The organism is Alphaproteobacteria bacterium, assembly GCA_025210155.1.
Taxonomy (GTDB): domain Bacteria; phylum Pseudomonadota; class Alphaproteobacteria; order Rs-D84; family CASDRH01; genus JAOASE01.
This window is the reverse complement of sequence record JAOASE010000012.1, coordinates 1-57,671: the sequence shown is the minus strand read 5'-3', so window position 1 is coordinate 57,671 and position 57,671 is coordinate 1. Positions and strand designations below refer to the sequence as shown.

At 31.0% G+C, this 57,671-nt stretch carries 53 protein-coding genes, 2 tRNA genes and 2 rRNA genes (1 of these 57 running past the window's edge); 12 read left to right on the top strand and 45 right to left on the bottom strand.

The genetic code is table 11. The annotated features are described in order from the left end of the window. From N4A44_05085 to N4A44_05025, 13 genes are all read right to left on the bottom strand, one after another. Positions 1 to 685, bottom strand: the 5' portion of a protein-coding gene (locus N4A44_05085) for a SufD family Fe-S cluster assembly protein (GenBank protein MCT4553013.1). Its footprint begins 254 nt before the window's first position; 685 of the gene's 939 nt are visible here — the first part of the coding sequence; the start codon lies at positions 683 to 685; its stop codon lies off the left edge, out of view. After that, a complete protein-coding gene (sufC, locus tag N4A44_05080) occupies positions 685 to 1,422 on the bottom strand; it encodes a Fe-S cluster assembly ATPase SufC (protein MCT4553012.1) in 738 nt (245 codons plus the stop codon). The genes N4A44_05085 and sufC overlap by 1 nt, the downstream gene beginning before the upstream one ends. A 271-nt stretch (positions 1,423 to 1,693) precedes the next feature. Continuing rightward, a complete protein-coding gene (sufB, locus tag N4A44_05075; GenBank protein ID MCT4553011.1) occupies positions 1,694 to 3,154 on the bottom strand; it encodes a Fe-S cluster assembly protein SufB in 1,461 nt (486 codons plus the stop codon). Positions 3,155 to 3,255: 101 nt separating this feature from the next. Continuing rightward, positions 3,256 to 4,554, bottom strand: a complete 1,299-nt coding sequence (locus N4A44_05070) for a hypothetical protein (GenBank protein MCT4553010.1) — start codon at positions 4,552 to 4,554, stop codon at positions 3,256 to 3,258. Between the two features lie 248 nt (positions 4,555 to 4,802). Beyond that, positions 4,803 to 8,978 carry a DNA-directed RNA polymerase subunit beta' gene (gene rpoC / locus N4A44_05065; protein ID MCT4553009.1) on the bottom strand — a complete coding sequence of 1,392 codons (4,176 nt, stop codon included), beginning with the start codon at positions 8,976 to 8,978 and terminating at the stop codon, positions 4,803 to 4,805. Positions 8,979 to 9,121: 143 nt separating this feature from the next. Continuing rightward, the gene (rpoB, locus tag N4A44_05060) at positions 9,122 to 13,273 is read right to left on the bottom strand and encodes a DNA-directed RNA polymerase subunit beta (GenBank protein ID MCT4553008.1); all 4,152 of its coding nucleotides are present in this window, start codon (positions 13,271 to 13,273) and stop codon (positions 9,122 to 9,124) included. 255 nt (positions 13,274 to 13,528) lie between these two features. Continuing rightward, on the bottom strand, positions 13,529 to 13,897 hold the full coding sequence (gene rplL / locus N4A44_05055) for a 50S ribosomal protein L7/L12 (protein ID MCT4553007.1): 369 nt from the start codon (positions 13,895 to 13,897) through the stop codon (positions 13,529 to 13,531). 131 nt (positions 13,898 to 14,028) lie between these two features. Next, positions 14,029 to 14,547 carry a 50S ribosomal protein L10 gene (gene rplJ, locus N4A44_05050; protein MCT4553006.1) on the bottom strand — a complete coding sequence of 173 codons (519 nt, stop codon included), beginning with the start codon at positions 14,545 to 14,547 and terminating at the stop codon, positions 14,029 to 14,031. A 264-nt stretch (positions 14,548 to 14,811) separates the two neighbouring features. Further along, positions 14,812 to 15,504 (bottom strand): 50S ribosomal protein L1, encoded by a 693-nt coding sequence (gene rplA / locus N4A44_05045; protein ID MCT4553005.1) that lies wholly within the window; start codon positions 15,502 to 15,504, stop codon positions 14,812 to 14,814. Positions 15,505 to 15,507: 3 nt separating this feature from the next. Continuing rightward, the gene (rplK, locus tag N4A44_05040) at positions 15,508 to 15,942 is read right to left on the bottom strand and encodes a 50S ribosomal protein L11 (protein MCT4553004.1); all 435 of its coding nucleotides are present in this window, start codon (positions 15,940 to 15,942) and stop codon (positions 15,508 to 15,510) included. 128 nt (positions 15,943 to 16,070) lie between these two features. Next, positions 16,071 to 16,682: a transcription termination/antitermination protein NusG gene (gene nusG, locus N4A44_05035; GenBank protein MCT4553003.1), complete on the bottom strand. Its 612-nt coding sequence runs from the start codon at positions 16,680 to 16,682 to the stop codon at positions 16,071 to 16,073. Positions 16,683 to 16,699: 17 nt separating this feature from the next. Continuing rightward, positions 16,700 to 16,876: a preprotein translocase subunit SecE gene (secE, locus tag N4A44_05030; GenBank protein MCT4553002.1), complete on the bottom strand. Its 177-nt coding sequence runs from the start codon at positions 16,874 to 16,876 to the stop codon at positions 16,700 to 16,702. Between the two features lie 26 nt (positions 16,877 to 16,902). Continuing rightward, positions 16,903 to 16,978: transfer RNA gene (locus tag N4A44_05025), tRNA-Trp, on the bottom strand. Between the two features lie 359 nt (positions 16,979 to 17,337). Here N4A44_05025 and N4A44_05020 point away from each other — a divergent pair. Continuing rightward, positions 17,338 to 17,724 carry a hypothetical protein gene (locus N4A44_05020; GenBank protein ID MCT4553001.1) on the top strand — a complete coding sequence of 129 codons (387 nt, stop codon included), beginning with the start codon at positions 17,338 to 17,340 and terminating at the stop codon, positions 17,722 to 17,724. 64 nt (positions 17,725 to 17,788) lie between these two features. On the opposite strand, the gene N4A44_05015 is transcribed toward N4A44_05020, so the two are convergent. Then, the gene (locus N4A44_05015) at positions 17,789 to 19,582 is read right to left on the bottom strand and encodes an ABC transporter ATP-binding protein/permease (GenBank protein ID MCT4553000.1); all 1,794 of its coding nucleotides are present in this window, start codon (positions 19,580 to 19,582) and stop codon (positions 17,789 to 17,791) included. A gap of 174 nt (positions 19,583 to 19,756) precedes the next feature. Continuing rightward, entirely contained in the window at positions 19,757 to 20,071 is a 315-nt protein-coding gene (locus N4A44_05010; protein MCT4552999.1) for a hypothetical protein, read from the bottom strand. A 257-nt stretch (positions 20,072 to 20,328) separates the two neighbouring features. On the opposite strand from N4A44_05010, the gene N4A44_05005 reads away from it, so the two are divergent. Next, positions 20,329 to 20,781: a division/cell wall cluster transcriptional repressor MraZ gene (locus tag N4A44_05005; GenBank protein ID MCT4552998.1), complete on the top strand. Its 453-nt coding sequence runs from the start codon at positions 20,329 to 20,331 to the stop codon at positions 20,779 to 20,781. Between the two features lie 25 nt (positions 20,782 to 20,806). On the opposite strand, the gene N4A44_05000 is transcribed toward N4A44_05005, so the two are convergent. Together N4A44_05000 and N4A44_04995 are read right to left on the bottom strand one after the other, a co-directional pair. Next, entirely contained in the window at positions 20,807 to 21,616 is an 810-nt protein-coding gene (locus N4A44_05000; protein MCT4552997.1) for a TatD family hydrolase, read from the bottom strand. Then, positions 21,603 to 22,616 carry an AAA family ATPase gene (locus N4A44_04995; GenBank protein ID MCT4552996.1) on the bottom strand — a complete coding sequence of 338 codons (1,014 nt, stop codon included), beginning with the start codon at positions 22,614 to 22,616 and terminating at the stop codon, positions 21,603 to 21,605. The genes N4A44_05000 and N4A44_04995 overlap by 14 nt, the downstream gene beginning before the upstream one ends. 276 nt (positions 22,617 to 22,892) lie before the next feature. On the opposite strand from N4A44_04995, the gene N4A44_04990 reads away from it, so the two are divergent. The 4 genes from N4A44_04990 to N4A44_04975 all read left to right on the top strand — a co-directional run bounded on the left by N4A44_04990 (position 22,893) and on the right by N4A44_04975 (position 26,264). Continuing rightward, positions 22,893 to 23,423 (top strand): nucleoside-diphosphate kinase, encoded by a 531-nt coding sequence (locus tag N4A44_04990; protein MCT4552995.1) that lies wholly within the window; start codon positions 22,893 to 22,895, stop codon positions 23,421 to 23,423. 125 nt (positions 23,424 to 23,548) lie between these two features. Then, complete coding sequence (gene tolB / locus N4A44_04985) at positions 23,549 to 24,865, top strand: Tol-Pal system beta propeller repeat protein TolB (protein MCT4552994.1); 1,317 nt, start codon at positions 23,549 to 23,551, stop codon at positions 24,863 to 24,865. 25 nt (positions 24,866 to 24,890) lie between these two features. Further along, positions 24,891 to 25,451, top strand: coding sequence for a nucleotide exchange factor GrpE (locus N4A44_04980; GenBank protein ID MCT4552993.1), 561 nt, complete (start codon positions 24,891 to 24,893; stop codon positions 25,449 to 25,451). A 15-nt stretch (positions 25,452 to 25,466) separates the two neighbouring features. After that, positions 25,467 to 26,264: a hypothetical protein gene (locus tag N4A44_04975; GenBank protein ID MCT4552992.1), complete on the top strand. Its 798-nt coding sequence runs from the start codon at positions 25,467 to 25,469 to the stop codon at positions 26,262 to 26,264. Between the two features lie 23 nt (positions 26,265 to 26,287). On the opposite strand, the gene N4A44_04970 is transcribed toward N4A44_04975, so the two are convergent. The 5 genes from N4A44_04970 to rpmJ form a co-directional block, all read right to left on the bottom strand. Then, a complete protein-coding gene (locus N4A44_04970) occupies positions 26,288 to 28,723 on the bottom strand; it encodes an AsmA family protein (protein ID MCT4552991.1) in 2,436 nt (811 codons plus the stop codon). A gap of 17 nt (positions 28,724 to 28,740) precedes the next feature. Beyond that, complete coding sequence (locus N4A44_04965; GenBank protein ID MCT4552990.1) at positions 28,741 to 29,709, bottom strand: RluA family pseudouridine synthase; 969 nt, start codon at positions 29,707 to 29,709, stop codon at positions 28,741 to 28,743. Beyond that, the gene (locus tag N4A44_04960; GenBank protein MCT4552989.1) at positions 29,702 to 31,528 is read right to left on the bottom strand and encodes an Rne/Rng family ribonuclease; all 1,827 of its coding nucleotides are present in this window, start codon (positions 31,526 to 31,528) and stop codon (positions 29,702 to 29,704) included. Before N4A44_04960 ends, N4A44_04965 begins: the two co-directional genes overlap by 8 nt. Next, positions 31,425 to 31,796 carry a hypothetical protein gene (locus tag N4A44_04955; GenBank protein MCT4552988.1) on the bottom strand — a complete coding sequence of 124 codons (372 nt, stop codon included), beginning with the start codon at positions 31,794 to 31,796 and terminating at the stop codon, positions 31,425 to 31,427. Before N4A44_04955 ends, N4A44_04960 begins: the two co-directional genes overlap by 104 nt. A 215-nt stretch (positions 31,797 to 32,011) precedes the next feature. Next, complete coding sequence (rpmJ, locus tag N4A44_04950) at positions 32,012 to 32,137, bottom strand: 50S ribosomal protein L36 (protein MCT4552987.1); 126 nt, start codon at positions 32,135 to 32,137, stop codon at positions 32,012 to 32,014. A gap of 186 nt (positions 32,138 to 32,323) precedes the next feature. Here rpmJ and N4A44_04945 point away from each other — a divergent pair, with 186 nt between their 5' ends. Beyond that, a complete protein-coding gene (locus N4A44_04945; protein MCT4552986.1) occupies positions 32,324 to 33,304 on the top strand; it encodes a helix-turn-helix transcriptional regulator in 981 nt (326 codons plus the stop codon). A 66-nt stretch (positions 33,305 to 33,370) separates the two neighbouring features. Here N4A44_04945 and N4A44_04940 read toward each other — a convergent pair whose 3' ends face one another. Further along, positions 33,371 to 34,345, bottom strand: a complete 975-nt coding sequence (locus N4A44_04940) for an FAD-dependent oxidoreductase (protein MCT4552985.1) — start codon at positions 34,343 to 34,345, stop codon at positions 33,371 to 33,373. A gap of 171 nt (positions 34,346 to 34,516) precedes the next feature. Between N4A44_04940 and N4A44_04935 the strand changes: the two genes are divergently transcribed. Next, positions 34,517 to 35,719 (top strand): iron-containing alcohol dehydrogenase, encoded by a 1,203-nt coding sequence (locus N4A44_04935; GenBank protein MCT4552984.1) that lies wholly within the window; start codon positions 34,517 to 34,519, stop codon positions 35,717 to 35,719. 207 nt (positions 35,720 to 35,926) lie between these two features. Here the strand turns inward: N4A44_04935 and lon are convergent, their stop codons facing one another. From lon to rph, 8 genes are all read right to left on the bottom strand, one after another. Next, positions 35,927 to 38,341 carry an endopeptidase La gene (gene lon / locus N4A44_04930; GenBank protein MCT4552983.1) on the bottom strand — a complete coding sequence of 805 codons (2,415 nt, stop codon included), beginning with the start codon at positions 38,339 to 38,341 and terminating at the stop codon, positions 35,927 to 35,929. A 77-nt stretch (positions 38,342 to 38,418) separates the two neighbouring features. Further along, on the bottom strand, positions 38,419 to 40,068 hold the full coding sequence (locus N4A44_04925) for an LTA synthase family protein (protein MCT4552982.1): 1,650 nt from the start codon (positions 40,066 to 40,068) through the stop codon (positions 38,419 to 38,421). A gap of 19 nt (positions 40,069 to 40,087) precedes the next feature. Beyond that, positions 40,088 to 40,173, bottom strand: a tRNA-Tyr gene (locus N4A44_04920). Positions 40,174 to 40,228: 55 nt separating this feature from the next. Further along, positions 40,229 to 41,140 carry a tRNA (adenosine(37)-N6)-dimethylallyltransferase MiaA gene (gene miaA, locus N4A44_04915; GenBank protein ID MCT4552981.1) on the bottom strand — a complete coding sequence of 304 codons (912 nt, stop codon included), beginning with the start codon at positions 41,138 to 41,140 and terminating at the stop codon, positions 40,229 to 40,231. Continuing rightward, positions 41,130 to 41,741, bottom strand: coding sequence for an L-threonylcarbamoyladenylate synthase (locus N4A44_04910; protein ID MCT4552980.1), 612 nt, complete (start codon positions 41,739 to 41,741; stop codon positions 41,130 to 41,132). Before N4A44_04910 ends, miaA begins: the two co-directional genes overlap by 11 nt. Before the next feature lie 5 nt (positions 41,742 to 41,746). After that, entirely contained in the window at positions 41,747 to 43,018 is a 1,272-nt protein-coding gene (locus N4A44_04905; protein MCT4552979.1) for a PQQ-binding-like beta-propeller repeat protein, read from the bottom strand. A 14-nt stretch (positions 43,019 to 43,032) separates the two neighbouring features. Beyond that, positions 43,033 to 43,761 (bottom strand): hypothetical protein, encoded by a 729-nt coding sequence (locus N4A44_04900; GenBank protein ID MCT4552978.1) that lies wholly within the window; start codon positions 43,759 to 43,761, stop codon positions 43,033 to 43,035. Positions 43,762 to 43,791: 30 nt separating this feature from the next. After that, on the bottom strand, positions 43,792 to 44,508 hold the full coding sequence (gene rph / locus N4A44_04895; protein MCT4552977.1) for a ribonuclease PH: 717 nt from the start codon (positions 44,506 to 44,508) through the stop codon (positions 43,792 to 43,794). An 89-nt stretch (positions 44,509 to 44,597) separates the two neighbouring features. Between rph and N4A44_04890 the strand changes: the two genes are divergently transcribed. Both N4A44_04890 and N4A44_04885 read left to right on the top strand, forming a co-directional pair. Beyond that, a complete protein-coding gene (locus tag N4A44_04890; GenBank protein MCT4552976.1) occupies positions 44,598 to 44,873 on the top strand; it encodes a hypothetical protein in 276 nt (91 codons plus the stop codon). Further along, entirely contained in the window at positions 44,873 to 45,226 is a 354-nt protein-coding gene (locus N4A44_04885; protein ID MCT4552975.1) for a cell division protein ZapA, read from the top strand. Before N4A44_04890 ends, N4A44_04885 begins: the two co-directional genes overlap by 1 nt. Before the next feature lie 165 nt (positions 45,227 to 45,391). Here N4A44_04885 and N4A44_04880 read toward each other — a convergent pair whose 3' ends face one another. Then, positions 45,392 to 45,838, bottom strand: a complete 447-nt coding sequence (locus tag N4A44_04880; GenBank protein MCT4552974.1) for a helix-turn-helix domain-containing protein — start codon at positions 45,836 to 45,838, stop codon at positions 45,392 to 45,394. A gap of 88 nt (positions 45,839 to 45,926) precedes the next feature. Here N4A44_04880 and N4A44_04875 point away from each other — a divergent pair, with 88 nt between their 5' ends. Next, positions 45,927 to 46,286 carry an HIT domain-containing protein gene (locus tag N4A44_04875; protein ID MCT4552973.1) on the top strand — a complete coding sequence of 120 codons (360 nt, stop codon included), beginning with the start codon at positions 45,927 to 45,929 and terminating at the stop codon, positions 46,284 to 46,286. 262 nt (positions 46,287 to 46,548) lie between these two features. Here the strand turns inward: N4A44_04875 and trmB are convergent, their stop codons facing one another. The 11 genes from trmB to N4A44_04820 all read right to left on the bottom strand — a co-directional run bounded on the left by trmB (position 46,549) and on the right by N4A44_04820 (position 55,607). Continuing rightward, positions 46,549 to 47,235 (bottom strand): tRNA (guanosine(46)-N7)-methyltransferase TrmB, encoded by a 687-nt coding sequence (gene trmB / locus N4A44_04870; GenBank protein ID MCT4552972.1) that lies wholly within the window; start codon positions 47,233 to 47,235, stop codon positions 46,549 to 46,551. A gap of 67 nt (positions 47,236 to 47,302) precedes the next feature. After that, entirely contained in the window at positions 47,303 to 48,955 is a 1,653-nt protein-coding gene (locus N4A44_04865) for a S41 family peptidase (protein ID MCT4552971.1), read from the bottom strand. 24 nt (positions 48,956 to 48,979) lie between these two features. Further along, the gene (gene secF, locus N4A44_04860) at positions 48,980 to 49,894 is read right to left on the bottom strand and encodes a protein translocase subunit SecF (protein MCT4552970.1); all 915 of its coding nucleotides are present in this window, start codon (positions 49,892 to 49,894) and stop codon (positions 48,980 to 48,982) included. 174 nt (positions 49,895 to 50,068) lie between these two features. After that, complete coding sequence (gene secD / locus N4A44_04855) at positions 50,069 to 51,649, bottom strand: protein translocase subunit SecD (protein MCT4552969.1); 1,581 nt, start codon at positions 51,647 to 51,649, stop codon at positions 50,069 to 50,071. A 19-nt stretch (positions 51,650 to 51,668) separates the two neighbouring features. After that, positions 51,669 to 52,034, bottom strand: a complete 366-nt coding sequence (locus N4A44_04850) for a hypothetical protein (GenBank protein MCT4552968.1) — start codon at positions 52,032 to 52,034, stop codon at positions 51,669 to 51,671. A gap of 15 nt (positions 52,035 to 52,049) precedes the next feature. Beyond that, on the bottom strand, positions 52,050 to 53,525 hold the full coding sequence (locus N4A44_04845; protein MCT4552967.1) for a nitronate monooxygenase: 1,476 nt from the start codon (positions 53,523 to 53,525) through the stop codon (positions 52,050 to 52,052). A gap of 143 nt (positions 53,526 to 53,668) precedes the next feature. After that, a complete protein-coding gene (locus N4A44_04840; GenBank protein MCT4552966.1) occupies positions 53,669 to 53,863 on the bottom strand; it encodes a hypothetical protein in 195 nt (64 codons plus the stop codon). Between the two features lie 18 nt (positions 53,864 to 53,881). Further along, positions 53,882 to 54,304 (bottom strand): prepilin-type N-terminal cleavage/methylation domain-containing protein, encoded by a 423-nt coding sequence (locus N4A44_04835; GenBank protein ID MCT4552965.1) that lies wholly within the window; start codon positions 54,302 to 54,304, stop codon positions 53,882 to 53,884. A gap of 62 nt (positions 54,305 to 54,366) precedes the next feature. Beyond that, positions 54,367 to 54,864, bottom strand: coding sequence for an SsrA-binding protein SmpB (smpB, locus tag N4A44_04830; GenBank protein ID MCT4552964.1), 498 nt, complete (start codon positions 54,862 to 54,864; stop codon positions 54,367 to 54,369). 72 nt (positions 54,865 to 54,936) lie between these two features. Further along, on the bottom strand, positions 54,937 to 55,158 hold the full coding sequence (locus N4A44_04825) for a hypothetical protein (GenBank protein ID MCT4552963.1): 222 nt from the start codon (positions 55,156 to 55,158) through the stop codon (positions 54,937 to 54,939). A 23-nt stretch (positions 55,159 to 55,181) separates the two neighbouring features. Next, positions 55,182 to 55,607, bottom strand: coding sequence for a hypothetical protein (locus tag N4A44_04820; protein ID MCT4552962.1), 426 nt, complete (start codon positions 55,605 to 55,607; stop codon positions 55,182 to 55,184). 133 nt (positions 55,608 to 55,740) lie between these two features. Between N4A44_04820 and N4A44_04815 the strand changes: the two genes are divergently transcribed. Beyond that, the gene (locus N4A44_04815; GenBank protein MCT4552961.1) at positions 55,741 to 56,316 is read left to right on the top strand and encodes a dihydrofolate reductase; all 576 of its coding nucleotides are present in this window, start codon (positions 55,741 to 55,743) and stop codon (positions 56,314 to 56,316) included. Between the two features lie 108 nt (positions 56,317 to 56,424). Here N4A44_04815 and rrf read toward each other — a convergent pair. Further along, positions 56,425 to 56,540 (bottom strand): 5S ribosomal RNA (gene rrf, locus N4A44_04810). Between the two features lie 155 nt (positions 56,541 to 56,695). Then, positions 56,696 to 57,671, bottom strand: a 23S ribosomal RNA gene (locus N4A44_04805); the annotation flags it as partial.

Here is a 57,671-nt window from a genome sequence, read left to right as displayed (position 1 = left end):
GGTATTGGTTAATATCCAATCCTTTAAGATCTTTTCCCGCTGAGGAAGACATATCACAAAAAACCTGAGATTCATCTTCAACAACACCCTTTAATAAAATATCAGAAAATGTATTACTTGCTAAATGATTAATTTTAGCAAAAATACCTGTTTCAGATTTATCAATAGCACTATAAAATCCCTTTAAAATAAAATCTGAATTTTCTCCAACTATATTAACTGAAAAAGAACATTTAAAATTACCTTCGTTTTTTAAAAATGCATCTGTTTTATAATGAGCATTCTCTTGTATATTAACATCAACAATTCTTTCTAAAGTAGCCTCACTTTCTAAATTAAAATAATGAGAATGATATAACTCTGCCCCATTAGAAATATTTAAAGCAACCTTTGATTTAATTGTAGACTTTCCTAGAGAAATATAAGTTGTTATCAACTTAACTTTTATATTAGAAAATATATTTAACATAAAAATAGAATAATCATCCTTTTCTTCATCAGAAACCACGATAAAATGAATAGGTTTTCCGGAATAATTTTTTTCATCTATATTTAATATTCCATTAAAGCCCATTGTTGATAATCTATCCTGAACAACACCGTTATAAACCACAACAGTCTCTGCCTCAAAATTCAAAAGAGGCAATCCTTTTATTTCATCTAATGAGAAATTTGTATTAAACATTATTCAAAACCCTTTTCTAAAGTTTCTTCCGCTAATTCTTTTCCACCAGAAGCTACAATTTTACCATCTTTCATAATAGAAACCCTATCAACATCAAGAATTCTTAAAAGCTTTTCATAGTGAGAAACAACAACAAACGCAGTTCCAAATCTTTCTTTCATATATTTTATACAAGAAGCAATAAGCTCAACAGCATTAACATCCACACCAGAATCTGGCTCATCTAAAAATGCAATTTTTGGTTCCAAAAGAATCATTTGCAACATTTCTAATTTTTTCTTTTCTCCACCAGAAAATCCAACATTAATATCTTTCTTTAACCATTCATCATCAATCCCAACTACTTCCATAGCCTCTCTCAATTGTCTAAAGAATTGAGGTGCTGATAAAGGCTTTTCACCCCTACCTCTTTTAACAGAATTAATAGAGTGTTTTAAAAAGTTAGAAACTGTTAAACCAGGGATTCCAACAGGACTTTGAAAAGACAAAAACATTCCTTTAAATATTTTTTCTTCTATATCCAATTCTAAAACATCTTGCCCATCTAAAAATGCGCCCCCCTCAGAAACTTCATAATTTTCTGATCCAAATAAAGACATAAGAAAAGAACTTTTTCCAGAACCATTTTTTCCTAATAAAAAGTTTATGCTAGATTTTTCCACTTGAAAATCTATACCTTTAACAATTTCTTCATCATTTTCTTTTATAATAACTTTTAAGTCTTTAACTTCAAACATTTCATTTCCTTTTTATTTTTCAACTCAAAATATTTTTCTAAAATTTCCATTTTTTTTAAATTAAACAAGTATTTTAGTTCAAACATCTCTTAAAATTTAAATCTTGAAGATTTGATTATTTTAATTTATTTTCCAAAACTAATTAAACAAGTATTTTTGTTCGAGTGGAAGCGAAGATGTTTTTCAGATTTGGTATCGTGTATAAATAATACTCGATCGCCAAAGATTAAAAATATTTCTCGCAATCAATCGTGCAAAAGACGATGTTTAATTATCCTTGTCCTTCTATCTTTATATTTATAAGCGCTTTCGCTTCCATAGCAAATTCATCAGGTAATTTTTTCACAATATCTCCAACAAATCCATTAACAACCATACTAACTGCCAACTCTTCAGATAACCCTCTATTTCTTAAGAAGAGTAATTGATCTTCATTTATCCTAGAAGTAGAAGCCTCATGTTCAATAACAGCTTTAGAATTTCTATCTTCAATAACAGGAAAAGTATGCGAACTAGCTTTATCACCTACAACCAAACTATCACAAGCAGTAAAATTCCTTGCTCCTTCAGCATTTCTAGAAACCTTAACTAAGCCTCTATAAGTATTTTCAGAATCTTCCAAAGCAATACCTTTAGAAATAATAGTAGATTTTGTATTTTTTCCAATATGAATCATCTTAGTACCAGTATCAGCCATCTGCTTATTATTAGTCAAAGCAACCGAATAAAATTCACCTATAGAATTATCACCTCTCAAAATACAAGATGGATATTTCCAAGTCTTACTAGCACCGACTTCTAACTGTGTCCAAGACACCTTAGCATTCTCATTAACAATCGCTCTCTTAGTAACAAAGTTTAAAATTCCACCCTTACCATCTTTATCACCAGAATACCAATTCTGAACAGTAGAATATTTAACTACAGAATCTTTTAATGCAACTACCTCAACAACACCACCATGCAATGACTCAGTATCATGTTGTGGAGCCGAACAACCTTCTAAATAAGATACTTCCGCCCCCTCATCCGCAACAATCAAAGTTCTCTCAAATTGGCCTGCCTCTTTAGCATTCATTCTAAAATATGAACCTAGTTCTATAGGACACTTAACTCCCTTAGGAACATAAACAAAAGTACCATCTGAAAACACTGCAGAATTTAAAGCTGCATAAAAATTATCTAACTTAGGAACAACACTTCCAATATATTTTTTGACTAATGGCCAATGATTTCTAACCGCCTCTTGCATAGAACAAAAAATAACTCCATGCTCTTTTAACTTACCCTGATAAGTAGTTCCAACAGAAGTACTATCAAAAACCATATCAACGGCAACTACGCCAGCTAATTGCTCTTGCTCTTTAATAGGCAACCCTAATTTTTGATAAGTCTTTAAAATTTCCGGATCTACTTCATCCAAAGATTTAGGAGCATTTTCCTTTAATGACTTTGGAGAAATATAATAAGATAATGATTGATAATCTATAGCATCATAATCAAACGAAGCCCAATGAGGTTCCTTCATTTTCAACCATTTTTCATAAGCATCTAGACGCCATTTAAGCAATTCTTCTGGTTCACCCTTACGCTTAGAAATAAATTCTATAACTTCCTTCGACAAACCTTTAGGAGCTTCTTCATTCTCAACATCACTATAAAAACCTGCTTTATAGTTATCTGATACTTTTTTAGCTGCATCCACAGCTTTTTTATTAACTAAATTTTCCATAATAATGGAGAGTATCAAAAACAAATCTATTTATCAATAAAAATTATCATCAAACAATATTTCAAAAAAATGCTACAAATGTTTAATAGAATCGGCAATGCCTATAAAAGAATCGACTTAACAAACAACACAACACTTCTCATATATTGATATATTAAACAATCACAATTATACGAAAAACAGTAAACATAAAATAAAAATAATAAATACATTCCCAACATTATAAACAACTGCAATTTATCCATAAATTTACTAACCAAAAACATTATTATTAATACCAAGGTAATCAAAAATAATATACTTTGAAATTCTGCAATAAATAAAGATCCCTGTTCTCCAACCATATTAATACTACCAAAGAATGCTGTATATAAAAGCAAAGGCAAACCAATTGCGAAAGAAATATCAAAAATATTACTACCCAAAGCATTTGTTAATGCATCCTCATATTTACCCTTTTTAGAAGATTTAATAGACAATACCGTATCTGGAATTGAAGTCGCAGCAGCAACAAGAACTATAGCAACAACATAACTAGGAACTGCAATATAATGACCTAACATATTACATGCTTCCACAAGTATATGACAAGCAACTCCCATAATAGTCATAGATATAAAAATTAATCTTAAAGCTCTTCCCCAACTCATATTTTTATTACCAGAAATAGCTGTTTCAAAATTCAACTTAAATATTTCTAACAATCTACTCTCCTTAGAAAGAACTCCATTTTTACCAATTTTTTCATCTCTCTCTTTAAGGTGATTATCAAATATTTCATTATTATCAGTCTCAGAATCTATTTTCCAAAATTTAAGTAAGATTAAATAAAATAAATAAAGCACAACCATAGCCAGACCATGATACCAATAAAGGGCATCAGAATTGGCTAACCTTATAAAAATATAAGTAGTTAAAAGCAGAGAAAAACCATCCCTAACAACTATCTTTTTATTTATTGAAATTTTCTTCTTATGATTGAAAACAAACTTTACAGAAAAAATTATAGCCATAGGAATAACAATAGCATTAAATATACCAGATCCAGCCGTAGTAGCTATACCTCCAGCAAACCCATTAGCATCTCTCATCAAAAGTAAAAATATCAAGGTCGTAATCATCTCTGGAAATGAACCTGCTACAGCATCTAAGGTAGCACCTTTAACACCTCCAGACATTCCTAGTTTTTCACCAACATAATCAGCTCCAATCTCAAATGAATCTGAAGCTCTAGAAATAACTATACAAGAAAAAATAGAAAATAAAACAATTGATAATAAAGGAAAATTTTTTACCAAACCTAAACAATCCTTACAATAAAAAGTTGAAATAAATAAAAATGATAAAATAAGTAAAAAATTAATAAACTTATTAGTAAATAATAACACATTTTCTTTCATAATATATCCCTTCAAAACATAAAATAATGATAATAAAAATATAAACTTTGTAAAGACTAAAAAACTATTTATATATAAAATAAAAATCCCCGAAATAATCGAGGATTTTTTTTCTTATCATTAAACGAGTATTTTGTTCGATTAGAAGCGAAAATGTTTTTCAGATTTGGCATCGTGTATAAATAATACTCAATTACCAAAGATTAAAAATATTTCTCGCAATCAATCATGCAAAAACGATGTTTAATTTATTCTAAGCCAGGTAATGCCATATCTAGATTACCTTCTTGCATTTCAGCTTCTACAGAACCTTCAGATTTTTTATTTGCAAGTTCCATATCTTTCTTCTTAGCAAGTTTCTTAACTTCATTTACATAAGCACCTGTACCAGCTGGTATCAATCTACCAACAATCACATTTTCTTTAAGAGCATTTAAGTAATCCTCTTTACCTGCGATAGCTGCTTCTGTAATTACTCTAGTTGTTTCTTGGAATGAAGCCGCTGAAATGAATGAACCAGATTGACCAGCAGATTTAGTAATACCAAGTAATACATCTTTAACCTTTGCAGGTTCTCCACCAGCTGCAATAGCTTTTTCATTTTCAATAATAAGACTCTTAACGTCTACTACTTCACCTGTTAAGAATGTAGTAGCACCTGGGTTAACAACTTCTTTCTTCTTCAACATTTGTCTGATGATACATTCAATGTGTTTGTCATTGATTTCCACACCTTGCAATCTATAAACTTCTTGTACTTCTTTAACAAGATATTTAGCAAGTTCTTCAATTCCTAACACTCTTAAAATGTCATGAGGAGAAAGTTCACCATCTGTAATTTTGTCACCTTTTCTTACAAAGTCACCATCTTGTACGTTGATGTGAACACCCTTAGTAATAGAGTAATCTATTTCTTCTCCATTTTCAGCATGTAGAACAAATTTATGTTTATTTCTAACGTCATCTTTGAATTCAATTGTACCGTCTTCAGCAGCAATCACAGCCATATTTGAAGGATTTCTAGCTTCGAACAATTCAACCACTCTTGGAAGACCACCAGTGATGTCTTTTGTTTTAGAATCTTCAACTGTTGAGTAAGCTATAATATCACCAGCTTGTACTTCATCACCTGAATTAACAACGATAATTGAACCAATTGAAACAATATATTTCGCTGCATTACCAGAAGATAATTTAACGATTTCATCATTTTCATCTGTAATAACGATTTGTGGTTTAATATCAGTTCTCTTAGTATGAGATCTCCAATCCACAACGATTTTAGATGCAATACCTGTTGTTTCGTCGACACTTTCTTTAACAGAAACGTTATCTAATAAGTCAACGTGTTGGATCTTACCAGAAACTTCTGTAATAATTGGTCTAATATATGGGTTCCATTCTACTAGTTTAGTACCTTTTTCAACTTCAGAACCATCTTTAACAAAGATTTTAGAACCATAAGGGATTCTTTCTTTAGAAAGTTCTTTACCAGAAGCATCAACTAAAGCAATTTCAGATGCTCTAGACATAACGATTTCTTCGTTACTTGAATTAGTAACTGTTCTAATATCAGAAAGAACAACCTTTGCATTAAATGCTGAATCAATTGTAGATCTATCGGCACCCTTTTGAGCTGTACCACCTAAGTGGAACGTTCTCATTGTAAGCTGCGTACCAGGTTCACCAATTGATTGAGCTGCGATAACACCAACAGCTTCACCAACATTAACAATATTACCTGTTGATAAGTCTTTACCATAACATTTAGCACAAACACCATCTTTACATTCACAAGTCAAGATAGATCTAATTTTTACTGATTCAATACCACAGTCAACGATCTTCTTAATATCTTCATCATGAATTAATTCATTTTTCTTAACGATAACTTCTTCAGTTTCTGGATTTAAGATATCTTCAGCAGCAGTTCTACCTACAACTCTTTCTTCCATAGCTTCAACAACTGACGCACCATTAACGATAGCTGTAGTAACGATACCTTTTTCAGTACCACAATCTTCAGCTTTAACGATAGCATCTTGAGCAACGTCAACAAGTCTTCTAGTTAAGTAACCTGCTTCACCAGTTTTTAAGGCTGTATCGGCAAGACCTTTTCTAGATCCGTGAGTAGAGTTAAAGTATTCAGATACTGATAGACCTTCTTTAAAGTTTGACTTAATTGGTGTTTCAATAATTTCACCAGATGGTTTTGCCATCAAGCCTCTCATACCAGTTAACTGTCTAATCTGAGAAACAGAACCTCTGGCACCAGAATTAGCCATCATATAAATAGAGTTTTCAAAACCATTTGCTTCTGGTTGTGAAATTCTAGCCATAAGTTTATCTTTAACTGCTTCTGAACATTGAGTCCAAGCGTCAATAACTTTATTATATTTTTCTTGTCTAGTAATCAAACCTTCTTGATATTGAGATTCAAATTCTGAAATTTGAGCTTCTGTTTGACCAACAACATCCCATTTTTCATCTGGAATAATCAAGTCTGACTTACCAAAAGATACACCAGCCTTAGTTGAGAATTTAAAACCAATTGCCATCAATCTATCAGAGAAAAGTACTGTTTCTTTTTGACCTAATTTATGATAAGTCATGGCAACTAATTTAGAAATATCTTTTTTACCCATTTGTTTATTAACAAGATCAAAAGTAATATCCTTATGATTAGGTAAGATTTCAGACATTAACATTCTACCAACTGTAGTATCATAAACTTTAGAAGTTTCAACACCATTTTCATCTTTATGAATATATCTAGCTTTAATCTTAGTATTTAATTCAACTTTTTGCTCATTTAAAGCGATTTGAATTTCATCTATTGAAGCAAACGCCAATCCATTACCTTTAGCTTCTTCTCTTGCAGTAGTTAAGTAATAAATACCTAACACGATGTCTTGAGAAGGTGTAATAATTGGTTTACCAGAAGACGGTTGTAAGATGTTATTTGTAGACATCATCAATACTCTTGCTTCCAATTGAGCTTCTAAAGATAAAGGTACGTGAACAGCCATTTGGTCACCGTCAAAGTCGGCGTTGAAACCACCACAAACTAACGGATGAAGTTGAATTGCTTTACCTTCAATCAATTTAGGTTCAAATGCTTGGATACCTAATCTGTGAAGAGTTGGTGCTCTGTTTAGCAATACAGGGTGTTCTTTAATAACATCCTCTAAGATATCCCAAACAACAGCTTCTTCTCTTTCAACTAATTTCTTAGCTGATTTAATTGTATTAGCATAACCTAAAGATTCTAATTTAGAGAATACGAAAGGTTTGAATAATTCAAGAGCCATTTTCTTAGGTAAACCACATTGGTGAAGTTTTAATTCAGAACCAGCAACGATAACTGATCTACCAGAATAATCCACACGTTTACCTAACAAGTTTTGTCTGAAACGACCTTGTTTACCTTTTAACATATCAGATAAAGATTTATAAGCTCTTTTGTTATTAGCCATAACTGGAGTAGCTTTTCTAGAATTATCGAATAGAGAATCTACAGCTTCTTGTAACATTCTTTTTTCGTTTCTAACGATAATTTCTGGAGCTTTAAGTTCCATTAATCTTTTCAATCTGTTATTTCTATTAATAACTCTTCTATAAAGATCATTCAAATCTGATGAAGCAAATCTTCCACCATCTAATGGTACAAGAGGTCTTAATTCAGGAGGAAGAACTGGAAGAACATCCATAATCATCCACTCTGGATTAGCACCAGAATCTACGAAAGCTTCAACGATTTTTAATCTTTTAATAACTTTCTTTCTAATAGTTTCAGATTTAGTAGTTGCAAGAGTTTCTCTCAAAGCATCTCTTTCACTTTCTAAATCAATTAAGCTTAACATTTCTTTTAATGCAACCGCACCAATACCAGCTCTAAACGCTTCTTCACCATATTGTTCTTGAGCCATAATATATTCTTCTTCAGAAATCAAATCATATTGTTTCAAAGAAGTTAGACCTGGTTCAATAACGATATAAGAATCGAAATATAAAACTTTTTCTAATTTTTTAACTGGAATATCAATTAGTGTTGAAATCTTAGATGGAAGAGATTTCAAGAACCAGATATGAGCAACTGGACAAGCCAATTCAATATGACCCATTCTTTCTCTTCTAACTTTTTGCGCTGTAACTTCTACACCACATCTTTCACAGATAACACCTTTGTATTTAATTCTTTTATATTTACCACAAAGACATTCGTAATCTTTTGTAGGACCAAAAATTTTAGCACAGAATAAACCATTCTTTTCTGGCTTAAAAGTTCTATAGTTAACAGTTTCTGGTTTAGTTACTTCACCATAAGACCAAGATCTAATTTGTTCTGGAGAAGCAATAGATACTTTAATCTTGTTAAAGTTATCTGTTTTTTCCATTTGACCGAAGTATTTTTGTAATGCCATTTTTTATTACCTCTTTTATTTTTTCTTTTTATTTTCCATTAAGAAAAATATTTTTGTCCGTTTTCAGTTATTTTCTAACTAACAATAAATTTTTTCTGAGTTTGGTAATCAATATTAAATCAACTACCAAACCCATTTAAGAACTAAGCTATTTGTTTAACTTCTTCTTCATCAGCGTTATTTTCATCTTCATCTGTAGAATATTTTAATTCAACATTGATACCTAACGCTTTCAATTCATTAGTTAAAACGTTAAACGATTCTGGAGTACCTGATTCAAAGTTATGATTTCCTCTAATGATAGATTCATAAACTTTAGTTCTACCAGCAACGTCATCGGACTTAACTGTTAACATTTCTTGAAGTGTATATGCAGCACCATAAGCTTCTAGTGCCCAAACTTCCATTTCACCAAATCTTTGTCCACCGAACTGAGCTTTACCTCCAAGAGGTTGTTGAGTTACTAGTGAGTATGGACCTATAGACCTAGCGTGCATCTTTTCATCAACTAAGTGGTGAAGTTTCAACATGTAAATATATCCAACAGTAATTTGTCTATCGAACATTTCACCTGTTCTACCATCCCAAAGATTTTGTTGACCTGTTGTTGCAGCACCTGCTTTTTCTAACATACCAGAAATATCTTTATCTGTAGCACCGTCAAACACAGGAGTTGCGAAAGTAACACCTTTAGCAAGATTTTCAGACATATCTAATAATTCTTTACCAGAAAGATTATCAATTCTCTTCATATCTTCGCCTTCGTATATTTCTTTCAACTTAGACTTCAACTTAGCATCATCTTGAGATTTTTTATACTCTACTGCTAAATCACCAATTTGTTGACCTAATCCTTTAGCTGCCCAACCTAAGTGAGTTTCTAAGATTTGACCGATGTTCATACGAGAAGGTAATCCAAGTGGAGATAAGATAATATCCACAGGCTCACCATTTTCCATAAACGGCATATCTTCAACAGGAACGATTCTTGAAACAATACCTTTGTTTCCGTGTCTACCCGCAAGTTTATCACCAGGTTTTAATTTTCTTTTAATAGCAACGAATACTTTAACTGTTTTTAATACACCAGCTGCAAGAACGTTACCTTCTTGAACTTTAACTTTTTTAGCTTCAAATTCTTCTTCTAATTCTTGAACACTTATGTTGAAACCTTCATAAGCTTTATCAAAAGATTTTTGAACACTTTCTTTTTCAAAAGATAATTTTTTAAGTTCAGAAACACCTAATTTTTCAAAGATTTCTGAAGTTAATTTTTCACCTTTTTTGATTACACCAGTAATACCATCTTTAACAATAGCATTTATAATGATGTTAGAAAGTTTGTTTTTAAATCCACCGAAAAGAATTTGTTTTTCATCAGCCATATCTTTGTTGATTTTATCAATTTCAACTTGCTCAATAGCTAAAGATCTTTCGTCTTTTTCAACACCTTTTCTATTAAGAACTTGTACATCAATAACTGTACCTTCTGAACCAGAATGCATTCTTAATGAAGTATCTCTAACTTCCATAGCTTTTTCACCAAAGATAGCTCTTAAAAGTTTTTCTTCTGGAGTAATTACTGACTCACCCTTAGGAGTAACTTTACCAACTAATATGTCACCAGCTTTAACTCTAGCACCAACGTGAACAATACCAGCTTCGTCTAAATTCTTTAATGCTTCTTCACCAGTATTTGGAATATCTCTTGTGATTTCTTCGGCACCTAGCTTAGTATCTCTTGCAGAAACTTCAAATTCTTCAATGTGAACAGAAGTAAATGCATCATCTCTAACTAGTTTTTCAGAAATAATAATAGAATCCTCAAAGTTATAACCATTCCAAGTCATGAAGGCAACTTTAACGTTTCTACCTAATGCTAATTCACCAAGTTCCGTACAAGGACCATCAGCAAGAACATCACCTTTAACAACTTTATCACCACATTTAACTAATGGAGATTGGTTAATACAAGTATTTTGGTTAGATCTTTCATATTTATCTAATCTGTAAATATCAACACCTGAATTACTATCAGCATCTTCAGCAGAACATTGTACAACAATTCTTGAAGCATCTACATATTTAACAAAACCATCATTATTAGCAACAACTACCGACTTAGAATCTACAGCAACTTTTGATTCCATACCAGTACCAACTACAGGAACTTGGTTTTGAATTAGTGGAACAGCTTGTCGTTGCATGTTTGATCCCATCAACGCTCTGTTCGCGTCGTCGTTTTCTAAGAAAGGAATCAATGCAGATGTAACTGAAACAACCTGTTGAGGAGAAATATCAATATATTCTACTTCACCAGCTGGAACAGAAACATATTCTCCATTTTCTCTACAAACAACATATTCATCAGTGAATTTGCCATCTTTATCTAAATTAGAATCTGTTTGTGCAATTCTCAAACCTTTTTCTTGAATTGGAGACATATAAACAACTTCATCAGTAACTTTACTATCTACAACTTTTTTATATGGAGTTTCTAAGAAACCATATTTATTAACTTTTGCATAAGATGCCAAGTTGTTAATCAAACCAATAGATGGACCCTCTGGAGTTTCAATCGGACAAATTCTACCATAGTGAGTAGTGTGTACGTCACGAACTTCGAAACCAGCTCTATCTCTTGAAAGACCACCATTACCTAAAGCTGAAACTCTTCTTTTGTGAGAAACTTCTGACAATGGGTTATTTTGATCCATGAATTGAGACAATTGAGATGATCCCAAGAATTCTTTAATAGACGCTGACATAGGTCTAGAATTGATTAAATCTTGAGGCATCAAAGTATCTATTTGAGATACGTTAATTTTTTCTCTAACAGTTCTATCTAAAGCAACTAAACCAATTCTATATTGATTTTCCATTAACTCACCAATAGCTCTAATTCTTCTGTTAGCCAAGTTATCGATATCATCAACTGTTGATTTACCGTCTTTAATTTTCAACAATTCTTTAACAGTGTTAACGATATCATCTTTAGATAAACATCTGCTTTCTACATTATCGACATCAGCAACACCGAACTTTAAGTTCATTTTATATCTACCAACTTTTGATAAGTCATATCTATCTGAATTAAAGAAAAGATTTTCTAATAAAGCTTCTGCAGATTCTCTATTTGCTAAATCACCTGGTCTAACAACATTGTAGATTGAGAACAATGCATCTTCTTTAGTTAATGTTTTATCAACTTCCATAGTTTTTTGAATATGGTGACCTGAGTTAACATTATCAATAAATGGAATAGAAAGTTCTTTTAAACCAATTTGATTAAATCTTTCTAACATTTCTTCAGTAATTTCTTCACCAGCTCTAGCGATCAAGTCTTTATTTTCTTCATCAATAATAGTTTTCGCTAAAGACATACCAACTAGATTTTCTTCATTAATTAACATAGAATTAAATCCAGACTCAGCCATTTTCTTAGCTTTTCTAGCAGAAATCTTTTCACCAGCTGCAACTTCAATTTTGCCAGTATCAGCATTAACATAATCAAATCTTGCTTTAATAGGTCTAACGATTAATGAAGGATCAAATTCTTTAACCCAACCATCTTTAGTCTTTTTAGCTTTTTGAACACAGTAAAATCTTTCTAGAACTTTTTCATCTAGATTCATTTCGCCTTCTTCCAGTGCTTTTAATAATACTGTTGCAGGAATTTTTCTTCTTTTATCAATTCTGATATAAAGAACATCTTTGTGATCAAATTCAAAATCTAACCAAGAACCTCTGTAAGGTATGATTTTTGCAGCAAACAATACTTTACCTGACGCATGACTCTTACCAGAATCATGAGAGAAGAACACACCTGGAGCTCTTTGAACTTGAGATACAACAACTCTTTCTGTACCATTGAAAATGAAAGTAGCTTTCTCAGTCATCAAAGGAATTTCTCCCATGAATACTTCTTGCTCTTTAATGTCAGAAATTGTTCTTTCTTTAGTTTTTTCATCAACTTCCCAAACGATCATTCTAAGAGTTAATCTCATAGATGCTTCGTAAGTTAAATCTTTCTTAACACATTCTTTAATATTATATTTTGGACTTTCTAATTCATACTTAACAAACTCTAAAGTAACGTTATTAGTTTCAATTGGAAAAACTGATTTAAATACACCTTGCAAACCAATGTCTTCTCTTTCTTCAGGATTAACATCTCTTTGCAAAAAGTCTTTATAAGAGTTTAATTGTAGTTCTATCAAATTAGGTATTTCGATTGGCGACTTGATTTTACCAAAGGATTTTCTAATTCTTCTAACAGTATTTTGTTGTACCATAAGGCCTCCATTATAAACTATTTAGTTTTTATTTAAGCGACTAAATCGCGATTACTGTTGGATAAGTACCTCAATCCAAAATTTAAAAGTATAGATAGGATTTTTTCATGTGATCCACAACACAATTTTCATTCTAAATTCACCTACAAAAAGATAAATTAAAAATAAAAATTTAATAAACTTCATTTTGTGGCAAAAGTTAAAGAAGAAATTTCCCCTTTAACTCTGCCCAAAATTACATTTTAGAATCTAAACTTATTTTAGTTCTACAGTAGCACCAGCTGCTTCTAATTTAGCTTTCATTTCTTCAGCTTCTTCTTTAGCAACACCTTCTTTTAATGTTTTAGGAGCTCCGTCAACCATATCTTTAGCTTCTTTAAGACCTAAACCAGTGATACCTCTAACTTCTTTAATCACGGCGATTTTGTTACCACCAGCTGAAGCTAGAACAACTTCAAAGTCAGATTTTTCTTCAGCAGCTTCGCCACCAGCAGCAGCACCAGCAGCAGCTACAGGAGCAGCAGCAGAAACGCCCCACTCTTCTTCCATCATTTTAGAAAGCTCAGTAGCTTCCATAATAGTTAATGCAGATAATTCATCAAATAATTTTTTAATATCAGCCATTTTTGTATTCCTTTTATTTTTGACTTTTAAATTAATTACTGAGACATTTCATCTCAACAATCTTTATTATTTTTATCCATAAGGATTTATTTTTTTACGAAACCAAACAAGGTTTCAATCTTTGCTCTATATTAAGCAGCTTTTTGAGCCTGATAGTGTTCAGCAACTGTAGCAGCTGTTGAATCAGCAGGAACGTTAAGAACATATGCAAGTTTTCCAGCATTAGCTTTAACAAGACCAGCCAATTTACCTCTAAGTTCATCAATAGATAGCATAGAAGCAAGATTTTTAACACCAGCTTCATCAAGGAATTCGGCATTCATAACACCACCCTTAAGAGATAATTTATCATTACCCTTAGCGAAACCTTGAAGAACTTTTGCAGGAGCAACTATATCATCACCAAAAGCGATTAATGTAGTTCCTTCTAACAAAGGTGATACACCTTCAAAATCAGTACCTTTAAAAGCAAGACGAGCAAGTCTGTTTTTAATAACCTTAACTGAAACACCAGCTTCACGAGCTTTTGATCTCAATTCTGTCATATCTGACACAGATAAACCTCTATAATCAGCAACAACAAGAGTTTGAGCACCTTCAACGCTCTTCGCTAGACCTTCAATCCAAGGTTTTTTATCATTACGATTCATATCATCTTCCTTATTTCATTCACTCCACATACGCAGAGCAAATTCTGGTTAGTATATTAAGAGACCTCTAAGAGTTCTCCATTCATTACTTGCCCAGAAAGTCAAAGTCTAAAATGACTTTAAATTCCTCTCATCTGTATAGGCGATCTTTCGATCATTAAACTCTCTCACTTTCAGCGATTAAGAACCGACAGTCTTAGACAAGTTATTTCAGGACTGACACCACAAAAATAATGCCAGTCGAATCTTTTTTACAATTTTAAACTATTTAACTTCAGCTAAATCAATTTTTAAACCAACACCCATAGTAGTTGATAAAGATAATCCTTTAACAAACGCACCTTTAACAGATTTTGGTCTAGCTTTAGTAACAACGTCTAAAAATGCTTTTAAATTTTCCATAAGTTTTTCTTCACCAAAACTTAATTTACCAACACCTGCGTGAACGATACCAAGTTTTTCAACTCTGTATTCCACTTGACCTGCTTTAGCTTTTTTAACAGCTTCAGCAAAGTTTGGTGTAACAGTACCTAATTTAGGGTTTGGCATTAAGCCTTTAGGACCTAAAACTCTAGCAACTTGACCCATTTTAGGCATCATATCTGGAGTAGCAATAGCCACATCAAAATCAACTGTGCCTTTTTTAATTTCAGCGATTAATTCTTCCGCACCAGCTTTATCAGCACCAGCAGCTTTTGCATCAGCAACCTTATCTTCGTCACAGAATACAGCAACTTTTACAGTTTTACCTGTACCATGAGGTAAAGAAATCATACCTCTAAGGTTTTGATCAGCCTGTCTAGGATCAACATTTAATCTAAGAGCAACTTCTAGAGTTTCATCAAATTTAACAGCAGAAGCTTCTTTTAAAGTTTTAACAGCATCAGCGATAGTGTAAAGTTCTTCTTTATTAACACCTTCGTTTACTTTAACCATTCTTTTAGAAATCTTAACCATCTATTATTCCTCCACTTTGATGCCCATAGACATACATTGACCTTTAACCATGTTAACAGCAGAGTCTATTGAGTGACAGTTCATATCTTGCATTTTAGTTTCTGCAACTTCTTTAATCTTATCCATAGAAATAGAAGCAACTGGAGCTTCTTTACCAACAGCACCAGAACCTTTTTTAAGGTTACAAGCTTTTTTCAAGTAAAAACTTACTGGAGGTAGTTTTGTTTCAAAATCAAAAGATCTATCCTTATACACGTTAATCACAACTGGAATAGGTGCATTCTTTTCAATATCTTTAGTTTTATCGTTAAATGCTTTACAGAAATCCATAATGTTCACACCAGCTTGACCTAATGCAGGACCTACTGGAGGAGATGGATTAGCAGCACCCGCAGGCACTTGTAACTTCACTTGTGAAGCTAATTCTTTTTTTGCCATTTTATTACTCCTTATATTTATTATTATTGAGTTTGTGGTGTGGAAAACGGCATATTCCTACCACATTTTATGAAACTGCCTATTTTTCAAAACAGCCTCAACACGAAACCCGAAGGCTTCAAACTTTCTTAAATTTTTTCAACTTGTCTAAATTCAAGTTCAACTTCAGTTGGTCTACCAAATATAGAAACAGACACTTTCAATCTACTTCTTTCCAAGTCAACCTCTTCAACAGAACCATTGAATGAAGCAAAAGGACCATCACATACTTTAACTTGCTCACCAACTTCATAAGTAACAGTAGCTGCTACTGCTTCTTCAGGATTTTCCAATCTTCCGATTAATTCCATAGCTTCTTTTTCTGAAACTGGAATTGGTTTAGTTCTTGTACCCAAGAAACCTAAAACTCTATTAATATTTCTAACCAATGACCATGTATCATTGTTCATAACCATTTTAACTAAAACGTAACGAGGGAAGAATTTTCTTTCACTTTCAACCTTCTTACCTTTTTTAATCTCAGAAACAGTATGAGTTGGAACAAGCATATCTTCAAAACTACCCATCATACCAGCTTTTTCAGCCTTTTCTTTAATAGAAGCTACAACTGAATTTTCACATCCAGAGTGAACTTGAACAACATACCATCTTGCTGAAGAATTCTTAACAACAGGTTTAACTTCTGCTTTTTCTTCTAAAGGTTTAATAACTTCTGCATCTTTGTTTTTAATATCTGACATGATCCACCCTTATTCTATTAAAAAATTATGTTAACAAGAAAAGCTAAAAAGCTATCGACAGCCAAGAAAAACAAAGCTATTAAAATAGTAAGAATAACCACCATAATAGTAGTTTGCACAGCAACCTTTCTTTCAGGCCACGTCACTTTATTTAATTCATCTCTAACTTCTCTTGAAAATTGCTTAACTTTCATGCTTCACCTATATCTTAAAGTTAATTTGGCAGGGGCAGAAGGATTCGAACCCTCGACACTTGGTTTTGGAGACCAATGCTCTACCAACTGAGCTATACCCCTATCATAAACAGACAACTTCGATGGGCTTCAACGGTTTTTATATTAGAATACAGCCATAAACATAGCAAATAATACCCGTCGAAATTTCTATTTAAAACTAATTAGTTAACGCATATTACAACTCAAAAAGCCAAAAGTCAAGCAAAAAGAAGGACATAAAAGCAATATAAATTATCACCTTCAAAACAAATTATTTCAACCTCACAAAAAACAATTTAGAAGGCGTGAAATTAGGCAACAAAAAGTTGCAAAAAAGAGAAAAAAATCTTTTTTTTTATTGACTTAACACAAATATAGCTATAAAAAATATACTAATTAATTCGTTAAACCGGGTATCAACCCATAATTTTAGACCTAATATGAATAGTCAAATCGAAATCAGCGGCAACGAAAACGAGTCACCTGTAAAATTCTCACAAGTTTCAAATGAAGCCATAACAGAATTAATGGTAAAATTTTCAAAAAGCGAAGATAAAAAAGTCCTAGATTTTTTTATAACAGGAATAGAAGAAAACCGAATTCTATGCATTTGTGAATGTAAAACAGCAAAAGTAAAAGAACTAAAATCAATTTCCCACGAACAAAACGGAAAAGTGATAGGTAGCTCACACTGGAGAACTAAAAGAAACTTATGTCCCAAAAACTTTTTTATAAAGTTGAATGGGAAAATATTTATCGCAGAAGCCGAAGGAAAAAATTTAGAAATCAAAAGTGGCAACGAGGAAATAATACTCATTGCCTCATAAAAACATTTAAAACCATTAAAAAAGAGCCTGTGATTTAATCACAAGCTCTTTTTCTTTTTAATTACTAAGACTTCTTCTTAAATTGCGTTTCATACAACGCCTTATAAAAACCACCTTTCTTAAGCAACTTGTCATGATCTCCAGACTCAACAATCTGACCTTCATTCACAACATATATAATATCAGCATGCATAACTGTGGATAATCTATGAGCCACAACCAAAACAGTCTTACCCTCAGACATTTTTTCTATAGCATCCTGAATAGCTCTTTCCGACTTAGTATCTAATGCCGAAGTAGCCTCATCTAAGAGAAGAATCGATGCATTTCTAACCATAGCCCTAGCGATTGAAAGCCTTTGCTTCTGACCACCAGAAAGCCTACCACCAGCTTCTCCAACCTCTGAATCATATCCATCAACAAAACCGCCAATAAACTCATCTGCATTAGCACTCTTCGCAGCATCCTTAACTTTCTTCAAAGAAACCTTATCAAAATCATGATCTCCAGCACCAATAGCAATATTATTTTTAACACTATCATCAAATAAGAAATTATCCTGAGAAACAAACGCCATTTGCTTTCTAATAGAATTAATAGAATATTCTTTCAAATCAACTCCATCAAATTTAACAGCTCCATTAGTAGGGTCATATAATCTTAAAACCATACTCAAGATAGTAGATTTTCCACTACCAGAAGCACCTACAAAAGCAACCGTCTTACCTTTTGGAATAACCAAATCAACACTATTTAAAACCTGTTTTTTTCCATCATAAGAGAAATCAACTCCTTCAAAAGAAATATCACTCTTCAAACCAGCAAACTTCTTAGGTTTTTTAACTTCAACTATACGAGGTTCTTCATCCAAAACTGAATAAACTCTTTCAGCAGAAACCAATCCATTCTGCATACTAACAGAGAATTTACCAACTGCTTTTAATGGTTTATAAGCAGCAACCCAAGCTGTTAAAAACGTAACAAACTCACCTGTTGTCATATAACCTTTTGCAATACAAATACCACCTGAAACTATAATTGCAGCTGTAGCAAAACCAGATAAAGACTCCATTATAGGAGTAGCTCTACTAGAAACTCTAGCAGATTTATAAGCCAACCTATTTTGCTCATCCAAAACAGATATAACCTGCTTAGCCTGCGTCTTCTCAATACCATAAGCCTTAACAACTTTTATAGCCTGAAGAGACTCTGTTAATCTACCAAGCAACTTCTCACTTTCCTTTTTAAGAGAACCTGCAATCTTCTTAGTTCTTCCAACTATTTTCTTAATAAGCAAGAATCCTATAGGTATAAAAACAAAAGTAACCAAAGTCATTCTCCATGAATACCAAACCATAAGACCAATCATAGCAAAAGCCGTTGCAGCTTGCTTAAATACAGTTGTTATAGATGAAGTTATTATATTAATAATAGCACTACAATCACTGGTAATCCTTGTAATAAATATAGAAGAATTATTCTTATCAAAAAACGACATATCTAAATTAGATAAATGAGCCCAAACTCTTTTTCTCAAAGAATTTACGGCATCCAAAGATATCTTCGCAATTAAAAGACCTCCAAAATAATTAATAATAGACTTAAACACATAAAGAGCTGTTATTTGAAATGATATGAAATACAAAACATCCATATTACTTTTCAAAAACCCTTCGTCAAAAATATTCTTCAATAAAGATATAGCATAAGCTTCCATCAAAGAACCCGATAAAAGTATCAATGAGGCAAAAACAAAACCTTTCAAATTAGGTTTTCCATAATCTTTATAAACTCTTTTCATTAATCCGCTTTTTTCTTCAGCAGAAAGAGCTTTTCTTTTCTTTTTCTTTCCAAACATAAACATTCCTTATAATAATTTGTTCAAGGAATTATAGAATCAAACCTGAAAAAACTCAAGAAAATAAAAAAAAGCCCCAAAAAGGAGGCTCTAAATATTTCGACCATTTTTTAGAGGGGTTAAACCAGCAGTATATAAAAGTATATACATCGGGATCCCATAAATAAAAATAGATTAAACTATATTTTCTCTTCTTTGACCTTCTTCAAGAACAGCAACCATATTTTTAACAGAAGCAAATACCATTTTTTTAACTTCAGCTAAAAGTTCACTTTTTTCTTCGAATGATTTTGAGAAATCTTGATGTTTAATCTGTAAAGCTGTAAACGCGCCTTGTAGTTCTTCAATTGTTAAGCCGTCTAAAGAACCTCTTCTTCCAACAACTTCTTTTAAAGTTACTACACTCCCTTGAGCATCAACCCAAAAAACTCCACTTAAAGAGACGTCCAACAAATTTTTGATAACAGCACTTTTAGAATTATTTGACATAACACACTCCCTCTATTTTATACAAGATCCACATCAACCTTGTATAGTTCTATCTAAGAAAGATTTTAGACAAAAGTCAAGTAAAAAAATTTTTTTTATTAATCTGTATTTTAAAACACTGTAATAACTATACTTTTGGCAAAAGATAACATCATTTTGTCATTGACTGTCAAAAAATGTTATGCTAAAAATAAATTATAAAGACAAAAAACGATTCGAAAATTGTTTTAAAAGTCTTTATATAAAGGAAATGAAATATGATTTTTTTATCTACATTCATAAACAAAATAGATAAAACAGGAAGAGTATCTGTTCCTGCTACTTTTCGCTCCGCTATATCTAAAGAAAACTTCCAAGGAATCATATTATATAAGTCGTTCACAAATGACTGCATAGAAGGTTGTTCAATTTCTAGAATGGAAGATTTATCTAATGCCGTAGACAACCTAGACACATTTTCAGAAGAACAAGATGAACTATCATCATTAATATTCGCAGATTCAAGACAACTTCAATTTGACAGCGTTGGCAGAGTAGTTATTCCTGCTGACTTAGTAGAATTTGCTGGCATCAAAGGAGAAGCCTGCTTCGTTGGACGAGGAAAAACATTTCAAATATGGGATAAAGAAAAATTTGCTAAAGCTCAAAATGAGGCATTGATAAAAGCAAAAGAGAATCGCCCAACCCTAAAAAGAAGGAAAGAAGACTAAACAAAAGAGCCATTTCGGCTCTTTTTTATTTCAAAAACAAATTATTAAAGTTATTTTCAACCTGTTTGTTGAATTCTTCCTGACCAATTTCCTTCATATTAGCCACAAACTCAGCAACATACTTAACATTAAAAGGAACGTTAACCTTTCCTCTAACAGGAACAGGAGCCAAATAAGGAGCGTCAGTCTCAACCAACAACCTATCCATAGGAACTATATTTTTAAATTGATTTTGCAAATCCAAAGATTTCTTAAACGTAGTTATCCCAGAACAAGAAACATAAAATCCTAAATCCAAATACTTTTTAACATACTCCTCATCACCAGTCCAACAGTGAATCACTGCCATACCACCTTTTTCAGCAAACTTCTTTAAAATAGGATAAACATCTTCATCAGCCTCTCTAGTATGAATAATCAAAGGCTTTTTCAATCTCAAAGCCATCTCAACTTGCAAGTCAAACAACCTTTTTTGAGCCTCTTTATCAGTATCAGGAAAAGCATAATCTAAACCACACTCCCCAATAGCAACAAAACCATCGCCCAACATCTCAAAATGCTTAATCAAATTCTCTAACTGCATTTCTTCAGAATCGAAATCAATTTCAGAAGCTTCATGAGGATGAAAACCAAAACTACCAAAAACTTTACCTTTAAAACCTTCTATAAAATGTCTAATAGTTTTCCAATCATCATAAGAAGCAGAAACTGCTAACATTTTAGAAACTCCAGCCTCTAAAGCATCTTCAACAATCTGCCTATTATCTTTACCTATAGTTTCATATTTATCCTCTTCACTCTCAGTAAAAAAATGAAAATGACTATCTACAAACATCAAAAACCTCCTCAAGAGCCATAATAATAATAGACTGAGCTTCCAAGTTAACTGACTTTTCTAAAACAAAAAACTTCTCAAATCTATCTTTTAATTCAAAAACATTTTCTAATTCACAAGAAACACTCAATGTAAATTTCTTGCTTTCACCAAATCTAATAAGATCGTAGAGCAATGCAAAGTATAAATTTTTAAAAACATCAAAATCATCAGCTTTTCTAGCAACTTTACCAGCAAAAGAAATTAAAGAATCTCTTCTCCCAATAGATAACGCAGAAAAAATAGACTTCATCTCTTCTAAAATTTCAATACCACCACACTCTATAAATTCAATGGCTTTTCCAACAGATCCCTTATTAAAATAAATAGAATCTCTAATACTTTCATCATCAATCAATGGCTTTAACTGTTTAACAACATCAAAAACAATATCATCATCCAAATCAGAAAAATTCATAATTCTACAACGAGACTTAATAGTATCCATAACTGCATCAATATTATTACATACTAATAAGAACAAAGTTTTAACAGGCGGCTCTTCCAACGTTTTCAACAAAGCATTTGCCGCATTCTGATTCATTGCTTCCATTTCATCTATAATAACAACTCTCCAACCACCTTCTGAAGATGATGTTTGAAAAAATTCTACAATTTCTCTAACCTGCTCAACCTTTATAACATTAGCTCTCTTACCAGTTTTTGCATTAACTTCTCTTTCCACAAGCTTTAAATCAGTAAAACCACCAACTTCCATCTTTTCAAAAACAGGGTTACCCTCCTCCAAACTCATTGTTGAAAAATCTTTAACCCAATTATTTTGAGAAGCAAAAAGAAATCTAGCAACCCTAAAAGCAAAAGTCTCTTTACCAACACCTTTTTGACCGGATAAAATTATAGAATGAGGCATTCTCCCACTATTAAATAACTTCAAAAAAAGCTCTTCATTTTTTGAATGCCCTAATAAATTTGGATTATTTCTAGAATTAATATTTGCCATTAAAACACCTTAATAATTTTACTTATTATATATAGTAAAAAACAATCTTTCAAGATAATAAAAAAACATTTTCTCCTATGAAAAACAAATCCAAAATGATATAATATAACAAAGAAATTATCACAGGCATCGCACTTATATCTTTCAAAGATTTTGTGCGAATAGAAGTAAAAATGATTTTTAGATAAAGTATCGTGTATAAGTAATACTCGATCGCTTTAAATAAAAATTATTTATTACGATTAGCTCGTGCAAAAGATTTAGAAAGGAATCATCATGATAGAGAAAACACTAGTACTAGTAAAACCAGACGGAGTTGAAAGAAATTTAATCGGAGAAATTATCGCAACATTTGAAAGAGCTCAAATAAGAGTTGCAGACATCAAAATGGTTCAAGCGAATGAAGAACTTCTAGATAACCATTATCAATCAACACCTGAATGGATTAATGGACTTGGAGAAAAAACATTAAATTCATATAAAGAATTAGGCTTTGATATCATGTCAGATCTAGGAACAGAAAATCCTGCAGAAATTGGAAAGCAAGTGAAAAAATGGCTTGTAGATTATATGATGTCATCTAAAGTAGTTGCTATGGTTTTAGAAGGTAATAATGCCATCAAAAACGTTAGACACATTGTTGGATTCACAATCCCTTGTGACGCAGATGCTGGAAGCATTAGAGGAAGATTTTCTTCAGACAGCCCTGACCTTGCAAACAAAGAATTAAGAGCTATAAAAAACCTTGTTCACGCATCTGGAAATAAAGAAGAAGCTGAACATGAAATCAATCTTTGGTTCAATTAACAGTCGAATCATATTAATATTACAAAAAAGCCTCCTATATAAATGGAGGTTTTTCTTTGAAAAAACACTTGAAAATAATAACGGTAAATTGCATAATATTACTATCAAAAAAAGAAGGAATAAGTATGAAAAAAATATTTAGAAATATATTTCTGGCAAGTATTATAAGCATTTTACCAAGTAAAAGTTTTGCCGCACTAAAAATAGATATCACAGAAGGTAAATTTGAACCTATTCAAATAGCAATACCTGATTTAAAAGGACAAGATAAAGAACTTAAAACAATAGGTCAAAAAATAGCAAAAGTAATTTCCAATGATTTAAAGTCTTCTGGATTATTTTTACCTGTTGATAAAAAACAATTTATAAACGATGAAGACAACACAGATGACGCTCCAACTTTCAATGATTGGGATGTTATAAATGTAAAAGCTCTTATCAAAGGAAGCGTTACTGAAGATAGCGGAAATAAAATAAAAGTTAATTTTCACCTTTGGGATATAGCATCTCAACAAAGATTAGAAGGACAATCTCTAAAAACAACAAAAGATAACTGGAGAAGAATTTCTCACATAATAGCCGATTTAATTTACAAAAGAATGACTGGAGAAGAAGGTTACTTTGACACAAGAATTGTTTACATTTCAGAAACTGGATCTGCACTAAATAAAAAAAGAAGAATGGCAATCATAGATCAAGACGGTGCAAATTTAAAATACCTTACTAGCGGAAGAGTTCCTGTATTCACTCCGAACTTCTCACCTGCATCACAAGAAATAACTTATATGACTTTCTTCAACAACAAACCACAAGTTTACCTTTTCAATCTAGAAACAGGTCAACAATCTATAATTGGAAATTTCCCAGGAATGTCATTTGCACCTGTCTTCTCTCCTGACGGGAACCAATTAATTATGAGTATAGCAAGAAAAGGAAATACAGACATTTACGAAATGGATTTAATGACAAGAGAATTAGAAAGACTTACAAGAAATTCTGGAATAGATACATCTCCAAGCTTCTCCCCTGATGGAGAACAAGTGGCATTCGTTTCTGACAGAAGTGGAAGGCCTCAAATATACACAATGGATAGAGACGGATCTAATGCAAGGAGAATCAGCTTCGGAGAAGGTAGATATGGAGATCCTATGTGGTCACCAAGAGGTGATTACATCGCATTCATAAAAATATTAAGAGGTGAATTCTATTTAGGAGTTATGTATACAGATGGATCTGGAGAAAGACTTTTAACAAAAGCATTTAATTTAGAATCTCCATCTTGGTCTCCAAATGGAAGAAGGCTTATATATTACAAACAAGAATTAATCGGAAACACTGATGAAACTAGAGTTTATTCTATAGACATTACAGGTTATAACGAGAGAGAACTTTACACACCTACTGAAGCATCTGACCCATCATGGTCTCCATTACTTCAATAGAAACAAAATCTGAAAGGAAAAAAAAATGACTGATAAACATAAAGAATGTTGTCAAAATAAAAAGAACTGTGAAAACAAAGAATGTAACAAAGGAAAAAAATGTTGCAAGAATAAAGAAAATAAAGCATGTTCAAAAACAGAAGAAATTAAAACTTTAAAAGATGAACTTCTTAGATCTTACGCAGAACTAGAAAACACAAAAAAAAGAAGTTTAAACGAAATAAAATTAAGAACAGATAGTGCGAAATCATCTTTTGCAAACTCAATAATACCCGTTCTTGATAATTTAAACAGAACTATATTTTCTTTCGAAGAAGCGCATAAAAAAGAAGCTTTAAACAACGATATCAAAAATCTTATATCGGGCTTAAAGCTAGTTCAAGAAACTTTCAAATCATCTCTTTCTGAACAAGGTATTAAAGCAATAGAAAGCATAGGTAAAGCATTCGATCCAGAAAAACACTCTGCAATTCAACAATTAGAAAATACTGGTGAAAAAAGCGGAACTATAATTTCTGAAATACAAACAGGTTACACTTTAAACGGAAAAATAATAAAAGAAGCTATGGTTGTTGTAGCTAAATAAAAACGGAGAAAAACAATGATGAAATTCTTAAAAAAATATTTTATAAAATTACTTTTCATAGTTCTTTTATTACCATATCTAACAAGCTATATTTTTGTAACAAAACACCTACCAAAAATAGAAGAAATAAATCAAAAAACAATACAATATGTTGAAAAAGCTGATGATGCCTATAAAGCATATCAACTATACGAAGGTTTCGACGATGTTGTTAAAGAAAAAGAAAAACAAATAAAAAAATCTTTCGACACAACTGAAGATGAAACAAAAGATATAGTAAAAAAAGAAATTAGCAGTAAAAATGCAATATCTATTGCATCATCTCTTTTCAAAAAAGAAACTCCTAAAGAGTTTAAAAACATAGAAAAGAAAGTTAAATCAAAAGCAAAAGCTAATTTCAAATTAGACATAAACGTTAAAGATGAAATTGCAAAACAAAAATCTCATCCTATTATAACAAAAATAAAAGAAAAGTTATCAAACAATGAATTCTTAAAATATATGAAACTAGCTCTGATGATACCTGTATTTTCAGTTATCTCTGTAATATTACTTATAGCCGCTAGTATCATTAGATTTACAATGAAAAAAGCCCTTTCAGAAAAAGAATGTGCACTACTATCAAACATAAGCATTTTCTGGATGACAACTCTTTCACTATCATTAATCGGATTATTAGTATATCCATTCGCAACTAATATTGGTCTAGGCATAATAATGTTCACAAATGTATATTATATATTTAATTGCATAAAAGGAGTTACTGGATTTGGATTTAAGAAATGTCCATCTTGTAATCAAGAACTAAACTAATAAGAAAACAAAAAACCTTCAAATTAATTTTGAAGGTTTTCTTTTTTATCTGTAATATTATCTACTTCATTTTTTAAGTTTAAAGATTTATCCTCATTAACTTCCAACTTCTTTTTTATTGAAAACTTAGATTTTCTAAGTTCAGCATCTATATTCTTTTTCAAAAATTCAGCCCTATAAGAAACCTCTCCAAATCTTTTATCAGCCAACAAACTATCTTCTTCTTTAAACTTAACATCTTTATTATCATTGTTTTTACCCAACCAAGCTGTTCTACAAGGATGCTCATCTTTATTAACTTCATCCAACAAGGACCTAGTAAACACCGTTGTTAAACCAGTAGCTGCTAAGCTAGTAGCGCCTGTTACTGGAGCCAAAACAAGAGATATAAATGCCAACTCACTAGCCTCTCTAGTCAAAGAGTTTTCATCAATAACTATCTTAGGTTCAGCCAAAGATCCTTTAATAGCTATCAGATCTAAAGGAGTTACATTCAGACCTAATTTAAATCCTTCTTTTCTAACTGGTAGAATTGAAACGTCCATTTCCTCTTTCTTAAAATCTACATATCCATCAATAACCATATTAAACTTAGAACTTTCCATAGCAATACCTCTATCACTTTTAGTTTTTCCATCTTTAATATTTAAGTTGGTAGATATACAGCTAATTTTTCTTTTCTTTTTATTTCTTTTTTTCTTTTTAACAAAAACATCTTTAACAGTATCACCAACTGTCTTTATTGCATTGGTCCCTGCCTTTAATGTAGTCGTTAATAAATCAGAACTTAAAGATTCAAATCCTAAATCATCAACCTTCATTTCCTCTATAGTCCTTGCCTTTACGGAACCATTTAAATTCGCCATCAACTCCTCTAAATCAGTTCCCTTTGAATCTAAAGCAATTCTAAGCATAGATGCTCCACCTTTAGCAAAATCTTCATAACCAACTTGAGATAATATTTTTGCAACAACAACATTATCAGCATTAAGCTTTAAAGAAGATACTAAATTTTTACCATCCGAAACATCTGCTAAAACAAGCATGTCAACAAATCCATCTGCTATATTTGTTTTAAACGATTTTAATATTCCAATACCATCATTCAAAACAAAATCAAATTTAGTATTTGAAAGATTTAAATTTCGATAAGCAACAAAATATTTAAAGTCTAAATTAACATTCACATTGAAAGAATTAAAAGTATCTGCAAAAAGTGGAATATCCTTAAAGGCATTTAGCTCTTTATCTTTTTTTATAATTTCATCTAATTCCTCTGATGCATATTCTTCATATTGTAAAACCTCATCTAAATCTATGTAATCAGATTCAAGTAAAATTTTAAAATTAGGTCTCTTAGAATTAAACTCACCTTCAACACTTCCTCTTAAATTAGATTTTCCCAAATCTAATTTCATATCAGAAAACATTAAATAATTTTTAGAAAAAATAAAGTTAGATTTAGCTTTTAAAGTAGGTAAAGAAATTGCCTCTATATCAAAACTTTTTAAGTTAGAAAACAAATCTTCAGAAACGAAATCCAACCTTCCAACAATTTTAAAGTCAGAAGAAAAGTTTCCAACTTTCATTAAAGTCTTTAACTTAGCTCCATTTAAAATAACTTCTCCATCTAAGAAAATTTCTCCATCATTTATCAAATTATCAACTAATTTTTCGATCTCATTTGTATCAAAATCAATTTTAATTTTTTTCTTATTGTAATCTACAATACCTCTAAAATTACTTTGAAATTTATCATTATTTAATTTCAAAGCATCTACTTTTATATCCTTTTTATTAGCTATAATATGAAAATTTTGAATAAAAATACTATCAAAAGAAAACTTCAATCTATCAATATATCTAGATATAAAGCCTGTCGAATCGTCTTTTTCAACTTTCTCACTGTTATCTAACAATAAAGTATTATTATCAATCGTTTTAAAAGCCGAATCTTCTTCATCCACTTCTTCAGCAATATTTTTGATAACCTCTTTATTAATAATTAAAGTCCCATCAAAAACTTCTAAATTAGAAAAAGATAATTTATTAAAGAAAAGTTCCCAAAGAGAAATCTCAATCTTTATTTCTCTAGCTTTTAAAAACTCTATTTCATCTTTAAAAACAACATCATTAAAAACTAGCTTCGGATTTGGAGACATAAGATCCAATTCCAAATCACCATTAATAAGAAGTTCCACACCCAAACTTTCATTAACGTAATTTGAAATATCATCTCTATAATCAGAACTATCAATAAAAGATAAAATAAACTTAGAAGATATTAATAAAATTATTAATAATATAAATATTGTTTTAAAAGAAAGTAAAAGAAAATTAAAAATTTTATGCAACAAAGTAACATAGGTTTTAAAAGAATATATTTTCTTCTTAAACTTTTTTAATCGCTTTTTCCAAGCAACCTTATTAAAAAATTTTCTTTTATTTTTCTTCTTCATTTTTAAGCCCTCAAAATTTAAAAGCTAGTATCAAAATGCTTCATTAACTTTTTAAAGTGAGATGGAAAATCAGCTTTTAATTTTACATTCTTTCTCAAAATAGGATGGAAAAACTCAACCTTCCAAGCATGTAAAAACATATTTTCAGGAATATTGAATCTAAGTTCTTCAGAAAAATCTTTTACATTAATATCTGAATACTTTTTATCACCTAAAATAGGACATTCCAAATCTGACATATGAACTCTCAATTGATGCTTTCTTCCCGTCAAAGGATGTAATTCAACAAAAGCCAATTTACCAGCAACAACATCCTTAACTTCAAACTCAGTTAAAGATCTCTTATATTTAGGTCTATCCTCTCTTCTAATTCCAGATATATCAGATTTACTAGCTTGTTTACCAGTTTTCTCATCCTCATAAAGAAAAGATTTTATCTGACCACTTTCTTGAGGCATAGTACCACTAACACAAGCAACATAAGTCTTGTGAATAGAGCTTTCTCTAAAGAATTCTGAAAACTTCTTAGCAGCCTTTAAGTTTCTCGCAAACATAACCAAACCTGATGTTTCTTTATCAAGCCTATGTAATAATTTTAAATTCTCATCATGAGCTTTAGCTATTTCATCCAAAGCAACCTTGGCAAACTTACTCTTTTGAGATGCTAAACCTGAGGGTTTATTAACAACCAACAAACTCTCATCTTGATAAATGATAGAATCTTTAAATTCTTTCATTGTCTTTTCATCAAAAGAAATTTTATTCTCTCTTGCTTCGACAAAATCATTTAAAAACTCAGGCCCCTTAACTTCATCACCTGAAGAAAGCTCAAAGGAAGATTTAACTCTCCCTTTGTTTACTCTTATTTGACCTTTTCTAAGAAGCTTTTCTAAATTAGATTTAGTTAAACCTGGAAATTCCTTTAAGAAAAATCTATTTAACCTTGCTCCATCATACTTCTCACCAATGTTTATAATCTTAACCATTAAAAATGCCCTTCTTAGATTTTTTATTAGAAGATTTATTTCTTTTATTAATTCTAGTGCCCTTTATAGTTTCTCTATCTTGTTTAGATTTTTTATTATAATTTTTTCTAGAACCAACACTTTCTTTTTCTTTCATAAAACCATCTAAATTTTTATTTAAAGAAAATCTTTCAACTTTATACTCTCTATAATTCATAAGAGTATCATCTCCCATGATTATAATAGAAGTATTATATTTTTCTTCTAAATTAGAAATATCATATCTCTTTTGATTTAATATATACAAACCAACTTCTGAAGGAACATTAACAACCATTCTATCAGAATGTTTATCTAATAAAGCTTCTTCAATGTGTCTAATAGTCATAACTGATGCAGTTTGTACAGAAGGTACCAATCCTGTTCCTTCACAATGAGGACAAACATTATAACTACTTTCAATAAATGATGGTTTTAATCTTTGTCTTGAAAGAATCATCAAACCAAAATTATTAATTCTACCCATTTGAACACGAGATCTATCATCTTTAAGAGCTTTTCTCATTTCTTGTTCAAGCTTATAATTATCTTCAGGATTAGACATATCAATAAAATCAATAACTATCAAACCAGACATATCTCTCATCTTCAATTGTCTTGCAACACCTTTAGCAGCTTCAATATTAGTCTTCAACACTGTAGAATCTATATCTCTTTCTTTAGTAGATCTACCTGAATTAACATCTATAGAAACTAAAGCCTCTGTTTGATCTATTACTAAATAAGCTCCTGATTTCAATTGAACTATTGGAGAATGCATAGCTTCAATCTGTCTTTCTATACCAGCATCCAAGAATAAAGGAACCTTACCTTTATGATTAGTTATAATTTTAGATTTAATACCTAAACCTTTTACTAACTCTTTAGCCTTTTCAAAACCTTTATCTCCATCAATAATAACTTCATCAATATCTTCCTTAAGCATATCTCTAAATGCTCTTTTCAAAAGATTTCCATCATCATGAATTAATGCCGGCGCTTCAGAATGAACTGTTTTTTCTTTAATTTCTTCCCAAACAGACATTAAGAAATCATAATCTTTTTTCAATTCTCTCTTAGATTTATCTTCACCAGCAGTTCTAACTATAACAGTTTGACCATCAGCAATTTTAAATTTAGAAAGAATATCTTTAATTCTTCTTCTTTCTGGTCTATAAGAAATTTTTCTACTAACACCATATTTTAATTTCTTTCCAGAATTTGGCATAAACACACAGAATCTACCAGCTAAAGAAAGATAGGTTGTAACTGCAGCTCCTTTATTACCTCTTTCTTCCTTTTCAACTTGAATAAGAAGTAATTGTCTCGGTTTAATAACATCTTGTATTTTATATTTAGCCAAAAGACTTTTCTTTAAATCTTCAAAAGATTTTTCATGATCATCATCATCTTCAGAAAAAGTCTCTACAACATGTCTATTTTCTTTATTTTTTACAAATTCTCTATCATCATCACCATCTAATTCTTCCATATCAGAATCAACAAAGTCAGTATCCCCTTTCATAGAACTAAGGAATACCTCTTTATCTTTTGCAGGTATTTGATAATAATCTGGATGTATTTCTGAGAACGGCAGAAAACCATGTCTACCACCACCATATTCAACAAAAGCAACTTGCAAAGAAGGTTCTACCCTTGCAACTTTCGCCAAATACACATTAGATTTCAACTCTTTTTTAGTAGTTGTTTCTATTTCGAAGTCTTGAAGATACCCATTTTCCGTTAAGGCTACACGAGTTTCCTCCGGATGAGTATAATCTATCATCATTTGTTTTGTCATTTTTAATCAATCCTTTCGAGCTTCCCATTAAAGCTCCATTTCCTATATAATCAGCACTATTATTTATGAGATTATTTCTTGCATAAATTTTCTTAGCACCAAATTTATTTATTAAGTTATTTGTAGCCAAAGCGACTAAAAAAGAAGAAAAATTGCCAAAAGCATATCTTTCTTTTTCACTTTTATTTGAAAAAATCAATAACAGAATAGACAATGTAAAAAAACATTGAAAATCAGGTCTTAATATTTGCCTAACATCTAAAAACATCTATACCTCTGTTATCGTTTTAAAAAATTTCTTTCGTTTAATAGACCTATATTATTATAATAGCAAAAAAAAGGCAAGTTAATTATTAAACGCACTACGGTTGTGAAAACAATCATATGAAATAAAAAACTCCCCAGAATTCCAGAGAGCTCCTATATCAATAATAAAACAAGTATCTTAACTCAATCTAAATCAAGTCAAAAAACAAAACCAATTTATTTTTTTCTACCTTGTTTAACTTTAATCCTAGGGTTTTTAGGGTCAATAACTATTAGTGTTTTACCTCTTTTTATTAACTTACCCTTTTTCATAAAAGATTTTAAAGATGATCTAATTTTCATAACAAACCTCATAAAATTGTTCTTTTTTCAATATGTTGGGTATATTACACATTAAAATAAGAAAGTCAACTCAATTCTTCAAATCAACTTTAGACAAAATTTTTTTTAAATAAAAACTTGACATTTATGACAAAAAAAAATATTTTATAAGAAAATAATGACTACAAAGAATAAGGAAACGAACAAATGGAAGAAATTATTTTCCCAAATAAGCTAAGAAGCGCAAGAAAAGCAAAAGGCGTTGGGATGCAAGAAATCGCAGATTTACTGGGCGTTTCTCTTTCTGCTATATCTAAAATAGAAAGAGGATATAGAAGAATCAGCCAAGAACAAATGATAAAAATCATTGAGTTTCTTAATTGTACGACAGACGATATTTTCATCTCTAAAGAAAAAGATGAAGACCAAGCCATACTAGAAGAATGGAAAAAAGAAGCTGAAAAAAGAATTTCTGCAAACGAAAACTCAGGTCTTAAAGTTTTTGGTGCTGGCCTAAGAGAATTAAGAAAAGAAAGAAAAATCAACCTAGCCGATTTTGCTAAACAAGCTCTAATGACTGTTTCTGTTTATCACAGAGTTGAAATGGGTCAAAGAGAAATATACAAAAACGAACTAGCTTCAATAGCAGGTGCTTTAGGCATGGAAATTGAAGATATGGTTACTAGAATCAAAGAAAGATCTGTTAAGGGTGAATTAAATAAACATCTTAGAAAAAATCAAGGTGAATTCAAACTTACTCATTTCAGCGATATAGCAAACAGAGGTGCTAAAAACTCTGGTAAATATAAAGTTCCTTTTTATAAAGAACATGATTCTGAAGGAAACTTAATTATAGCTAAAAATGAAAGTAACCTTATTGAATGCCCTATCTATCTAGAAAAAGACTGGCATGATACTTACGCTGTTCAAATCAGCAATGAAAAACTAGGCTCTTTAATTCCTAACGGAAGCATAATATTCGCAGATAAATCTGAAGATGTTAAAGACGGTGACCTGGCTATATTAAAAAGAAAAAGAAATGACGGTGTTACAGAAATAGTAATAATCAAAGTCGACATTTCTGATAATAAGGCTACTGGACTAACTCACAACCCTGAAGAAAAAATAATTTTCGACAACAGTGAAGTTAAAACACTAGATAAAATTAGCTTAATAAAACTAGCTTAATAAAAAATAAACCTCTCAATTGAGAGGTTTTTTATTCAAAATTTCCAATATATTATTTCAAAAAATTTAATATGCTCCTGTTGATTCCTTAACCGGTGCAACACCTTTTTTAGATAAATATTCCTGACATTCAATCGCAGCAACAGCAGCCTGACCGGCAGCAATAACTATCTGTTGAAAAGGAGAAGCTATATCACCTGCAACAAAAAAGCCTTCCACATTCGTCTCTGTAGATTGACCTTCTGTTTTAACATAACCACCTGGCTTTAAATCCACCTTACCTTCTAACGAACTTGTATTAGGAACTTTACCTATAGCAACAAAAAGACCATCAACTTCTATTTTCTCAGCATCATTTGAATCTTCATGACCAACTACTACAGCATTAACACCCATAGCATCACCTAAAACTTCTTTGATACCAGAATTTTTAATAATCTTTATATTCTTAGTTTCATAAAGCTGATCCACAAAAACTTTTTCAGCTCTGTTGAATTCCTCACCTCTGTGAATTAAATAAACTTCACTAGCAATATTAGATAAATAAAGAGCTTCTCCAACAGCAGAATTTCCACCACCTAAAACAGCAACTTTTTTACCTCTATAAAAATTACCATCACAAACTGCACAATAAGAAACACCCCTACCAGCAAAATCTAACTCACTTTGTAAGCCTGTTTTTCTTGGTGATGCACCAGTAGCAAAAATAATTGAATCAGCAACTATTTCTGTTCCATCCCTCAAAATAACTTTTTTATTATCCTCATCTGAAAGATCAAAATCAACTACTTCACCACTCAACATTCTCGATCCATACTTAACAGCTTGAGCTTCCGTATTTCCCATCAATTCAAATCCAGAAATAGCATCTTTAAATCCTGGATAATTTTCTATATCATGAGTTTCAGCAGTTTGTCCACCTCTAGAATTACCTGAAATAATTAAAGGTTCATAACCAGCTCTAGAAGTATAAATACCTGCAGTTAATCCTGCTATACCAGATCCAACAATAACAATTTCTTCACGCTTTTTAATTTCCATCGAAACCTCCTAAAATAAATTTAGAAAAATTATAGTTTAAAAACAACTTCACTTCAAGAAAATTAAAAGAAAAAGAAATAAAAATATATTTCAATCACCTGTTGAAAAACTACAAAAAATAAGGTATTATAGATACAACAATTTCTTATATTATTCAAAGGAGAGGTTACTATGACACAATATCAAGTAAACATAAAAGAAGTAAGAGAATTCAGATTTAAAAATCCTGTTTACTTCGGAATCGGAGCTATCAAAAAAATAAATGATATAGCTAAAGATTTAAAATCAAAAAAAATAAATAAGGTTCTAGTTATGACTGGAAGAAATGCATATAAAGCAACAGGCGCTTGGAAACATGTTGAAGCAGCTCTAATTGAAAATGGAATTAAGTTTGTTTCATTCAATGAAGTTACTCCAAACCCAACTGTTGACCATGTAGATATCGCAGCTAAATTAGGTAAAAAGTTTGGTGCCAAAGCAGTTATCGCAATTGGTGGTGGCTCTGCAATAGACGCTGGTAAATCAACAGCTATCTTGCTAGAAAACAAAAGAAAAAATGCAAGACAACTTTACGGATTTGAATTCACTCCAACAAAAGCCGCTCCAGTTGTAGCAATCAATCTAACTCACGGAACTGGTACAGAAGGAAATAGATTTGCCGTTGCTACTATTGAAGAAAGCGGATGGAAACCTGCATTAGCATACGACTGTATTTACCCAATGGTTTCAATCGTTGACCCTGCATTAATGACAACTCTATCAGAAAACCAAACTAAATACGTTTCTATAGACGCAGTTAATCACGTTATCGAAGCAGCAACTACTAAAATGGCATCTCCATATTCTATAACTCTTGCAAAAGAAGTTATCAGACTAGTAGCTGAACATCTTCCTACAGTAATTAAAAATCCAAAAGATTTAGAAGCTAGATATTACTTAGCATATGCTGCAACAATAGCAGGAGTTTCTTTTGACCATGGATTATTACATTATACTCATGCATTAGAACACCCTCTAAGTGGTATGCATCCAAAACTACCTCACGGATTAGGCCTAGCAATGTTAGTTCCTTCTGTAGTTAAAGAAATATACCCTGCTAAATCAGAAGTTCTAAAAGAAATTTTATCACCAATCCTAACTGGAAAAGAAAAAACTGGAAACCAAGTTGCCAAAGCTCTTGAAAACTGGATTTTCTCTGTAGGTGTTAAATCTAAATTAAAAGATGAAGGTTTCACAAAAGACGACATTAAACAATTAGTAAGTCTTGCGTTCGAAACTCCATCTCTAGGATTACTTTTAAGTATGGCTCCAACTAAAGCCACTAAAAAGACTGTTGAAAAAATCTTCACTGAGTCTATGACTAAAATGAGATAATCAATAAAACAAAGAATCAAAAAAGGAGTTAATCACAACTCCTTTTTTATTTTTAAAATACCCCTCACAAAACTGCAAGGACTTTTTATATTTTGTGCGAAGATAAGTAAATCAAATTTTAAATTTAAGGAGTTTATAAGAAATAAATGACTTAAATTTAATAATTGATGATTTGCTTAAAATTCGTGCAAAAGACGCAGTTTAATTTTAAAAAGCTACCTCCGATATCTCACCCACTGATGAAATTGGAATAATGTTCAAATCTCTTTTCACATTCTCAGGAATTTCAGCAAGATCTTTTTCATTCTCCTTAGGAATAATAACTGTCTTAATTCCACCCCTTAAAGCCGCCAACAACTTCTCTTTCAATCCACCAATAGGAAGAACTCTTCCTCTCAATGTAATCTCACCAGTCATAGCAACATCACTTTTTACTGCCTTACCAGTCAATAATGAAACTATAGCCGTAAACATAGTAATACCTGCCGAAGGACCATCCTTTGGAGTTGCCCCTTCAGGAACGTGAACATGAACATCCATCTTTTCAAACTTCTTCTCATCCAAACCAAGTGATTTAGCATTAGCCTTAACATAAGAATAAGCTGCTTGTATAGACTCCTTCATAACATCTCCAAGCTTACCTGTAAGAATGCAATTACCCTTACCTGCCATAGAAATAGCCTCTATAGAAAGCATATCTCCACCCACAGATGTCCAAGCCAAACCATTAACAACACCAATTAGATCATCGTCTTCTTTAGATTTATAAGAGAACTTCTTAACACCTAAGTATTTATCTAAATTATGCTCTGTAATTTCAACAAAAGTTGGACAGAACATATCTCCTATATTGCTTGCAACATAAGAATCCAATTCTTTAACAACTTTTCTCATAATATTATCAATCTCTCTAGCAAGATTTCTAACACCAGCCTCTCTAGTATAATATCTAATTATAGACCTTATAGCTTTATCACCCATAACAAATTCAGAATCTTTCAGTCCGTTATCTGCTAATTTTTTTGGTAATAAATGATTTTTAACAATGTTCAATTTCTCATCTTCAGTATAACCAGACAAGTTAATTATTTCCATTCTATCTCTCAAAGCATGAGGAATATCATATGAATTAGCTGTAGTAATAAACATTACATCAGATAAATCATAATCCATATCTAAATAATGATCATGGAAAGTATTATTTTGCTCAGGATCTAAAACTTCTAACAATGCAGAAGAAGGATCCCCTCTATAATCATTACCCATCTTATCAATTTCATCTAAAAGCATTAAAGGATTTCTGCTTCCTGCTCTTTTCATAGATTGAATAATTCTACCAGGCATAGCTCCTATATAAGTTCTTCTATGCCCTCTAATTTCAGATTCATCTTTAACTCCGCCAAGAGCAACTCTAGCAAAATCTCTACCTGTAGCTTCTGCAATAACCTTACCCAAAGATGTCTTACCAACACCTGGAGGACCAACAAAACAAAGTATATTTCCCTTAACCTTTCCTGTTCTATTTTGAACAGCAAGATGTTCAAGAATTCTATCTTTAATCTTATCTAAAGAATAATGTTCTCTATCAAGAATTTCCTTAGCTTCTTTCAAACTATTTTTCAAATCAGACTTCTTTTTCCAAGGTAAAGAAAAAATCCAATCCAAATAATTTCTAACAACTGTCGACTCAGCAGACATAGGAGGAATCTTTCTCAACTTATGAATTTCCTTCTTAACATTCTTTTCCAAATGCTCATCTAACTTAAGCCCAACTAAGGTTTTTTCATATTCATCAATTTCATCTTCATCAGCACCAAGCTCTTTTTGAATAGCCTTAATTTGCTCATTTAAATAAAATTCTTTTTGGTTTTTATCTATCTGACTTTTAACTCTATCTTTAATTTTAACATCAATATCTTGTAAATAAATTTCTCTTTCTAAGAACATAAGAAGCTTTTCCATTCTATCGACATTATTCTTTTGCTCTAGAATAGCTTGCTTATCTTTAATAGATAAATTCAAATGCAACATAACTGCATTTATAAACAATGAATCTTCTTTTATAGAAGAAATAGAATTTATTGAATCTTCCGTTATTTCAGGACGAGATTTAGATAATTTAGAAAAAGATCTAACAACTGAATCTATCAAGAAGTCCTTTTCTTTTTGGTCATATTCCTCAATGTCTTCAATAGGAGACACATCTGCTCTAATAAAAGGACCTTTTAAAGCACTATACTTCGTAACATTAACAATTGACTCACCTTCAACAAGAACTTTAACAGCACCATCAGGTAACTTCATAAACTGAAGTACATTAGCAACTACACCAACCCTAAATAAATCTTTAGAAAGTGGAAATACAACTGATTTATCTTTTTGAGCAACAAAAACTACTTTTGCTTTTCTTTTTATAGCTTCTTCCAAAGTAGCAATAGAATTTTCTCTAGAAATAAAAAGTGGAGAAACCACCTTTGGAAATAAAACAACATCCTTAAGAGGTACAACATAAACACCCTTTTCTAAGGATTTCATTTTAGCTTTTTCATCATTTTCAAAAACTTCATCTTCTTCATCTAAAAAATCAGTGATGTCAGTTTGAGTTTTATTCTTCTTAAACACTATCAAATACCTTTCATTTTTATACAATAATTATATAGTAGTGAAAGAGTAAAAGTCAAAGAAATAGTATGATTTTGCTAATTAGACAAATTATTTAATATAATAGGCATTACGTCCTTAGGATAAATAATTTCTGAATTAATTCTGTCCTCAACAGGCTTCGCATTTAAAATCATAAAAAAGGTTCTATTATCATCCAAAGGAATATCTAATTTATCAGAACGCCTAAAAGGATGATCTCCTATCAAAACAAAAACAGTATTTTCAAAAAACTTTTTACTTTTAATATCTACAAAAAATCTACTTAACAAGTAATCTGTACATCTAATATTTTTAAGAAAAGTATTTTTACCACTTTCAACCAATTCAATTTCCCTATCACAAACACTTGAATAAATATTCTCATCATGAGTATCTAGTGTTAAAGCAGTAATATTAAATAATTCTCCATTCTCATCAGCAGAATTAATAATATCCAATGTATGTTTAAATAAATATTCATCAGAAACTCCCCAACCGGAAGATAATAATGATTTTTTTCCATATAAATTTTCTAATTTATTTTTCCCTAAAAGATTATCAAACTTATGCCTTTTAAATAACTTACCCTTCTGAGAATAAGATAATTTAGCGCCACCCAAAAATGTTTGTTCATAACCCTTTTCATTCAAAAAATCCCCCAAACAATAAACACCATTAGAAGAATTATAACCACAAGATGATGATTTTATCCCTCTTCTAGTAGCACTTTCCTTTTGCAAATAATTTTTATAAAAAATTGAATTTTTATTGTCCAATAGAGAATTCAAAAACGGTGTTGAATTCTTATATTTCAACACAAAGTCAGTACTAAAACTTTCCAAATAAATCATGACTAAATTTTTATCGAACTTAACATCATTAAAAACTGATAAATCCACCTTCGACAAACTAAGAGCGTCATCTCTGGATTTAGAATCTAAATCTGTCGTTGATAATAACGAAGCGAAAGCTCTTGTAAAGAAAATTGAAAAAACAACAAAACAAAAAACAAGCAGAGAATTTAATTTTTTTCTATTGTTGAATTTTACCTTCTGTAAAAAGAGTTTCTTTAAAAAAGATATAACATATATTGCATAAAATAAAATCACATACAATAACCATTTATAACCTGTAAACAAACCATTTAAAATATCAATTTTACTAATCTGAATAACTTCTTTTGAATATAATTTTCCCAAAAACATATAAGATGAAACTATGGTAAAATTAAAATAAATAATTAATAAAATTAATAAAAAAGATATAATCTTAACAAAATTAAATTTCACATTAACTAACAAATACAAACATCCAGCAAGAACAAAAAAATCTATGGTAATAAAGGAATATTTGATTAAAAACAAAAACGATATCAATAAAAACAATAATAAAATATAGAATAAAAATTTATTTTTCAAAAAAAATTCTTTAAATAAATTTATCTTACCCAAACCTTTCATTCTAAAGTAAAAATCAAAACCAGATGTAAGAATTAAAAACAAAAATATAGGAAAAAATAATTTAAATTCTTCCATAAGAAAATTACTTTCAATTATATATATAAAGAATGATGATAATAGCAATCTAAAAAAAGGAATTAAACCTTCTTTAACAAAGATATTCTTAAAAGAAATAGAAGAACAAAAGTTCATAATCTCTATAAGTAAAAATATAATTAAAAACATAAAAACTTCAGGATGTAACATAATAACTCCCAAAAATAAATGGTGGAGGAAGCAGGATTCGAACCTACGTAGAGTAACCTCGTCAGATTTACAGTCTGATGCTTTTGACCGCTCAGCCATTCCTCCATCATATTAACGAATTGCTAGAATAATAATACATGCCATACAGAAAGTCAATAATTTATTTCAAAACATTTAACTTTGCATTATCGGGTAAATTTTGCACTTGTCTTTTAAACCATGTATTTTGTCTTTTAGCATATTTTTTAGTAGCTTGAATAGATCTTTCAACAGCTTCTTTCCAAGAAATTTTGCCATTAGAAAATAAGTAAAACTCTGAAACTCCAATACTTCTTGAAACCCCTTTATCTAAAATAAATCCATCCATAGAAGAAAGAGTTTTAACTTCATCCATAGCTCCAAGTTTCAACATTTGATGAAATCTATCCTTAATCCTATCATGAAGAACTTTTCTTTCTCTAAAAATAAAATTAACCTCAAATTCAACATCGTCCATAACAGATATCTTTAGCAAAGATTGATAATAAGATAAAGGCTTTCCACAAATTTCAAAAACTTCCAATGCTCTACAAACTCTATATCTATCTGCAACTTCTAATTTATCAGCTAAAATAGGATCATTCATCTTTAATTTATCAAACAATTCCTCATTTGATAATTCATCTAACCTTTTATAAACAGCCTCCCTTTTCTTACCAGGAAGCTCAGGGACTGGAGATAATCCTTCCATAAAAGCTTGTAAATAAAAACCTGTCCCTCCAACTAAAACTGGAATTTTACCTTCAGAAAAACATTTCTCACATTCTTCTTTAGCCAATTCACACCAATCAGTAACAGAAAAGTTTTTAAAAGCATCTTTCCCTGTTAAGAAGCCATACAATCTATGTTCAACAATTTTCTCATCTTCTTCAGAAGGCCTAGCATTTAAAACTCTCAAATCCTTATAAACTTGCTGACTATCAAAATTTATAATTACACCATTATTTTCCAAAGCATAAGCCATAGCTAAAGAAGACTTCCCAGAAGCTGTCGCACCACAAAAAACAACTATTTTTCTTTGCTTATTTTTCATCTAAAACAAAAGCCCCCTGTCTATATATTTTAACATTACCATCAGGTAAAACTTCAAACAGAGTAGAACTTTCACCAACCGCTTTTTCATTATCCTCTGTAAATACATAAGCTAAATTAGAATTTTTAGAAAATTTCTTTTTAACATCTTCTGATGATACACAAATATCTTCACCTGTAACATTTGCACTTGTTGAAATCAGCGGAATACCAGCCTTATCTAAAAACTCCAAAAGAATATCATAATTAGGAACTCTAATAGAAAATTTTTGATCATTGTTTAAAACCCCTGAAACAAAGTCTCTCTCACACCATCTTTGAGATTTAACAATCATTGTAAAGGGAGCTGGCCACTTATCAACATATTTATTTTCTAATTCAGAAAAATCTGCATATTTTTCAGCAACAGCCTTTGTTGAATTAAGAACAAAGAATTTACCTGGTCTTTCACCTTTTAAATCTATAAGCTTTTCAACTGCACCCTTTTCAAAAGGAGAACAAAAAAAGCCCCAAACAGTATCCGTAGGAAAAGCAACAACTCCACCATTCAGAATAACATCTACAGCTTTTTTAATTTCATTATCTAAAACAATTTTTTCCATGATAATTACCTCAGGATTTTAATTTCACCATCTTCCATAGTTAAAATAATATTCTCTCCTGAAACTATAACTTCTTGTGCAAAACCATCATCATAAAGTTTTTTAATAAATAGTTCTTCGCCACTTTTCATATCCAAAACTAATAATCTTCCATCTGAAGATGAAAACAACAATTTACCACTATTTTCAACCGGACCAAACCAAACAGCACCACCTTCTAACTTAGGCAATTTATTTTTCCAATAAACTTTCGCAGAATCTTCTCCAAAAGCAAAAATATTTCCATTTTCATCTTGAACAAAAACATAACCATATGCAACAACAGGCTTAGAAACTACTTTTAAATCCTTTTCCCAAAGAACTTTAGCATTTCTCAAATTAATAACTTTCAATGAATTAGCCATACCAGCTACAACAACCTTATCTCCATCAACAACTGGCTCACCAACTATATCTTTCAATAAATTAGCCTCTTTAACACCTCTATAATTCTTAACATTTGAAGCAAATAAAAATCTACCTCTAGATGTTAAATAATGAATTTCACCATTAGAAAATGGAACTACTATATTTTGATTTCTATCAACAACAACCTTAGCACCTTTTTCAAAAGAAGTTAAAACAGGCAAACCTTTATGTTTAAAATCTTCAGACCCACCAACTCGTCTAAAAGAATGTAAAACATTATCAGATGTCAAAACAAAAACATATTTTTTTGAAACTGCAGGTGCTGATTTCAAAACTTTCTTATCCAAAATCTTATTCCATAAAACAGAACCATCTTTCAAATTAACTGCCAAAACCCTGCCATTTGAAGAGGCTATAAAAGCCATATCATCTTCTATAGTAAATCCAACAGGAATTTCTTCTTCCATCAAATCACTTTGCTTTAATAACCTTTTATCTAAAACAAAACCATCTTCCTCTAAAGAAAAACTCTTAATAGTAAATTTAGAATCTAACGTATAAATAAGATCTTTTTTAATTATTGGAGATATAATAAAATTTTTACCAGTTCTACGAGATGATATATTTTCTATATCAAAATCGGAAACCTCTTTAAAATCAAATTCAGAATTAAACAACTTCTCATTTTCAAATTTAATCTTTTTAAGATATATATCTTTATTCTCTAAAGATGTTGAATAACACTCTTTACAAGAATCATATGAAAAAATATTTTCCCTATTACCTTCTGCAATAATTTCATCACCAGATGAACAAGCAGTTAGAAATAATAAACATAAAACCGAACTAAATTTAAAAGTCTCTCTCATAAACAATCCCCAAATTAAGATTTAGCTTCAACTAATTTTTTTAAACCATCTAATTGAGTTTTAATATCAATTGGTAATTTTTTATCTCTTTCTAAATCAGCTATAAATTTATTAGCAACATCATTATTTCCTGAATTTAAAGCAGCTGAAATAATTAAAATATAAGAATTATTTCTAAAATTAGATCTTCTATCTTTCATTAAAGGAGATAAGTTTTCAATTAAACCTTCTAAATTAACATCTCTTTCATAGGCTAAAATAGAATAATTAAAAGTAGCAAAATCTCTAACTTTATCAGTATTAGCTTCTTCTTTCATTTCTCCTAAAAGTTCCATTAATTCATCAATATTTGAATTTATAGAAAGTTCAAACAGCATAGTATATGCTATATCTTTATAATCATATTTTGCTTCATCTAAAAACTCTCTAATAATGTCTTTTGCTTCCAAAACCTTCTTTTCAGCTAGTAATGTATCTACATTTGAAACTACTGTTTGAAATACACCTGCTTCTCTCATAACACTTTTTTCATGAATATTATTATAAACTGTTTTTATAACAACAACCATTATTATAGCTGTACATATAGCCGCTACTTTAGCACCATATTTTTTTAGGAATTGTTGTAAATTATCTTGTTGAACATCTTCATTCACTTCTCTAATAAATGAATTTTCAAAACCTTCTTCTCTAATTTCTCTTGAAGTTTTTTTAACGTTTTTCTTTGTTTCTTTTTTAGCCATTGTATCTATCCTTTTTAATTTTTATTAATATTAATTAACTTTTAAAGCTTCTCTTTGTAACTCAATAAGCTCTTCTATACCTTTTTCAGCCAGCTCTGTTAACCTAAGAAATTCTTCCTTAGTAAATGGTTTTTCTTCTGCTGTACCTTGAATTTCAATAATTCTACCCTTATCATCCATAACAAAATTAGAATCTGCTTCAGCATTAGAATCTTCATCATAATCTAAATCTAAACAACAACTTCCTTTATATATTCCACATGAAACAGCTGCTAAAAAGTTAGTAACAGGAACTCTATCTAGTTTACCATCTTTAACTAATTTTTGCAAAGCCAAATACATTGCAACAAAACCACCTGTAATAGAAGCAGTTCTAGTTCCACCATCAGCTTGTATAACATCGCAATCAACTATAATTTGTCTTTCACCCAGCTCTCTAAGATTTACAACACCTCTAAGAGATCTACCAATTAATCTTTGAATTTCATAAGTTCTTCCACCTCTACCTTTAACAGCTTCTCTATCCATTCTGTCATTAGTAGATCTAGGTAACATACCATATTCTGCGGTAACCCAACCAACTCTTTGCCCTCTTAAAAAAGGTGGCACCTTTTCTTGAACAGTGGCATTACAAATAACTTTAGTATCTCCAAAAGATATCAAACAAGAGCCTTCCGCTTGCTTATTAAACCCTGTTTCTATAGATACATTTCTAAGTTCGGCCAACTTCCTTCCTGATGGTCTCATAAAAAACTCCTAACATTTCAATTGACTTAATTGCATTTTTGTTTTAATTTGATTATATAAGAAAAATAAGCTTTAGCAAGAGAAATGTGATGGAGAATTTATTTCAAATAATAGAGGCGTTGGGGAAAGAAGCTAGAAGAACTCATGAGTTAGCTCTAAAACCAACTAACAACAGTAAGAAAAACAAAGAAAGCTTCCTAGAAAAGTTCGGAAGCAACACTTCTAATGTCGATACTCACAAGATTAAAAGGATAGAAGAAGCTCTTAAAAAATCTGAAGAAGAAAATCAAAAACTCCTAGAAAATAAAGAGCAAATCAAACTTAAAATCAAAACCCTTAAAAAATCTCTGGAAAAAATAAAATAATGAAAAATATTGAACTAAAAATATTAGGCAAAAGCTTTATAATATCTGCAAATGAAAGTGAAGAAGAACATCTTCAAATGCTTTCAGAATTCATTAATGAAAAATCATTTACTGGAAGCGAAGATTTTTCAACTAAAGCTCTAATGACATTAATAAATCTAGCTGATGAACTTTACAAAACATATAACAATATAGGTATGCAAAAAGAAATAATTTCTAAACAAAAAGAATTAAACCTTGGCGATAAAAAAGAAATAGAAAATCTTAAAGAAGATAGAGAAAAAACTGCAAGATTTTTGAGCATAGTTCTAAGTAAACTAAAAACAGCCAACAATCTACTAGAAAAGAAGTAGTTTGATCGCAACAAACCGTTTACGACTGGCCAGCAAGCAAGAATGCAAAGCATTCGCCAGCGGCTGAAAAAAGTGGGTTTGAAAAACTTTTAAGTCGCAACACAATAAGTAAAAAATAAAAGTGGGATAAAATCCCACCTTTTTTTATTTATATCCATAAAAACATTAGTCGTCTTTAATAGATTTATTTTTTCCTAGCGATGCTAAAGACATTACAAGCTCCATAACCTTTTGCTTCAAAGAATCATCATTTATTCTAGTGTAAGCCATTACAAGCTTATTACAATCCTTATCCATAAAAGGATCTGCAGATTTTGAAGAACCAAATTCTTCAGCTTCTTCCATAACCATTCCAGTAGCTGCATCCTCTCCTTCATACCCATCGAAGAAATAAGAAACAGGAACATTTAAAAACTTTGAAAATGAAAAAAGTCTACTTGCAGATATTCTATTAGAGCCATTCTCATACTTTTGTAGCTGTTGAAAAGTTATACCAACCTTCTCAGCCAAATCACTTTGACTAAATTTCAACATCATTCGTCTAACTCTAAGTCTCTGTCCTATATATTTATCAACATCACTAACCGACTTGACTTTTAACTCTTTTGGCATTAAAATCTCCCTATATTTTATATATCCAATTATAAGTTTAATCTAGCTTATATAACAAACCTTGTCAATAAAGAAATAGGAAAATATTATGCACAAAGAGATATACGATGATAAGAATGTATTCTTAAAAATAATAAATGGAACGATTCCCTGTGAAAAGATTCTTGAAACCAAGCATTGCATATCATTTTACAGCATCAGTCCTGCCGCAGATATTCACGCTCTAGTAGTTCCAAAAGGGAAATACACTAATTTTAATTCTTTCCAAGCAGAAGCTAGTATAGAGGAAAAAATGGACCTATTTGATGCAATAAATCAAGTTGCCAAAAAATTAGAAATTAAAAATAAAGGATATAAAATATTAAGCAACGTTGGAAAACAAGTTGCAATGATACCTCATGTGCATTTCCATGTATTACACGGGAACATAGATACAAGTAAGACTTAAAATTAAAAAGCCTCATTATTGAGGCTTCTTTCTATCATCCTAATAAAAAATTTAATCTTGGAGATTTGTTTACTTTTGATTTAGAAAATAAGTAGATTTCAAAATGAAGTAAATTGAAATCGTTTATGTTTTACCACAAACAAGGATTTCAATCCTAAGTGGTGGATTTTTCTGAAAATGATTCTGAAGTGTATAAATAATACATAAAGAAATCATTTCTCAGGAATAAATATTCAAAATTCACAAATCCAATAAAATTGGACTATTTTACAACATTAAAATCAAAGAACAAAGGCCTACGACCTTCTCTAACAGCCTTCTTCTGATATTTAGTCTTAGCCCATCCTAAAGGTTCTTTTTCATAACTCTGTAAATTTTTATAACCTATAGAATAACCATCAACCTTTGAAACCATCATCAAAGTCCAAAAGTTATAGTCATCTATATCAGACACAAACCTAAAAACACCGTTTTGCTTTAAAACTCTTTTGATCTGCTTCAAATTAACTTCCGAAACAAATCTTCTCTTATTATGTCTCTTTTTATGCCAAGGATCTGGGAACAACAATTGAACTCTATCAAATAAATCACTATCCAGTCCCTCAATAAATCTAACTGCATCACTAGGAACTATCAATATATTTTCTAATAATTCACCAGTTTCTTTTCTATGACCATCTATAAGACCTAATAAATTAGCATAACCATTAACAAAAAGCTCTATACCAACATAAAGGGTATCTTTATTATCTCTAGCTCCAAAAAAGGTACTTTCTCCTTGTCCAAATCCTATATCCAAAACAAACTTTTTATATTTACCTTTTAAAGCATTAAATTTATCTAAATCATATTTTAATACTGGCAAAAGATCCTCTATCAAACCTTCTTTATAAGCAGATAAAGCCTTACCTTTAGTTCTTCCATAAAAATTAGTAACAAGATTTTTCACAACATACCTCTTAATTAACGTTTCATATCAAGAGATTATATTAATATAAGCATAGAATACAAGAATTTTAATCCTCTTTATTAAACTTACTAAGCATAACTCCCATCAAGAAATCATAAACATCCGTATCAGAAACAATTTTTCTAGCCAACCTAGCATCAAGCTCATAAGATACATTTGTTTTATAAGGACAACCTTCTCTTAAAGCATCCGCTCTATTTAAAGCTAAATCATCATATTTACTAAACCAAATATCTCCTGGATAAGGTTCATACATACCTCCCTTAATAGAATTAAACAACTTCTCAATATCATCATCAGAAATTATATCATAACTGCAAATTAAAGGAAAAACACCGACTCCATTTAAAACATTATCATTTGAATAAAAGGCCGTATCAGGCAAAGATAATACCGATTTATTTGAAAGCTCAAATTCATTATAAATTCTACCTTCTCCATCCGAAGCTTCCCCAACTATAAAAGCCTTCATTCCAATTTGCATAGACTGAGCAAACATCTCCCCAGCTCCGGAAACACTTCTATCTGAAATTATAACAAAAGGAAGATCTCCCATATTTAAATTTTTATCAGTAATTATATCATTTTCTATGACTTCAAAATCACCATTATTTTTCTTATTTTCCAATACAGCTATAACACCTTCACTATAAAACATATCTATAAGCTTAAGAGCTTCATCTTTATTCCCAAAGACACTACCTCTTAAATCAACTATCATACCCTTAATATCATCTCTAGATAAATAAGAATTAACCGTTTCATAAAAATCATCAGAAACACCTTTAACAAAAGAATTTAAATGAAGAGTTAAAATTCCATCTGTAAAATCAGCCTGCAATAAACTCAAATTAACTTTATAATTAGTAATATAAATATCCCTAGGCTCTCTAGTAGAATAAGAGTAATAAGATAACTTATAAGTTTTCATTTCATCCAAAGAAAGTAGTTTTTCAACTTTCTGCTGAGACATACCCTTTAATGGAATATCATTTATAGAAACTATTAAATCCCCCTCTGCAACTCCTTGAGCAACCATATTAGGATTCATAGAAATATTAACCAATTGTATTCCAGCATCAACCATCCTATAGTTAAATCCGAAACTATAAGCTGACTTTCTGTAATTTTTATCCTTACGATCTTTAGATGTAGAAACATCAAACTCAGTCTTATACAAAGCATTTCTATCTAAAGTTTTTAAAACATAATTTAAAACAATATAAGAAAGCTCATCATTCCCAGCCCTCTTAAGATCTTTAGAATATTTTTTAGCATAATCAACTGCCGTTGCAAAAATTTTAGCATAACCTAAAGAAATATCCTTTTCAGATAAGACATCTGGCAAAGGAAAAGTTCCTAACAAATCATACCCCTTATAAATAAGCATTCTACTCTTAGTCTTATCTAAAGTTAAATCAGGAACAAATTTTTGCATAGACTCCAATGATGCTAAAAACAATTCATCATAAGAAGTTCCAGGAATATAATTATCATGAATACCCTTATAAGCCTCTCCAATAAATTTAGCAAAAGAAGCTTTATTATAACCATACGAATCTAAAGATTTATTATCATCCCAAGCCTTTTCAAAATTTTGTTTAACTTTATTAGAAACATAATTATCAAAATTAGCAAAAGAATCAGAAGAACTACCTAAAAATGCAATTAAAGATAATGCAGACAATATTTTTTTCATAGCTCCCCTCCTCATAAAAACTATTTATTCATTATCAAGAACTTCCTGCTTGATATCCATATTTAACAACAAAGGCATTGCAATAAATATAGAAGAATAAGTACCAACAACCACACCAAACAACATAGCCGAAGAAAATCCTTTTAATACTTCACCACCAAACACAAATATACATAAAACAGCAATTAATGTAGTCAATGAAGTCATGATTGTTCTAGAAAAAGTTTCATTCAAACTCCAGTTAATTAGTTCAAAAGGAGATTTCTTTTTATGCTTTTTAATATTTTCTCTCAACTTATCATAAGAAACAACCGTATCATTTATTGAATAACCCGCTATAGTAAGTATAGCAGCAACTGTCGCTAAAGAAAACTCTAATTGCAATAAAGAAAACATACCAAGTGTTAAAATAATATCATGAGCCAAAGCAGTCAATGCTCCAATAGAGAATGCAATATCAAATCTAATCCAAATATAAAAAGATATAGCAAGCAAAGACAAAACTACTGCCCAAACACCCTTTCTAATAAGCTCACCACCTACTTTAGGACCTACAACTTCAGTGTTTCTATATTCAACACCTTCACCCAAAATAGATTTAACTTCATTTACGAAATCACTTGGATTTTGATCTTCCTTAACAGCAATTCTAATATCAAAAATCTCTCCAGAATGTCCAATTTCTTGTATTTCAGGATTTAATGAAGATAATTCAGATCTCAAATAAGATATATTAATTTCAGAATTTATTTTTTTAACATCCATAGCCACTCCACCAGAGAAGTCTATACCAAAATTAAATCCTTTAGAAACTAATAGTGAAGTACTAAATAATACTAAACCAACAGAAAGTACATAACCTAACTTTCTTAACTTTAAAAAGTTAAATTTAGTTCTAGCTGGTATCAAACGAATTAATTTCATATCTTTAATATTCATATCTTTTCCTTTTTTTATTTTTCCAAAATCAAAATATTTTTATATTTAAATAAACAAGTATTTTATTCAAAGAAAGGTAAAATAGATTTTAAATTTTGTGAGTGTATAAATAATACATGATCAAAATTTTATAATCGATATTATGCCTTAAATTCGGATAAAAAACGAAGTTTATTATACAAATGGAATTTTTATATTCTTATTCTTATGTCCCCAACCTTCTAATAAAATCTTTCCAATAATTATAGATGAGAACAGTGTTGTTAAAATACCTATTGCAAGAGTAACTGCAAAACCTTTAATAGGACCTGTTCCAAATTGAAACAAAACTATTGAAGCTACAAATGTTGTAATATTTGAATCCAATATAGTTCCAACAGCTCTTGAAAAAGCTTCTTCTATTGCTCTTAAAGAAGATAATCCATTTGCACTTTCTTCTCTAATTCTCTCAAATATAAGAACATTAGCATCAACCGCCATACCAATAGTTAAAACTATACCTGCAATACCAGGCAGAGTTAAAGTTGAACCAAAAATTCCCAACAATGCGAATATAAACAACATATTACAAATAAGAACTATATCTGCAAACAACCCAAACATACCATAAGAAAGCACCATAAATACAGCAACCAATACCAGGCCTAAAACAGAGGCAAACTTACCAGCAGCAATAGAATCCGCTCCCAATCCAGCACCAACAGTTCTTTCTTCAACAACGTTTAAAGGAGCTGGTAAAGCACCAGACTTTAACATAGCTGCCAATTCTTTAGCTTCTTTAGCATTAAAATTACCTGTAATTTGACCTCTTGAACCAATTTCACTTTGAATAGTAGGATCACTTAAAACCTTACCATCAAGTACTATGGCCATTCTATTTCCAATATTTTCAGAAGTAAATTTAAGAGATGCTCTCGTTCCAACCAAGTCAAATTCCATCTCAACAACTGGCATTTGGTTTTGATTATAACCAACTCTAGAATCCGAAAGATTTTCTCCAGAAATAGCAATATCTTTATAAACAACTATTGCTCCAGCACCATCTGCCATATTAAGCAGTTCACTATCAGCTGGCAAAGCAACTGAACCATCTAAAATTTCATAAGGACTAACCTTATCATTAACTTTTTGGAAAGTCATTTTAGCAGTTTTACCTATCAAAGACTTAATATCTTCAGGATCACTAACACCTGGCAACTGAACAACAATTCTATCATCACCTTGTCTTTGAATAGAACTTTCCTTTGTTCCAACACTATCAATTCTTCGTCTAACAATTTCCATAGATCTATCAATAGCATCTTTAACTATTAATTCTTTACCTTTTTCAGAATATCTAACTATTAATTTATTACCTGAAACATCTATGTCTAAATTTAAATAATCTGTATTTAAAATTCTATCTCTAGCTTCTTCCAACTTATCAGCTTCTTTTATATTTAAAGAAACCATATCTTTACTAGATCTTAAATTTTTATAACGTATTTTATCTTCTCTTGAAAGATTTTCATCTCTTACTAAAACAGTACGGACAGTATCTTTCAACTGCAAATACTTCTCTTTCATTATAACTTCAGTATCAAGCTCCAAAGATATATATGCTCCACCCTTCAAATCAAGCCCTAAAGACAAAGCCTTATCAGACAAAAAGTTCGGCAAAGAATCTCTCTTAGATTCTGGAACAAAATTCACAGAAACAAATAATAGAGATAGAAGTATTAAAAATACAATTGAAAGATTTTTTTTATTTTTCATAACTGTCCTTTCCTAAGAATTATTTTCTATCTAAGTTGTCAAATATAATACCTTTAACAACTTCAAACTCAGCATCCTTGCTTTTAACAATAAAAGTTTCTTTATTAACTCTAACAACTTTTACTTTAAAACCATTCTTTAAAACAATATTATCACCTTTTTTCACGCTATCAATTAATGATCTTCTAAAACAAATCATTGAAACCATAGCAAATGGTAAAAATACCAAGAAACTAGCCATCATATATTCAACATAGTGATCAGACCAAGTAAACGCAGCCCAAAAAACTAAAACAACAGCCATTAAAAAGAATAACATATGAATAGATTCATAAGAAAAAAATCTATTCACGGAATCCAAAGAATTATTAACCAATTTTTTCATTTTATTTCTCCTCTTTTATTTTCCCTTTTTTATCTGCTCTATAAGCTCCTTTGTAGTTGGTATGAAATTACCACCTTGATAGAACTCATCTTGAGCAAATCTATATCCAGAATGACCACTAAATAGTAACCAATCATTTGGATTTGATTCATGAGCTACCGCACTCAATGATTTTCTAATACAAAAAGATCTAGCATCCGGTTTAATCAACAAACCTTCTCTTTGAGACCAACCTGAGAACATACAACCAGACAAACACCCAACACAATCTTTTTGATCTTGCCTAATTCTCTTAAAAGTATCTTGCTTAACGAACATAAGTTGAGAATCTGGTAATGTAACAATATGATCAAATCCCTCTTCTATAAACTTATCATAAACTTCAGCATCCTTTTCTGTTAAGAAAACAACACCTTTAATTTTTTCAACGTTTTCACCTAATTTACCTTCAACTTTATCCACAGCTTTATGAAGAAGCTTTCCAACTAAGCCACCAATAGAAGGAACAGGAACAACAAACCCCTTTTCTTCATCAATTTCTTTAGAAAAAGGCAACACTATCTTAGACTGAAGTTCTAATTCTTGCATAAATGCATTATTAACAGCTGAAGACCAAAAACCAGTGGGAGAATATTTTTGCAATCTAATATCACCCTTTTTCAAAGTAAAGAATTTTCTCTTTATTTCATCAGCCAAAGGAGACTCTTGAGTTAATAATGGCCTAGTACCAAATTGAAAAGCAACAGGACCAACTTCAGGATTATCTATATATTTTTCCCAATCAGTTAAATTCCAAACTCCACCAGCTATAATAATAGGATTATTATTTAAACCAATTTCATTCATATATTTTCTAATCTCAACTATTCTATCATAAGGATCTTGGTGAATTTGAGGATCTTCAGAGTTAGACAATCCATTATGACCACCAGCTTTCCAAGGATCTTCATAGATTACACCACCAAAATAATCACCGTATTCTTTAAACCCTCTTTTCCAAAGAAGCTTAAAAGCTCTAACTGAAGAAACGATAGGATTATAATAAACACCTCTTTTAGCACAAATTTCTGCTAATTTAAATGGCATACCAGCCCCAGATGAAACTGCGTCAATAGACCCATCACAACCATCTAGAATGCCTTCCAAAATTTCTTCACAAGCACCCATCTCCCAAAGTACATTCATAAAAACAGCACCTTTATCACCTGAAATCTCTCTAGCAAGCTTAGCTTGAGCTATTCCACCTTTAATAGATTGTTCAACTATTTCTTTTTGTCTTTCTTGACGAGTCTTTCCATGAAACTTATAAGGTAATACTTTACCATCTTTATCTAACATATCTGGAGAAGCAGCTGAAAAAGTACCTATACAATCTTCTGCAGCCCAAGCCCCAGAAGTTTTTCCTGTTGTTAAAGCAATTCCTTTTCCGCCTTCTATTAAAGGCCAAACCATTCTACCAGCTAATTTAATTTTCTTTAAATTTATACCCATTTTAATAAATATCTTTCCTAATTTTTTAATATTTTATCTGGAAATAAGTATAATGATTAAAAATTAAAACACAAGAACTTTAGGGAAAATTAACTTATATAAGTAAATATAAAAAAAGGTTGCCAATTAGCAACCTAATATGTCTATTTAAACTTAACTAAAAAAGCAGAATCTGCATCTTCTCCATCTCCAGCCAAACTAACACGATGATCCAAGTCACCCAAGCTAAATCCACCTTTTGATGGCGCCTCATCCTCAGGTGCTGGTATAGAAAAAGCATTTTCTACAAAAGTAAATGAAAATAATACAAACATAGATAAAAACAATTTATTTTTCATAACAATTTCCTTTCATTATTAATTACAAAATGAGCCTTCTCCATTACTCCAATCTTGAGATCTAAGTAAATTACACTCTTCTTCGGTTAAACCTAAAACAACAATTCCAAAAGATTCTCCACCATCAGCAGAAACAACTTCGTATCCAAAGCCAGAAGCTCCAACTTTACCAAAGCCATTATACTCTTTCATTAAACCAGTATCAACAAACGCTGATTCATAATCCTTTGTATTACCCCATTCCAAATAATCACCAGATGCAGAAACACTTCTAACCTGCTGAGCTATAGTTGCCATTTCAGCTTTAACATTATTAACTTTTACATTTTTAGTAGCCATAGTGTAAGCAGTAATACCTAAAACTGTAATAACAGCCATAATACCTAGCACACCAAGCATTTCGATCATAGATCTACCTTTTTGATTTTGTCTTAATAACATGCTATATCCTTTCATAATTTGAAATTAAAATAGCAAATTTTTAGAAGTTATACAACATAATTTTATGAATTTTTCATAATTCTACGAGTTTCTCTATCAGCATCTCGCTTCTTGATAGTTTCTCTCTTATCATACAACTTTTTACCTTTTCCAATACCAAGTAAAATCTTAGCCCTACCTTTATCATTAAAATACATTTTCAATGGAACTATAGTAGAATTTTTATCATTAAATACAGCGTTTAATTTATGAATTTGTTTTTTATGTAATAGAAGTTTCCTTTTTCTACCAGGATCATGAGACTTATTATTAGCACCCTGCAAATAGGCATGTATAACAGAATTATATAAAAACAACTCCATATTCTCAGGCACAGCATAGGCATCTTTAATATTACACTTTCCTAACCTTAAAGATTTAACCTCCGTCCCTGTCAGAACCACACCCGCTTCTAAAGTTTCCAAAATCTCATAATTAAAACGTGCCTTCCTATTTTCCGAAACCACTCCATGAGAAATATAATTCTTTTTATTCTTATTTTTATCTTTAACCTTTGTCATAATGAAGAAAATATAACCAATTAAAGAGATTTTTGCAATAAAAAAGGTTGGGATTAACCAACCTTAAACAATTTAATCAAAAGTTATACCCATTTTATAAGTATCACCTTCTGATCCCCCATCAACAAACGGATTTTCTTCAAATTCAAAAGGCTGTTCTGATGGACCCTCATAAGCAGGACTATCAACATCCGGCAATCCATATCCAGGATCCGGAGCTACCATAGAATTTGAAACACCTACATTAGTAGATACAAATAGCAATAAACAAATAAATAATTTTGTAAGTTTCATATTAAAATCCTCCTTTTATAAAACTAATTTGAACAAGGTACTAAAGTACTACCAGCCCAATCTTGAGCTGCTAATAAGTTACAATCTTCATCCTCTAGGCCCAAAACATTAACTGTAAAAGAATTTCCTCCATTAGCAGAAACAATTTCATATCCTACCCCAGAAGATCCTGTTGCTCCAAAAGCATTATAAGATTTCATTAAACCAGTATCAACAAAAGCTGACTTAAAAGTTCTACTACCACCCCAATCAGAATATCCTCCTGAAGAAGAAATACTCCTAACTCGTTGAGCTATTGTAGCTATTTCAGCCTTTGCATTATTAACCTTAATATTCTTAGTAGCCATAGTATATGCCGTAATACCTAAAACAGTAATAACTGCCATAATACCTAAAACTCCAAGCATTTCGATCATAGATCGACCATATTGTCCTTTTCTCAATAACATTACTTCATCCTTTCACAGGAAAGTATATCAAAAAAGAAGCTTCCAAACAACCTAAAATATATATTAACTTAAGGAAATTTAATAAATAAAATTAATACTATTAATCTAATATAAATCTTAAATTTTAAAAATTATGGGTGAAATAAAAGATGCTAGCGAAATATTAGCTAATGTCCTATCAGAAAAGGCAACAATAACTTTAATAGTTGCTAAAAATCAAAAAAATATCATTGGAGTAGGCAAGACTATGGCCTGGACTAAAAAAGAAGTCAGAGGAGAACAAACATATTTTAAATATGTTACACAAGATAGTGCTGTTATAATGGGAAGGTCTAGTTATGAAGATATCCCTATAGAACATCGAGAAATGCCAGGAAGGCAGATGATAATTCTAACAACTAACAGGGAATATAAACCATTTTCAGAAAATCACAGTATTGCAAATTCCTTTGAAGAAGCGATTCACATCGCTAAATTAAAAAATGCAAAAAACATTTTTATAGCTGGTGGAGGGAAAGTTTATGAACAAGCCATCAAAGAAAAAACCTTTGACACAGCTCTCATAACGGAAGTAGATATAAATATAGCTTCTCCAGAAGTTATAACATTTTTTCCCCAATTAAGCAAAAAAGACTTCCTTGTTGAAGAGCTTAAAGGAATTAAAGGTGAAAACTGGGAACTATTCAGATGGACAAGAATCACCAATTAAAAATCTATTTAAAAAAACAAAAAACGCCTCATTATTTGAGGCTTTTTTCTTTTAATTAAAACTTTAAAAGAGAATTTTAAATAAAAAAAGACTTTATATTCTTTAAAAATCCAGCAACGACCTACTCTCCCAGACCAATAAGATCAAGTACCATCGGCGCAAAGAGGGGGCACGGTTCAGTTCGGGATGGAATGAAGTGTAGCACTCTCGCTATAATCGCTGGATCATTAAAAAACATAAAGCCTTTCTAATGAAACATAATTTAACATTTATAATAATTTCTTTATCAGTAACTAGTTTTAATTGAACACACTATCTCAAAAGAGATAAGGTTAATTATTTTGCTATAAAAGCAACACTAATCAATTTAATTAATGTGCTATTTAAGCCAATTGAGTTATTAGTACAGGTTAGCTAAATACTTCACAGTACTTACACACCCTGCCTATCAATGTGGTAGTCTTCCACAACTCTATAGGGAAATCTAATCTCGAGGCTGGTTTCCCGCTTAGATGCCTTCAGCGGTTATCCATTCCAAACATAGCTACCCAGCGGTGCCACTGGCGTGACAACTGGTACACCAGAGGTTTGTTCATCCCGGTCCTCTCGTACTAAGGACAAACCCTCTCAAATTTCCTACGCCCACGGCAGATAGGGACCGAACTGTCTCACGACGTTCTGAACCCAGCTCGCGTACCTCTTTAAATGGCGAACAGCCATACCCTTGGGACCTTCTCCAGCCCCAGGATGAGATGAGCCGACATCGAGGTGCCAAACGGTGTCGTCGATATGAACTCTTAAACACCATTAGCCTGTTATCCCCGGAGTACCTTTTATCCGTTAAGCTATGACCCTTCCATACAGAATCACAAGATCACTAAGACCGACTTTCGTCTCTGCTCGAGATGTCTCTCTTGCAGTCAGGCTGGCTTTTGCCTTTATACTCAACATCCGGTTTCCAACCGGACTGAGCCAACCTTCGCACGCCTCCGTTACTCTTTAGGAGGCGACCACCCCAGTCAAACTACCCACCACGCATTGTCCCCGACCCCGATAAGGAGTCTAGGTTAGATATCACACAATAGAAGGGTGGTATTTCAAGGATGACTCCACTTCAACTGACGCCAAAGTTTCAAAGTCTCCCACCTATCCTGCACATCTAGTGCATAATATCAATACGAAGCTGTAGTAAAGGTTCGCGGGGTCTTTCCGTCTAACCGCGGGAACTCTGCATCTTATCAGAGAATTCAATTTCGCTGAGTCTATGTTGGAGACAGTGGGGAAGTCGTTACGCCATTCGTGCAGGTCGGAACTTACCCGACAAGGAATTTCGCTACCTTAGGACCGTTATAGTT

What these genes read in the sequence shown, in the direction of transcription:
- sufC (MCT4553012.1), bottom strand. Translation starts at nt 1,422, where the DNA reads ATGTTTGAAGTTAAAGACTTAAAAGTTATTATAAAAGAAAATGATGAA.
- sufB (MCT4553011.1), bottom strand. Translation starts at nt 3,154, where the DNA reads ATGGAAAATTTAGTTAATAAAAAAGCTGTGGATGCAGCTAAAAAAGTA.
- N4A44_05070 (MCT4553010.1), bottom strand. Translation starts at nt 4,554, where the DNA reads ATGAAAGAAAATGTGTTATTATTTACTAATAAGTTTATTAATTTTTTA.
- rpoC (MCT4553009.1), bottom strand. Translation starts at nt 8,978, where the DNA reads ATGGCATTACAAAAATACTTCGGTCAAATGGAAAAAACAGATAACTTT.
- rpoB (MCT4553008.1), bottom strand. Translation starts at nt 13,273, where the DNA reads ATGGTACAACAAAATACTGTTAGAAGAATTAGAAAATCCTTTGGTAAA.
- rplL (MCT4553007.1), bottom strand. Translation starts at nt 13,897, where the DNA reads ATGGCTGATATTAAAAAATTATTTGATGAATTATCTGCATTAACTATT.
- rplJ (MCT4553006.1), bottom strand. Translation starts at nt 14,547, where the DNA reads ATGAATCGTAATGATAAAAAACCTTGGATTGAAGGTCTAGCGAAGAGC.
- rplA (MCT4553005.1), bottom strand. Translation starts at nt 15,504, where the DNA reads ATGGTTAAGATTTCTAAAAGAATGGTTAAAGTAAACGAAGGTGTTAAT.
- rplK (MCT4553004.1), bottom strand. Translation starts at nt 15,942, where the DNA reads ATGGCAAAAAAAGAATTAGCTTCACAAGTGAAGTTACAAGTGCCTGCG.
- nusG (MCT4553003.1), bottom strand. Translation starts at nt 16,682, where the DNA reads ATGTCAGATATTAAAAACAAAGATGCAGAAGTTATTAAACCTTTAGAA.
- secE (MCT4553002.1), bottom strand. Translation starts at nt 16,876, where the DNA reads ATGAAAGTTAAGCAATTTTCAAGAGAAGTTAGAGATGAATTAAATAAA.
- N4A44_05020 (MCT4553001.1), top strand. Translation starts at nt 17,338, where the DNA reads ATGAATAGTCAAATCGAAATCAGCGGCAACGAAAACGAGTCACCTGTA.
- N4A44_05015 (MCT4553000.1), bottom strand. Translation starts at nt 19,582, where the DNA reads ATGTTTGGAAAGAAAAAGAAAAGAAAAGCTCTTTCTGCTGAAGAAAAA.
- N4A44_05010 (MCT4552999.1), bottom strand. Translation starts at nt 20,071, where the DNA reads ATGTCAAATAATTCTAAAAGTGCTGTTATCAAAAATTTGTTGGACGTC.
- N4A44_05005 (MCT4552998.1), top strand. Translation starts at nt 20,329, where the DNA reads ATGATTTTTTTATCTACATTCATAAACAAAATAGATAAAACAGGAAGA.
- N4A44_05000 (MCT4552997.1), bottom strand. Translation starts at nt 21,616, where the DNA reads ATGTTTGTAGATAGTCATTTTCATTTTTTTACTGAGAGTGAAGAGGAT.
- N4A44_04995 (MCT4552996.1), bottom strand. Translation starts at nt 22,616, where the DNA reads ATGGCAAATATTAATTCTAGAAATAATCCAAATTTATTAGGGCATTCA.
- N4A44_04990 (MCT4552995.1), top strand. Translation starts at nt 22,893, where the DNA reads ATGATAGAGAAAACACTAGTACTAGTAAAACCAGACGGAGTTGAAAGA.
- tolB (MCT4552994.1), top strand. Translation starts at nt 23,549, where the DNA reads ATGAAAAAAATATTTAGAAATATATTTCTGGCAAGTATTATAAGCATT.
- N4A44_04980 (MCT4552993.1), top strand. Translation starts at nt 24,891, where the DNA reads ATGACTGATAAACATAAAGAATGTTGTCAAAATAAAAAGAACTGTGAA.
- N4A44_04975 (MCT4552992.1), top strand. Translation starts at nt 25,467, where the DNA reads ATGATGAAATTCTTAAAAAAATATTTTATAAAATTACTTTTCATAGTT.
- N4A44_04970 (MCT4552991.1), bottom strand. Translation starts at nt 28,723, where the DNA reads ATGAAGAAGAAAAATAAAAGAAAATTTTTTAATAAGGTTGCTTGGAAA.
- N4A44_04965 (MCT4552990.1), bottom strand. Translation starts at nt 29,709, where the DNA reads ATGGTTAAGATTATAAACATTGGTGAGAAGTATGATGGAGCAAGGTTA.
- N4A44_04960 (MCT4552989.1), bottom strand. Translation starts at nt 31,528, where the DNA reads ATGACAAAACAAATGATGATAGATTATACTCATCCGGAGGAAACTCGT.
- N4A44_04955 (MCT4552988.1), bottom strand. Translation starts at nt 31,796, where the DNA reads ATGTTTTTAGATGTTAGGCAAATATTAAGACCTGATTTTCAATGTTTT.
- rpmJ (MCT4552987.1), bottom strand. Translation starts at nt 32,137, where the DNA reads ATGAAAATTAGATCATCTTTAAAATCTTTTATGAAAAAGGGTAAGTTA.
- N4A44_04945 (MCT4552986.1), top strand. Translation starts at nt 32,324, where the DNA reads ATGGAAGAAATTATTTTCCCAAATAAGCTAAGAAGCGCAAGAAAAGCA.
- N4A44_04940 (MCT4552985.1), bottom strand. Translation starts at nt 34,345, where the DNA reads ATGGAAATTAAAAAGCGTGAAGAAATTGTTATTGTTGGATCTGGTATA.
- N4A44_04935 (MCT4552984.1), top strand. Translation starts at nt 34,517, where the DNA reads ATGACACAATATCAAGTAAACATAAAAGAAGTAAGAGAATTCAGATTT.
- N4A44_04925 (MCT4552982.1), bottom strand. Translation starts at nt 40,068, where the DNA reads ATGTTACATCCTGAAGTTTTTATGTTTTTAATTATATTTTTACTTATA.
- miaA (MCT4552981.1), bottom strand. Translation starts at nt 41,140, where the DNA reads ATGAAAAATAAGCAAAGAAAAATAGTTGTTTTTTGTGGTGCGACAGCT.
- N4A44_04910 (MCT4552980.1), bottom strand. Translation starts at nt 41,741, where the DNA reads ATGGAAAAAATTGTTTTAGATAATGAAATTAAAAAAGCTGTAGATGTT.
- N4A44_04905 (MCT4552979.1), bottom strand. Translation starts at nt 43,018, where the DNA reads ATGAGAGAGACTTTTAAATTTAGTTCGGTTTTATGTTTATTATTTCTA.
- N4A44_04900 (MCT4552978.1), bottom strand. Translation starts at nt 43,761, where the DNA reads ATGGCTAAAAAAGAAACAAAGAAAAACGTTAAAAAAACTTCAAGAGAA.
- rph (MCT4552977.1), bottom strand. Translation starts at nt 44,508, where the DNA reads ATGAGACCATCAGGAAGGAAGTTGGCCGAACTTAGAAATGTATCTATA.
- N4A44_04890 (MCT4552976.1), top strand. Translation starts at nt 44,598, where the DNA reads ATGGAGAATTTATTTCAAATAATAGAGGCGTTGGGGAAAGAAGCTAGA.
- N4A44_04885 (MCT4552975.1), top strand. Translation starts at nt 44,873, where the DNA reads ATGAAAAATATTGAACTAAAAATATTAGGCAAAAGCTTTATAATATCT.
- N4A44_04880 (MCT4552974.1), bottom strand. Translation starts at nt 45,838, where the DNA reads ATGCCAAAAGAGTTAAAAGTCAAGTCGGTTAGTGATGTTGATAAATAT.
- N4A44_04875 (MCT4552973.1), top strand. Translation starts at nt 45,927, where the DNA reads ATGCACAAAGAGATATACGATGATAAGAATGTATTCTTAAAAATAATA.
- N4A44_04865 (MCT4552971.1), bottom strand. Translation starts at nt 48,955, where the DNA reads ATGAAAAAAATATTGTCTGCATTATCTTTAATTGCATTTTTAGGTAGT.
- secF (MCT4552970.1), bottom strand. Translation starts at nt 49,894, where the DNA reads ATGAATATTAAAGATATGAAATTAATTCGTTTGATACCAGCTAGAACT.
- secD (MCT4552969.1), bottom strand. Translation starts at nt 51,649, where the DNA reads ATGAAAAATAAAAAAAATCTTTCAATTGTATTTTTAATACTTCTATCT.
- N4A44_04850 (MCT4552968.1), bottom strand. Translation starts at nt 52,034, where the DNA reads ATGAAAAAATTGGTTAATAATTCTTTGGATTCCGTGAATAGATTTTTT.
- N4A44_04845 (MCT4552967.1), bottom strand. Translation starts at nt 53,525, where the DNA reads ATGGGTATAAATTTAAAGAAAATTAAATTAGCTGGTAGAATGGTTTGG.
- N4A44_04840 (MCT4552966.1), bottom strand. Translation starts at nt 53,863, where the DNA reads ATGAAAAATAAATTGTTTTTATCTATGTTTGTATTATTTTCATTTACT.
- N4A44_04835 (MCT4552965.1), bottom strand. Translation starts at nt 54,304, where the DNA reads ATGTTATTAAGACAAAATCAAAAAGGTAGATCTATGATCGAAATGCTT.
- smpB (MCT4552964.1), bottom strand. Translation starts at nt 54,864, where the DNA reads ATGACAAAGGTTAAAGATAAAAATAAGAATAAAAAGAATTATATTTCT.
- N4A44_04825 (MCT4552963.1), bottom strand. Translation starts at nt 55,158, where the DNA reads ATGAAACTTACAAAATTATTTATTTGTTTATTGCTATTTGTATCTACT.
- N4A44_04820 (MCT4552962.1), bottom strand. Translation starts at nt 55,607, where the DNA reads ATGTTATTGAGAAAAGGACAATATGGTCGATCTATGATCGAAATGCTT.
- N4A44_04815 (MCT4552961.1), top strand. Translation starts at nt 55,741, where the DNA reads ATGGGTGAAATAAAAGATGCTAGCGAAATATTAGCTAATGTCCTATCA.